Below are 57,671 nucleotides of genomic sequence, written 5' to 3'. Positions count from 1 at the left end.
AGACAGCCTCACCTTCGGCCATTAGAGCATCATGGCTGAGTGTGGGGAGGCTGGCGGGATCGACAACTGCAACTGGCTCAGGTTCAGGCGCGGGAGTTGGGGTCGTATTGGCTGGCGCTGCAGTAGATGCTGGTGTGCCAGCGCTGCCGTTCATATGCTCGTTAACATCTTTGGCCTGCACAGCATCGCCAGTATTATTGCCCCATGCATTACGTTCATAGGTAATCACAGCGGCCATTTCCTGTGCCGTCAATTGCTTACCAAAGGCTTGCATGGCGGTACCCGCTTTACCGTTAATCACGATTTCAAGGTGACCACTGAGCGATCCCGTTGCTATCGGGCTGCCTTTGAGGTGTGGAAATACGCCTTTTAAGCCTTCGCCATTGGGTTGATGACAGGCTGCACAGTGGCCTAGGTACACTTGCTCACCTTGGGTCATAAGCTCTTCTTTACTGAGGGTTTGTGATAATGCGGCTTGAGCGGCTTCTGCCGCAGCCCCTGCGGCTTGTTTTTGTTCCGCCACCCAAGCATCAAACTCGGCTTCGGGTAGGGCTTGCACTACGATGGGCATAAAACCATGGTCTTTACCGCAAAGCTCGGCGCATTGACCGCGGTAAATGCCGGGTTTGTCTATGCGCGTCCAGGCCTCATTGATAAATCCTGGGTTGGCATCTTTCTTCACCGCAAAAGCGGGTACCCACCATGAATGGATCACATCTTCAGAGGTCATCAGGAAGCGAATTTTGCGGTTTATCGGTAGCACGAGCGACTTATCGACCTCCAAAAGGTAATTTTCCCCTTTGGTTTCGGTGCCCTCTATTTGTGCTCTGGGTGTGGCGAGTATGCTGTAAAAATCAATGTCTTGATCGAAATAGCTGTAGTGCCATTTCCATTGGGAACCCGTGACTTTTACGGTGAGATCGGCATTGCTGGGATCTTCCATCGCGATTAATGTCTTTGTTGCTGGAATTGCCATTAAGATCAAAATGATAAATGGCAAAACAGTCCAAGCAATTTCGACTTTAGTGCTTTCGTGAAAATGGGATGCGACTGCGCCTTTGGACTTTCTGTGGTTGATCATGGCGTAAACCATGGCCCCAAAAACCACTAAGCCGATCGCACAGCAGATATACAAGATGGTCATGTGCAAGTGATAAACCTTGCCACTGATCTCGGTTACGCCGGGGGTCATGTTGAGCCGCGTATCTGCGGCGGCCAACGGTGGTGCGAATAACACCACGAGTAAACAATACAACAATTGCTTCACAAGACTTCTCCTCTGCCAATTGCGAATAGCAACTACAAAGAAGAGCAACACAGTAAGTCTCAACTCTATGCAAACTCTTCAGTTCCCAAAAAAGCATTTTTGACTTCAACGTGCGTTGGCGGCTGTTACTTTTAATTAAGTATTATTACTGCTGGTATAAGCCACGCTGGCACATACGACTGAAATAAATCTGTTCTCTATTTTTAGTGGCATTTCAAACGGGATAGCTGTTCGATTTCTGTGCCACGGCGGTGATATATCATCACCGACTTAACCAACCATACTTGCTGTTTAAATATTGATCAAGATCACTTATTTTTCTAATTGTCTGAAAAATTGCCAAAAAAAAGCCTCACATTCATAGGTGAGGCGGCTTTGACGGTAAAATATAGCGTAAAAAATTAATGCATAGAGTTGAAAAAAGCTTGCTGGCTAAAGTGTGTTTGTTGCTCGAGCCTAGTATCGCAGCGTAAGTGACTGTTCACCTCTTCGAGCACAATTCCCATAGCGCGGGCACTTTTAGCGACAATTTGTAGACGACGATTATCGCGGGCATCGAGTGATTGTGTCCAAGTAATGACCGCACTGGACGTACCACTTGTCAGGGCTTTTTCCATTGCCCAGAGTGTTTCAACCTCATCTTTGGCATGGACTAACAGGATGCGATCCATACGTACTCCAGCGTTAGCAAGGAGTTGCTTATAGCCGATGCTTGGAGGATTAATAAGTACAACCCATCGCCCCTGCTGGCTGAGCTGTGCGAGTTGAGCACTTAATTGCACGAGTTCGTGCTGTCCTTGGGTTTGGGTTGGCATACAGCTAATCGGAGTATGTTGCCAGTCGGTATCTGTATCTCGTACTTCATCTAACCATAAACCTGGATGGCGCGGGGCATTGCCGAGTAGTTTGTTCATAGCCAATCTCCATTACGGATCACACCGACGGCGAGTCCTTCAATTGTTAAACTTTGAAAACTTAAATCGACTTTAATCGGCGAATAATCTTCATTTTCGGCGTGTAGATAGACTAAGTTGCCTTTTTTTTCGAAGCGTTTAACCGTGACATCGTCGTCGACTCTGGCGACAACCACTTGGCCATTTCTTGCCTGTTGTACTTTATGAACGGCCAGCAAATCCCCTTCGAGAATACCTATATTCTTCATGCTGTCGCCTTTTACGCGCAGTAAAAAGTCGGCGGGTGGATGAAACATGCTGGGATCAACTTGGTAATACTGCTCAACATGTTCTTGGGCGAGTATAGGTTCACCTGCAGCGACTTGACCGATAAGCGGTAGGCCAGATTCAGTGACTTCTTCTTCCTCTGCTGGGAGACGGATACCACGAGACGTACCGGGCATGATCTCGATACAGCCTTTTTTCGCTAACGCTTTAAGATGTTCTTCCGCCGCATTGGCGCTCTTAAAACCTAGACGTGCAGCAATTTCCGCCCGAGTAGGTGGCATGCCTGTATCGGCAATATTTCGTTTAATTAGCTCTAAAATTTCAGCTTGGCGTGGCGTCAAGGGTCTCATGGTGGTTCCTGTTTTTCTATACAGTTACTGTTAGTATATACAGTATTGTTGGTAGTGCAAGTATTAACCACTTTTTAACGATATCGGAGAGTATTAGCGAATGTTCCCCAGAGTCTGGTATTCTATTGGGCTAGTGAACGTATTTAATTGCATAAGAAAAATGCCTAAACAAGACTCTCTTTGGTTGAAATCATTACGTTGGATCCAAAAACACTTAGTGCACACTATTGTGGTGCCTCAGGATCCCTTTGCCGATCTGAATCTGGATGCTTCCAGACCCCTTGCTTATGTGATGAAAACAGAATCCATTAGTGATATCGCTGCATTGAGCGAAATCACTGCCAAGCTAGGGTTACCCAGTCCCTACGAACCTTTAGTGGCCAATGGCGTCGTGGCTCCCCGCGTCGTTTGCCTCGAAGGACGCAAGCCGTTATTTGGTGAGCGTGCCAGTAATGCGCCTTTCCTTGAATGTTTTATGCGTTTATTGGCCGTGCATAAGGAAAGACCTGAACTGGATATCCAGTTGGTGCCTGTCAGCCTGTATTGGGGCCGCACGCCGGGTAAAGAAGACGACACTATGAAGGCGGCGGTATTGGAGCGTGAAAATCCGACCTGGCTGCGCAAGTGTTTAATGATTTTATTTTTAGGTCGGCATAATTTTGTGCAGTTTTCCAATGCTGTGTCACTGCGTTATATGGCCGACGAACATGGCACAGATATGGGGATCGCCCATAAGTTAGCACGGGTTGCGCGGGTGCATTTCCGCCGTCAGCGTAAGGTGATGACGGGGCCTGTGTTGCCAAATCGTCAGGCGCTATTCCATTCGCTGCTTAAATCCGAATCCCTGCGTAAGGCCATTCAGGAAGAAGCGTCTAGCAAGAAGATTTCTGAAACCCAAGCCCGTGAGACTGCGATTGAATATTTAGATGAAATTGCGGCAAATTATTCGGACAGTTTAGTCCGTATTGCAGAGCGTTTCTTGACTTGGTTATGGAACAAACTCTATAGCGGGATCAACATAAAAGGTGCCGAGCAAGTTCGGCAGTTGCACCACGATGGCCACGAAATAGTCTATGTGCCCTGTCATCGCAGCCATATGGATTACCTGCTGTTATCCTATATTCTGTACTACCAAGGCATGGTTCCGCCGCACATTGCCGCTGGCATTAACCTCAACTTTTGGCCCGCTGGGCCAATGTTCCGCCGTGGTGGTGCCTTCTTCATTCGCCGCAGTTTTAATGGCAATAAGCTGTATACCGCAGTATTCCGTGAGTATTTAGACCAACTGTTTGCTAAGGGATATTCGGTGGAATATTTCTCCGAAGGTGGCCGTTCGCGTACGGGGCGTTTGTTGGCACCCAAAACCGGCATGATAGCGATGACGATGAACAGTGTACTGCGCGGGATTGAACGTCCTGTGACTTTAGTGCCTGTGTACTTAGGCTATGACCATGTGATGGAAGTGGCCACTTATCATAAAGAATTAAGCGGTAAGAAAAAGCAGAAAGAATCTGTTTGGCAAGTCTTTGGTGCTATTCGTAAATTAGGTAATTTTGGCCAAGGTTATGTGAACTTTGGTGAGCCTATAACGCTGCAAAACTTCTTAAATGAGCGGGCGCCTAATTGGCGGGCAGAGCTTGCCGATGATCCAGAACAAAAACCGACTTGGTTAACGCCAGCGGTTAATGTGCTGGCGAATCGGGTGATGACGCGCATTAATGATGCCGCGGCCGCCAGTTCTGTCACCCTGACCAGTTTAGTGTTATTGGCATCGGAGCGAAACGCCCTAGAGCGTTGTTTGCTCGAGCGTCAATTAGATTTATACCTGACCCTGCTTAAGCGTGTGCCTTACACTTCGTTTACCTCGGTTGCCGAAGGCGATGGTAAGCATTTAGTGCAACAAGGATTGGATCTGAATAAGTTCTCCATTAATGCCGATCCATTAGGTGAGATAGTGTCTATCGATGAGAATCAAGCGACCTCAATGACTTACTATCGCAATAACATTATTCACTTATTTATTATCCCGTCATTGATTGCGAGTTGTTTAACCCACAATGAGCAAATTCAGCGGCAGCAGATCCTCGGGATAGTGAATGACTTTTATCCGCTGCTAAAAGCCGAACTTTTCATGGGCATTAAGGATTTACCTGCCTATGTAAATCAAGTGCTGGACCTCTTTGTTGAGCAAGGTTTAGTGACCGAGCAGGAGGGGTTATCGGTCGTGACGGAACACACCAGCCAGCTGCTACTGCTTGCGGGTTCTGTGAGTGAAACTCTGCAGCGTTATGCAATTATTTTCAATTTGTTAGCCCATAGACCTAAGATGGAACGCTCGGAACTTGAGTCTGAAAGCCATCTACTTGCCCAGCGTCTAGGGGCGTTGCACGGCATTACTGCGCCTGAGTTTTACGATAAAAAACTCTATAATACGCTGAGTGTTAAGCTAAAAGAGTTGGGTTATTTCTCTGGTGAGGGAGATAAATCCAACGTAGAGCGAATTCGAGATCAAGCCAATGGCCTATTGAGAGCCACAGTGAGACAGACGATTGTAGCGAGTGTCACTGCGGAGCACATTGTTTAATGGCAAATCATATGAATGCGGCTAAACATAAGCCCGCAGGTAAGTCTTTGCTCGGTGGTGCCATGATTATTGCCGGTACAACCGTAGGGGCGGGGATGTTCTCCTTGCCCGTGGTGGGCGCCGGTATGTGGTTCGGCTATTCGATTTTTATGTTACTCGGCATTTGGTTTTGTATGTTGATGTCGGGCTTACTCTTGCTCGAAACCAATTTGCATTTTGAACCTGGCGCTAGCTTCGATACCTTAACCAAACAAACCCTAGGGCAGTTTTGGCGGATTGTGAATGGCGTTTCTATTGCCTTCGTGCTCTATATTTTGACCTATGCCTACATTAGTGGCGGCGGGTCGATTGTGAATCACAGCTTGCAGGGCATGGGAATAGTATTACCCCAAAGTGTGGCGGGATTAGTATTTGCCATTGTGTTAGCGAGCATAGTGTTAATTAGCACTAAGGCCGTGGATCGTATTACCACTATTATGCTTGGTGGAATGATCATCACTTTCTTCCTTGCTATCGGCAATTTGTTGATTGAAATAGATGTGACTAAGCTATTGGAGCCCGATGGCACTCAGCATTTTGCTCCCTATTTATGGGCGGCTCTGCCTTTTGGTCTCGCCAGTTTTGGTTACCATGGCAACGTACCTAGCTTAGTGAAGTACTACGGCAAGGACTCCTCGACCATTATCAAGGCGATTTTCATCGGTACTTTTATTGCGCTGGTGATTTATACCTGTTGGTTAGTGGCAACCATGGGCAATATTCCCCGTAGCCAGTTTAGCGATATTATCGCCCAGGGCGGTAATATGGGGGTCTTAGTGGGCGCTTTGTCGGAGGTGATGGCGAGTAGCTGGTTAAACAGCATGCTAACCCTATTTGCCAACTTGGCCGTGGCGTCTTCATTCCTCGGTGTGACCTTAGGTCTATTCGATTATCTCGCCGACCTATTTGGTTTCGATGATTCCCGTACAGGCCGAATGAAAACCGCATTAGTAACCTTTGTGCCGCCAACGATTTTGGGATTGCTGTTTCCAGATGGTTTCCTTATCGCCATCGGTTTTGCGGCATTAGCGGCGACCGTATGGGCAGTGATAGTGCCTGCGCTTATGGCCTATAAATCTCGGCAACTATTCCAGGACAGCACAGGTTTTAGAGTGATAGGTGGAACCCCCTTGATCATCCTTGTGGTGTTATTTGGCATAGTCACAGGGGCCTGCCATTTACTGGCGATGGCGGATTTACTGCCACAATATTCCTAGTTTGTTTATGCCGCCAAAGCCCTCATTTGAGGGCTTTTTGTTTTGTACTTATTCCTAAGGCCTGTCTTTTTAATTCGGATACTGGACAGAACGAAAAACTCCAGCTTAACTCCTACGATTGAGACAAAAATGGGAGCCAATAATGAAGATTACTCAGTACGCACAAGGACATGCATGTTGGGTTGAACTCGCAAGCCACGATTGGCAAGGGGCTAAGGGATTTTACCATGCCATGTTTGGTTGGAATGCGATTGAGATGCCTATTCCTGAGGGGCATTTCTCGCTGTTTAACCTAGATGGCGACGACTTGGGCGCCATGTACCAAATACCGAGTTCAGAGGCGCAGATCCCCAGCCATTGGCGAGTCTATTTTGCCGTGAGAGATATTGATGCCTGTATTGCAGATATTCAAGCTGCGGGTGGCCAAGTGCATATGGGGCCGCATATTGTGGGTGATGCGGGGATCATGGCGCAGGTCAGCGATCCCGAAGGCGCGCGCTTTGCTCTGTGGCAGGCCAAAAACCATATAGGTGCCCGTCGTCAGGGCGAGGTTAATACTCTGTGCTGGGTCGAATTAGCATGCCGTTCCCCCCTCAGTGAAGAGGCCTTTTATTGTAAAATCTTCCCTTGGACAGCACTAACCAGCCAAGTGGCTGATATTGAATATATTGAATGGCAGGTTGCTGGCCAATCTATCGGTGGCATGATGACGATTATGCCCGAATGGGGAGATATTCCTGCCCATTGGATGCCGTATTTTGTGGTGGCAGATTGCGATGTGTTTGCCAATAAAGCACAGAGTTTGGGAGGGCAAATTTGTGTTCCGCCGAGTGATATTCCAGAGGTGGGTCGGTTTGCTGTGATTACCGATCCCCAAGGTGCGACATTTGCGGTGATTAAACTGGATCAAATGTGATCGATAAGGCATAGACGCCCACTGGGCGTCTATTAGCTGTAAAACTGGTTAATTCGGGTTATCAATTGCTATGGTCTCGGGGCAAGAACCTTTTTTGGCCCGATTGGCTTTGGCGAGTAGGCTAGGTAGGGAGTCCGAGGCCTTAATGACTTCGGGCAAGTTAATGCGGATTTCACTTAATAATCCCTTAGCACATTCTAGACTGATTTTTGTATGTGCACCTTGGCCAAAGCTTGTATCAAAGCTTTGGTTTAAATCACTTTTACTGACATTCTTACCTATGTTGTCATGGATGAATTTTTGTACCCATGCCGAGGTATTGACCGCTTGAGTCAGCTGGGTTGCTAATAAAAAATACTCGTTAGGGTCTTGGTTACGACAAGTACCGTGCTTCCACCATTCGTGACGTTCCAAACAGGTGCCATAGCGGGCGCTTGGCATCACTTCTTCTAAATTTTTGCGCACCGATGGTTTAAGTTCAAATTCTGGATAAGTACAGAAATCATTCGGCTGCAATTTGACCTTGCTGCAATAGCCATAACGCGTGCCGCATTGTTGTCTATTCGGCCATAGCCCGTGCAGGCTAAAGTGTTGCCACTGGCTTGAATCTGGCGTTTGGCTGAGGGCGCGGCATTCGGCTTTACGGCGGCCATAGAGTTCACAAAAGGTGCTTTGCCAGCTTAGTGCTAATATGTGTGAATCAAAATTATCCTCGATTTGGCATTGATTAGCTTGGCGTTTTTCTGTGGTTCTCGGTGTTTTAAGGTTCTCGTTATACTTTGTGTTGATATCCGATGTTTTAGTGGTTTGCGCGGGTTCCACCGCCATTGCGGATGTCGATACATTACTGCCAGCAATATTAGACAGATATTGACCACAATCGCCGCTAATCCAGCGCAGTGGCGAGGTTGTGGCATTGGTCCGTACTCGCAGCCAATCAGGTTTAACGCTATTGCCGAGAATTTCGAGCACTGGATAGCGCTCACCCATATTGCTCTGCCAATCATCGGGATTGGTTTGTTTATTTTTCGATTGAAAGAGCTCACAGCGTTTGTCGGCAATAAACTCGCCGCTAGCGGGCGCGGCCAAGGCGGGGAAGGAGTAAGCACTCAATGCTCCTAGTACATATAAGAGCATTATGAATAAGCGACTTAGGGGCTTTTTGACTATAGCTGCATAGAATGGGGTCATTGAGCGAATCCTTGCCTGAGCGAAGAGCAATTTATGGGGTTGGCATACATTGAGTGCTGATTTTAGGTTTTTTTGAGCCAATTTGATAATAAAAATCCCCTCAATCCTATAGGTATTGAGGGGATTTAGGTGACTTAGCTTGGGTCGTTATGAGCCTATATCCGACTAGTTTATCGTTTCAACTTTGTTGTTCAGTTTACGCGAGTAAATCAGTAGGTAGAGTGCTGGCAGTACAAATAGCGACAGTAATGGTGCCGTCACCATACCACCGACCATAGGTGCGGCGATTTTCTGCATTACATCGTTACCCGAACCCGCGCCCCACATAATAGGCAGTAGGCCAAAAAAGATAGTGGCTACTGTCATGGCTTTAGGGCGAATACGCATAACAGCACCTTCAATTAAGGCTTCTTTGAGATCGGTAACTGTGTGGTAGTTATTCTTCTCTTGCCTGTGCTTAATGGCATTATTGAGGTAAATCAGCATGATTACCCCAAACTCGGCGGCAACGCCCGCCAAAGCAATCATACCGACGGCGACGGCGACTGAGATATTGTAATCTAGTAGATACAATAGCCAAGTGCTACCGACCAGCGCGAAGGGGAGGCTGAGCATGATAATACTCGCCTGCAGAGTGGAGCCAAAGGTCATCATTAGTAGAATGAAAATCACCGCTAATGCCATAGGGATCACTTGCTTCAGTTTTGCATCGACCCGCTGCATATACTCATACTGCCCTGCGAAGGTGTAGCTGTAGCGTGGAGGTACTTTTAGCTCAGCATTTAATGCTTGCTTGGCGGTGGTAATGTATTCGCCGATAGATGTTCCTTCAATATCGATAAACACCCAAGAGATTAAGCGACCGTTTTCACTGGCGAGCATAGGAGCCCCATCGGTGATCTCTATATCCGCTAAATTTCGCAGTGGCAGGTAATTTCCCGATTTAGTGATCACCGGGAGTTCACGTAGCTTCTCAATATTATCGCGTAGTTCGCGGGGATAACGCAGGTTAATAGGATAACGCTCCGCCCCTTGCACCGACTGGCCAATATCCATACCGCCAATGGCGTAACGCACTACATCCTGAATATCCTGCAGCGACATACCGTAACGAGCTGCCACATCCAGTTTTGGGGTGATATCGATGTAACGCCCACCACCACTGCGTTCGGCGTAGGCCGATTTAGTGTGCGGCACTTTACTGAGGATGGCCTCGATTTCTGCCCCTAAGCTTTGGAGTTCGTTCACATCGGCACCGGTGATCTTAATGCCAACAGGGGTTTTTATCCCAGTGGAGAGCATATCGATACGGGTTTTGATGGGTTGTACCCAAGCATTAGTGATACCCGGCACTTTTACGGTTTGTTGTAGTTGAGCGATGATGCCATCTAAAGTCATGCCCTCGCGCCATTCTTCATGGGGTTTAAGCATGATAGTGGTTTCAAGCATAGTTAGCGGTGCGGGATCGGTCGCAGTTTCGGCGCGGCCCACTTTACCAAATACGCGGGCGACTTCGGGAACGGTTTTAATCAAACGATCCGTTTGCTGCAACACTTCGGCAGCTTTGCCAGCACTGAGTCCCGGTAACGCGGTTGGCATATAGAGTAGATCGCCTTCTTCTAGCTCGGGCATAAACTCACTACCCATACGTGTCATCGGATACCAAGCGCTGATTAAGGCAATAAGCGCTAATCCTAGGGTGATTTTAGGAAATCTAAGTACCAGATTCAGCGAGGGTTTATATAAAGCGATCAGCACGCGGCTGATGGGGTTTTTCTGTTCACTCGGAATTTTTCCGCGAATAAAATAGCCCATTAAAATCGGCACCAGTGTAATCGCTAGTAATGCTGAGGCCGCCATAGCAAAGGATTTAGTGTAGGCCAGCGGTGCAAATAAGCGGCCTTCCTGCGCCTCGAGTGCGAATACAGGTACAAAGCTTAAGGTGATAATAATCAGCGAGAAAAAGAGTGCTGGGCCAACCTCAATCGAGGCTTCAGTCACGATTCGCCAATGCTCTTTGGTATCGGGTTCTCGGTTGTGTTCTGCGTGAAACTGCTCCAAATGTTTGTGCAGGTTTTCGATCATCACAATCGCGCCATCCACAACGGCGCCTATGGCGATTGCAATTCCACCTAAGCTCATAATGTTAGCGTTGACGCCCATCTTATTCATCACGATAAAGGCGATAAGGATCGAGAGCGGCAGAGTAATGACTGCGACCAGAGTCGAGCGTGCATGCAGTAAAAAGAGTAGGCAAACAAACCCAACGACAAGCATCTCTTCGACGACCTTGCTAAACAGGTTATCAACGGATTTTAGAATCAATTGCGACCTGTCGTAGGTTGGGATGATTTCGACTCCCTTTGGTAAGCCTGCTTTTAGCTCTTGAAGTTTTGTCTTTACCGCCTCAATTGTGGTTAAGGCATTTTCACCATAGCGCATCACAATAATGCCGCCGACCACTTCACCTTCGCCATCGAGTTCGGCAATACCTCTGCGAGAAGCTGGGCCTTTGCGTACTGTCGCAACGTCTTTGAGTAATAATCCTGTTCCCGAAGGGCTAGTGATGCCTAAGGGGATTTCACGGAAATCCTCAAGAGTTTGGCGATAGCCTTTGGCCCTTACCATGTACTCGGCTTCGGCCATTTCAACCACAGAGCCGCCGGCTTCATTATTGGATTTTTCTATCGCATCTTTAATGCTGGCGATATCCAGTTTATAGATTGCCATTTTATCGGGCTCAAGCACTATCTGGTAGGTTTGCTCCATGCCGCCGACGGTGGCAACTTCAGATACACCCGCCACGCTTTGCAGTTCTAACTTAAGATACCAATCCTGCAGACTTTTGAGCTGCGATAAATCTAAACTGCCCGAGCGATCGACCAGTGCATATTCATACACCCAGCCAACACCAGAGGCATCGGGGCCAAGTGACGGTTGTACGCCCTGTGGCAAGCGGCTACTGATCTGACTTAAGTATTCCAATACCCGTGATCGCGCCCAGTAGATGTCGGTGCCATCTTCAAAAATCACATAGACATAGGAGTCACCAAACATCGAGAATCCCCGAACCGTCTTGGCGCCGGGTACGGCTAACATGGCGGTAGATAAAGGATAAGTGACTTGTTCTTCTACCAATTTAGGCGCTTGCCCTGGGTAGGAGGTTTTAATAATCACCTGCACATCCGACAGATCGGGCAGCGCATCGAGTGGCGTTTTGCGCAACTCTTGTACGCCCCAGACGGTGATCATGATGGCGATGATCAACACCATAAGTCGTTGTCTGATGGAGGCTTCGATAATGTATTTTAACATGCTGCGCTCCTAGTGCTGATGACCGCTGCTTAAACGCATTAAGCTGCCCTTGAGGCTGGCTTCGGAGTCGAGTAAAAATTGCCCTGAGATCACCACGCGCTCGCCCTCGGTTAAACCCGAGACAATCTCAGCCTTGCCTTGACTCATCATGCCGACGGTGACGACTTTAGCGGCAAAACTATTGTCGTCTTGTTTGACTATCACGCGATTCTCTTTACCCGTTTGGATTAAGGCTTCCTGTGGGATAACGAGCACATCCCTATTGGGGCCACCAAAAAGCGAGACCTTAGCGAGGGTTTTAGGTCTTAAATCTACATTAGTATTGTTGAGTACCACCCGTACCCGCAGGCTACGGGTCACAGGGTCCAATTCAGGGTAGATATAGTCGATAGTGCCTTCGATGCCACGGATATTCATGGCGGGGACAGCGACTTCGGCCTTTTGCCCCTTAGCAACCCAGCTTTGCTCATTCTCAAATACGTCGGCAATCACCCAGACTTTAGAGAGATCGACTAACGACATAGCCTCAGTGGATGGCTCAATATACATGCCATCGCGGATAGAGAGTGTTTCGACAACACCATCCTGCTGGGCATAAAATGGCACTCGATACTGGGTTTGGCGCGATTGGGCTAATTGCTTGATTTGTTCATCATTAAACCCGAGGAATGACAATCGTAATCCCGCTCTGCGCACCAGATCTTGATATCTTTGGTTTCCGGAGGTTTTTGCAGTATCTAAGGCGAGTAGATAATCATCTTGGGCGTTGACTAAATCGGGTGAATAGAGCTCATAGAGTAGCTGACCTTTTTTGACCGTATCACCCATGGATTTGACCATGAGCTTTTCGACCCAGCCTGTGACCCTTGCGTGGATATGGGTAATTTGGCTCTCGTTATAGTCTACTTGTCCGACGGTTTCGACGAATTTCCACAGGGTATCACGCTCGACTTGGGCGACCTTTAGGGCGAGAGCCTGTTGCATACTGCCGGAAACCTGAATGTTGATCTCCTGGGTGTTACCACCCGTTTCGACCTTTTCCAAGTTCATGCCACAGATTGGGCAAGTACCGGGCACATCACTGATGATATGGGCATGCATAGGGCAAACGTACTTGATTGTTGTCACGTTATTTTGAGTTTTGACTAAACTGTCGGCCTTAGGTGTTGGAGTGTCGAATACCGGACTCGAAGCCTTGGCTGCTAAGGTTTGCCCATGCTCAGAGGCTTGATGATCTGCTGCTTGGTGTCCGACATGCTCAGCCGAATTTGCATCATCTTGCTGCTCGACCAAAAACATATTGCACTTAGGGCAGCGGCCTGGCTCATGGCTGATCACTTCGGGGTGCATAGGGCAAGTATAGGTTTTGACTTGCTTTAATGGGTTGTTCTTAGATTCATTAGCTGGGCTAGTCGCTGCGGTTTCGGCCTGTGTATTTGCCTGTTGGGCATGACTCAGCCAAGGTGTTCCCATCAGTAAACTGCTCAAAAGCAGCACTGCCTTAGGGGCCTGCTTTTTTACTCGGTTAAATTGGTTCATATGCCTCATCTCCAGCCTAGCTTAGTGGTGCTCGTGCGCCTTGTGCGTTGTTCCTTCAGCCGTTTTTACTTCCGTGGCTTTAGGTTCTAAGTTCATCCCACATTTAGGACAAGTATCACCTTGAGTGCCTGTGACTTCGGGGTGCATAGGGCAAATATAGGTTTGAGCTTGCTGCTGTGGGTTGGCGTTGTTGTGGTGATGCTCATGGGGTGTTGCCGTAGCAAACACGCTGGTGCTGGTCATTAAAAATGCCACTAAGGCAAGATTAGTTAAGGTTTTCATATTGTTCACTCCATCGGATTGGTCGCCGAATATGAGTGCATAAACGCTGCTGAGCTTATCCCTCGGTATTCAAAACGAAAGGACAATCGATGCAATAAAGTGCATACGGGCTCAGTACTCGGTTTTTGCTTAACTCTGGGTGCTTAATATATAGGCGCACCACAATAAACGGCGAAATAAATAATTAGCTTTGTTAGCCCTGAAAGGGCACGGCGAGGCTAGGCTATCGGAGGCTTGAGGGCCGAAGATAACGAGATAGAGTGGAAATGAGGCATAGGAGTGGCCATTGCGGTATCGGTCATGCTCACACTTGGCCAAAGATGTGGGCTAAATAGAGTGCCAGCCACCGAGATCGTCAGACAATGACCACAATCATTTGAACATGATGTGGCGCCATCACAGCAATGCTGCTTCGCGCCGGGAAGCTTTTTATCGTTACAGCAATCCGTGTCGGCCATTGAATGGGAGTCAGCAGGGGTCTCTGTGTTCATTTGCATCATTGCCGCATGATCCATCCCTTGGGTGGAATCATGATGCGCCATCGCGCTCATATCCTGCGGTATCGCACTCATATCCATAGTGTGCGGCACCATGGCGTGACCATTAGACACGACACTTTGCCCGACGAGTGCGAGTAAAGTGAAGATGACTAAAAAGTAACGACCGAGTGTTTGATGCATAAGTATTCCAAATAATGAACGGCTCGATTCTAGCATAGAGTCATTATGCTGCAATGAGTTAACTCACATTTCAGTGAACAATAAGGCCTCATCTTTATATCAATGAAATACCGATTGATTATCAATGGATAACACCTTTGTTGACATGGGTTTTGGCTAGTGCAGTATCAAAGCTTCAACAAAGGGCGAAGTCGGTCACAATTTCACATTGTGAAAATAACTCTGCAAAAATATAGGTTTGTTTTTGCAAATAGTCGATAACTTGCGATTATGTGCTGATTGCATTAGCTTTAGTTGAAGTGCATAAATGCTTCGATATTGGCTGCTTTTGAGCAATTATTGCCCTGATAGTTAGAGCTAGGTCTCATTTTGCGCTTTTAAGTTTAATTTAATCGACAAATTTAGGCTTAGAATCAAATTTCTAATAAGTGAAATAGCATAAACTGAACTTATAAAAACTAATTTTGGCAATTTTTGGAGATAGAGTAATGAACTGGCGTGCACTATTTAAACCTAGCGCAAAATATTCAATCCTGGCGCTACTAGTCGTCGGTATTGTTATCGGTGTTGTGGGCTACTTTGCAACCCAAACAACCTTACATGCGACAAGCTCTGACGCATTCTGTATGAGCTGCCACAGCCAGCATTCATTGAAAGATGAAGTTATGGCCTCTGCCCATGGTAATAACCGTGCTGGTATCGTAGTTCAGTGTCAGCAATGTCATATTGCACAGGAACCATTCCAATACCTGAAGAAAAAGATCATCGTTTCTAAAGACGTGATTGGCTTCTTAACGATCGATGGCTTTAACACTCAAGCTTGGTTAGATGAAAACCGTAAAGAACAAGCTGAATTGGCTCGTGATTATTTACGTGCTATCGATTCTTCAACCTGCCAAAACTGCCATAACCGTATTTATGAAAACCAATCAGAAAATATGAGCAAAATGGCCGTGAGAATGCACAGCAATAACTTCAAGAAAGCCCCAGAAGACAGAAAAACCTGTATTGACTGTCATAAAGGTATCGCTCACCCCTATCCAAAGGGATAAGGTTTAGCGATTAACTCAGGTTATTGTTAGCCAATTGATTAATAAAGTATAAAGCCCTCGACAGAGGGCTTTTTGTTGTCTCGAAAACCGAAATTTTACCACTCTGTGCTGTTGATGAGTTTCACTCGGCGGGAAAGCGCACTCAGGGCAATGAAGTGCACCATTTGACTTGGGGCCGCACAGGCATCCGCTATAACACTGACTGCATAAGCCTCTGCCGATTTAGAGATAGCGGTATGGGTGACGCAATTTTGCGTCATGATCCCACATAGCAGCACGTCAGTAATGTGTTGCTCCCGTAAGATATCGGCGAGTGGAGTGCTATCAAAACTATCGGCAAAATGTTTAGTGATGATAGGTGCATCAGGTGCCGCCTTGAGCAGTGCCGGATGGATCTCAACGCCTAAGGTGCCTGGGTTAAAAAACGGAGCGTCACCTTGGCTATTGTCAGCCAAGTGCTGCACTAAGATCACTGGAATAGACTGCTGCTTAGCCTTTTCAACACAAAGCAATGTTTGTGCTAACGCCTCATCTACCTGCCATTGGGGATAGGCTCCATTCGCGAAATAGTCATTCTGCACATCGATGACAATTAGCGCCGTTTGCTTCGTAGAGTTGTTGGTCGTCATGGGTTCTCTCCTATAAACAATGTCGGTGAAATAAATTCGTAATGGCGGTAGTTTGCGTTAGATTAAGCAACATTAAGAGTGGCAGAAATGACATCTTTGGTGCCTAAAATGACAAATCCAATCACCTTCTCTACATTAAAAGTGGCCATTCTTGCGCTACCCGGTTGTTTAACTTCTGCAGTGTTTGGTTTAGATGAGATGCTGCAATTGGCGAATAAGTTTATGCAAGACAAGGTCAAAGAGTCGCAGAACTTGCAGCGCTTTGATGTGAAACAGTTGGCCATTACTGAGATTGGGGCCGCTCAAAACTATGGGCTGGTGATAATACCGCCGAGTATCGATACGCAGTTTTACCTCGGTGACAATCCAGAGCTACAGGCGTGGCTGAAACGTCAGCATGGCCAAGGTGCCATTATTTGTTCTGCCTGCGCGGGTGCATTTATTTTGGCCGCGGCGGGTTTGCTTGACCATAGACGGGCGACGACACATTGGGGATTGGTGAACGAGTTTAAACATCAACACCCCAGAGTAAAACTCGATATCGATAAAATCATGGTTAACGATGGCGACATTATTACCGCAGCGGGCATGATGTCGTGGGTGGACTTGGGGCTAGAGTTAGTGGCACAGTTTTGCCATGTCAGCATAATGCGCCAGTTAGGGAAGCATTTGGTTATCGATACTGGTAGCCGTGAACAGCGCTATTATCAGCAGTTTTTACCTAAACGAGACCATGGCGATCAGCCGATCCTTAATATACAGAACCGATTACAGACAGACTATGGCCAGTCGATCAGCGTGGTAGGGCTTGCGCAGGAGGCTTGTATGGGAGAGCGGACACTACTGCGCCGGTTTGTGAAAGCGACAGGGCTCAAGCCAAATGAATACCTACAAAAACTTCGTATTCAAAAGGCATGTGATCTGCTCGAAAGTACATCACTTAGCTTTGATGTTATCGCCCGTAGTGTGGGCTATGAAGATGTCAGCGCCTGTCGTAAGGCGTTTACTCGGATAACAGGACTTAGCCCAAGCGCCTTCAAAAAAAGGTTTATTTAGCTTGTTTGCCCGTCGTTTTGCCTCTCGTTGGCTGCCATCACCCGTTGCCGATAAGCTAACAGGCTAAAAATGCCGAAGATAAACACCTGCAGATAATCCTGCTTAGCTAATGGCAGCAAGGTTTTAAACAGCATGTGAAAGATAGCGACTTGAAAGCAATGCATCATGCAGGTAATGGCAAACAGAATATTCAAAATAATCGCTACCTTGCCTTCAAATGGTATCGCCAAATTGTAGGCCATCATCAGCCAAGCGATCAGGGTAATGGCTTTGCCTAAGTTAATCAGCAAGGGCATGGTTTTCATCTTCGATAGGTTCGGCGGTATTTTCGGGTTGATATTGATATAGACGATAGCTCACTTGGCCAGCGGTCTTCTCTTTTAAGGCTTTCCAGCTAGATGGAATAGTCAGCGTGGTTAATTCAGACTCTATTTCGACATAGATCAGCGCGCCATTATTGAGCCAAGCTTGGCTATCTAGCAGTTGAATCGTCTGTTTAGCCAATCCTTTACGAAATGGCGGGTCGATAAACACCACATCGAAACCTTGATCGCAGCCCCTTTGCAGTACCACTAAGGTATCGGCATTGAGCACTTCGGCCTTATCGCATTTAAGGGTGTTTAGATTATCTTTCAATTGCAGGGCGGCGGAGCGTTGTAATTCGATAATCTTGGCATAGGCGGCGTAGCGAGACAGGGCCTCGAGGGCTAAGGCGCCGCTACCAGCGAAACAGTCGAGCACCCGGGCATTGACTATATCGTTGGCGAGCCAGTTAAACAGGGTTTCACGTACTCTGTCTGTCGTCGGGCGCAAACCATCAAGATCATGAATTGGTAGACGACGCGAACGCCATTGCCCTGCGATAATCCGCACTTGGCCAGTCCCCATTTTGGTTTTAGCCGCTGGATTTTTGCTCGCCTGTTGCTTGGCTGCACTCTGATTGCTCGCTCGGTTCTTAATCAAAGCTCCCCCGTGATTTTGCCTGAAGAAAGAAAGTGGTAGACTATGCCACCTTAATAAAGGCCACTATTTTATATCAAAGTCCCACTAAAAGGTGAGATGGCTTAACAAGCTTAGTTAATTGCCGACTTTTTGGACGTAATTGCTAAGGCAATCTGGTATAACGTCAGGGTCTTATTTTACATTCAACACTGAAGTAGAGCGCTGGGATCACACATGGCAAAGAAAGGTTTTTTCTCTTGGTTTCGTAAAGATAAATCGCAGGATGAGGTCGGTGCTGAAACTCCAGTTGTTACTCCAACACAAGACACTGCGCCTCTAGCGGCAGAACAATTAGCCGCCGAGCAGGCTCAAGCTAAGGCTGAGGCCGAACGCTTCGCTCAAGAACAAGCACAAATCGAAGCCCAGCGTTTAGCCGAGCAACAGGCCGAAGTGGCACGTCTTGCGGCAGAACAATTAGCCGCCGAGCAAGCTCAAGCTAAGGCTGAGGCCGAACGCTTCGCCCAGGAACAAGCACAAATCGAAGCCCAGCGTTTAGCCGAGCAACAGGCCGAATCTGCACGTCTTGCGGCAGAAGAATTAGCGGCAGAGCAAGCTCAAGCTAAGGCTGAGGCCGCACGCTTCGCTCAGGAGCAAGCACAAATCGAGGCCCAGCGTTTAGCCGAGCAACGGGCCGAATCTGCACGTCTTGCGGCAGAAGAATTAGCAGCCGAACAAGCACAAGCACAAGCTAAGGCTGAGTCAGATATCCCCGCCGCTGAGGTTCAGCCGGAACCACAGGCAAGGCCAGTGAAAGAAGGCTTATTTGCCCGCCTTAAACGTGGTTTGATGCGTACCAGCGAAAATATCGGCAGTGGTTTTATCGGCCTATTTCGCGGCAAGAAAATCGATGACGATCTATTTGAAGAACTCGAAGAACAGTTGTTAATCGCCGATGTTGGCGTCGAAACGACTACGCGTTTGATCAAAAACTTGACTGAGCATGCGTCACGCAAACAGCTAAAAGATGCCGAGGCACTATACGAATTACTGCGGGATGAATTGCAAAAAACACTCGATCCCGTTGCTATCCCTCTAGTGCCTGAAAATGCGAGTGGCCCCTTTGTGATCCTGATGGTAGGTGTCAACGGTGTGGGGAAAACCACCACTATCGGTAAGTTGGCCAAACAGTATCAAGCCCAGGGCAAGTCGGTGATGTTGGCAGCGGGCGATACCTTCCGCGCTGCGGCGGTTGAACAATTACAGGTTTGGGGTCAACGTAATAATATTCCCGTGGTGGCCCAGCATACGGGAGCCGACAGCGCTTCGGTACTCTTCGATGCGTTGCAAGCCGCTAAAGCACGTAAGATAGATGTATTGATCGCCGATACCGCGGGCCGCCTGCAAAACAAATCCCACCTGATGGAAGAATTAAAGAAAGTTGTGCGGGTGATGAAGAAACTCGACCCAGAGGCACCCCATGAGGTGATGTTGACCCTAGATGCCAGCACAGGTCAAAACGCCATTAGCCAAGCGCAATTATTCCAAGAAGCCGTTGGTGTTACAGGTTTGACTATTAGTAAGTTAGATGGCACCGCTAAGGGCGGCGTAGTGTTTGCCATCGCGGACAAATTTAAAATACCGATCCGCTATATTGGTGTCGGCGAGCAAATTGATGATCTACGTACATTTAATTCGAAAGAATTTATCGATGCCCTCTTCACACAAGAAAAAGCGGATAGCTAAGTTATGATTGATTTTCAGCAGGTGAGTAAGATTTATCCTGGCGGCCAAATGGCGCTGGAAGATGTGAATTTTCACCTGCAGCAAGGTGAGATGGCATTTTTAACCGGCCATTCGGGCGCGGGTAAGAGTACGCTGTTGAAATTGATCACCGTTATCGAACGGGCGACGACGGGGCGGGTTGCCATTAACGGCCATGATATTGCTAAAATCAGTGCTAAGCACGTGCCCTATCTAAGACGCAATATTGGCATGATCTTCCAAAGCCACCATTTATTGATGGACCGCAGTGTATTCGATAATGTCGCCTTGCCATTAGTGATTGAAGGTTTTTCCCACGGTGAGATCCGCAAACGGGTTGCGGGTGCGCTCGATATGGTGGGTTTATATGGTAAAGAACGCCATAACCCCATTATGTTATCTGGAGGGGAGCAGCAGCGTGTGGGCATCGCTCGTGCGATTGTAAACAAACCGCCCTTGCTACTCGCCGACGAACCCACGGGTAACTTAGACCCTAAATTGTCGATGGATATTTTGCGCCTGTTTGAAACCTTCAACGATGCAGGCACCAGCGTGCTGATTGCGACCCACGATTTGGGGCTGATTGCGCGAATGAAATATCGCACTTTTACCTTAAAACAAGGCCGCATGATAGGCTCCCAAGAACTACATCAAGGCGTGCACACTAGGCCCGCAGCGCCGAGGGAGGGTCTATGAGTGACAATGCTAAGCTAACCCGCAGCAAATTACCCATTTCGGGCCGAATCGTGATGTTCTTTATTCGCCATGTACAGCAGGCGATGGCGAGTATGGGAGAATTATGGCGTAATCCCGTTTCATCCGTGATGACCATGGCCGTATTGGGTGTCAGTTTAAGTTTGCCGGCTGCATTGCAGGTCTTAGTCAAAAATGCCGAGACTATTACCAGTTCGTGGAACAGCGCCGCTGAAATTTCATTATTTATCGATGAAAATCGTAGCGACCAGACTATCCAGAGCCTGCTGACACGCATTCGCACCTATGCCGAAGTGGATAAAGTGCAATATATCGACCGTAACCAAGCCCTAGAGGAATTTCAGCGTTTATCAGGTTTTGGTGAAGCCTTGGCTTACCTCGATAAAAATCCATTACCTGCGGTGATCACTGTAACACCGACACCAAGATACTCTACGCCCGTAGGTGCCCGCGAACTATTGACTAAGTTAGAGCGCGAGCCTGAGATTAGCTTTGGCCGCTTGGATATTGAATGGCTTGAGCGTTTGCAGGCAGTGGTGCGCTTATTGGAACGCACTGTAATGGCTATTGCCGCATTATTGGTTTTGGCAGTGGTGTTGGTGATTGGCAACACCATTCGACTCGCGATTATGAACCGCCGCACCGAGATAGAGGTGATGAAATTAGTGGGCGCAACAGAATCTTTTATCCAGCGTCCCTTTCTTTATACTGGGATTTGGTATGGGGTGATAGGCGGCATATTGGCTTGGATTATCATTAACTTGCTCGTTTGGTATCTCGACTCCGCCCTTGCCGAGCTATTGGGGCTGTACGGTAGTCAGTTTGAAATGAAGTCACTGACTTTTATGGAACTGCTACAATTAGTCGGCCTAGCCTCTTTTTTGGGTTGGCTGGGTTCTTATCTATCCGTAAGACAACATCTAAGGGCGATAGAGCCCTCTTAGATATCAGACGGTTAAGCTAAAAATAATGCAATAAAATCCGCAGCCGATGAACTTTTGTTCACTTGCAATGTCTATTCATCGGGGTTAAAAGTAACCCCCTAGACGAGTGAAGGTTGACATACTCTGTCAATTAGCCGATAGTTCGTCAGCTCATTTTAGCGGTGGTTTAGCATCACTCTGGAATGTAATCGACTTATATTTGATAAGTAATTAGTAAGAAAGTAGGAGCGCGAATGACCTTTCAAACGCAATCAATGGCACTGACAGTCCCACAGGGCAGTAGTAGTCTAGAAGCTTATATCCATTCAGTGACTAGCATTAGCATGCTGGACGCTGAGGCTGAGTATGAGTTAGCCAAGCGTTTGCAGGAAACGGGTGATCTGCAAGCAGCAAAGCAACTGATTATGTCGCACTTACGCTTTGTCGTGCACGTTGCTAAGGGCTACTCAGGTTACGGTCTGCCACAGGCGGATTTGATCCAAGAAGGCAACATTGGTCTGATGAAGGCGGTAAAACGCTTCGATCCCGATGTTGGCGTACGTCTAGTATCCTTTGCGGTGCATTGGATTAAAGCCGAAATACATGAATATGTGCTAAAAAACTGGCGCATTGTGAAAGTCGCAACCACCAAAGCACAGCGCAAACTGTTCTTTAATATCCGTAAAGCAAAAACACGCTTAGGTTGGTTTAGCGATGAAGAAGTCACTATGGTGGCTCAAAATCTAGGGGTCTCTAAGGCCGACGTGACCGAAATGGAATCACGTATGGCGGCGCAAGATCCTGCATTTGACCTGACCAATGATAACGATGATGAACAGGACTTCGCGCCAGTGCATTATCTCGAAGATCATTCGTCGGACTTAGCCGAAAATATCGAAAACGATAATTGGGAATCCAATGCCCAAGGTCGTTTATTATCGGCCATCAAAACCTTAGACGAACGTAGCCAGCACATACTTCGTGCCCGTTGGTTAGATGACGATAAAACCACACTGCAGGAATTGGCAGAGACTTACCAAGTGTCGGCTGAGCGTATTCGCCAACTTGAAAAAAATGCCATGAACAAGCTAAAAGCTTGTATGGAAGCCTAACTTGCATCTCACTTTAATCTAAAGTGAGTTAGCCATAAAAAAACCTGCTACGGCAGGTTTTTTTATGGGTCAAATTGGGTTTATATGCGCAATTAGGGCTTTTCTGCTCACCTTAAGCCCTGTTTGTTCGGCATCTTCAGGCCAAGGGTAATACTGCCTCGGCCTTTTAAAACGGGCGATTTTGTCGGCGAGAAAGGATTCTAGCTCAGCGGTTTTTGTAACTATATCATGGGTTATGCTGCCACGAATAATGGCGGCGGGTAGGTTGCCAAAGATGGGATCGGGTTGTGCAAAGACGATAGCATCATCAATTTCTGGATGCTGTTTCAGTGCCGCTTCGATTTCTTCTGGTTGGATATTTTCACCGCCGCTGATAAACATATTGTCGATGCGGCCGAGGATGTGCAGATTGCCATTTTCATCCCATTCGCCCCTGTCTTTGGTATAAAACCAGCCTTCGGGGTCAACACTCCTTTCTATGCCGCTGGCTGTGAGGTAACCCATAAACAGGCATTCGCCGCGTACCCAAATAACCCCATCTGTAATTTTCAGTTCACGATTGGGGAGTAATTTGCCACTGCTACCGTCATTTAAAGCGGGGCCTGTGGTGATCTGCGAGCCCATTTCCGTCATGCCGTAACTTGTGTAGCTGGCAATGTTACGTTGCTTGAGTTGTTCGAGTAAGTCTATCGAGACTGCGCCGCCACCGAGCAATAGGGCTTTGATACTGTTAAGTTGGCTGTTCGCATCGGCTAATAACTTGCTCAGCTGTGCTGGTACCAAAGACATGTGGGTCAGTTTATCTTGGTCAATCTGCTGACTAAGGCTGAGCGTTTGATCTGGCATCACGACACAGGCGCCAACTAAGGCGCAGCGATTCAGGATCGCAAGGCCGCCGATATGGAATAAAGGCAGTGAGAGCAGCCAAGCGTCGCCCTGTTCGAGTGGAATTAAGCTGCGGGCGCCTTCGGCATTGGCAATATGGTTGGCTAAACAATGCACCGCCGCCTTTGGAAAGCCGCTAGAGCCTGAAGTTAAAATTACATTGGCAGGGCGGTTAATATCAAAGGGTTTAGCTTGATGATGGCGAGTTGTCGTTTGGCTAAGCTCATTAATATTAAGGATTAACTCATGGGCATTTACCAGTTTTACGTTCTGCTCGCTCCAATAATACGGGATCTTGTGGGTATCGATTAAGCCTTGAACCTGAGCGATGGGGAAGCGCGGCGAGATGGGAAAAAAGATTGCTCCGATATCGACACAGGCCCAATAGAGGCAAATCATGGTCAGGTTATTGGTCGAGATGCATGCCACTGCATCGCCCTCGTCAATACCAACGGCGGTCAAGTGTTCACTCTGGGCGATAATGTGTTGGCTTAGGGTGTGGTAGTTGATATCCAGCCCGGCAAGCTTAATGGCGGTTTGCTGTGGAAAGTCAATCGCAGCCTGGTGAACCGCGGAGATCGCGTTTGATTTAGGGGCATGGACAAATGACACGTTAGGCTTCCTGTGTAGTTGCAAACTCACTATGGCTTTCCATTACTATTGTGTATCAATGGCTTACATTATCAATATCGGATTTAGCAATGAGTTCAAGCTGCGCCAGTGTGAGGCAGTGTTTTTTGCCCGAGGATACCAACAAATCTTGGCTAAAGGCGCTTAAGGTATCTAACCCCGGAATTTCTTCGGGGGTTAGCATTGCCGCTAACAGCGCGAGATCCTGAATACCTAAACTGCTCTCAAGGCTTGAACTTAAGATGCAACGCACGCCATAGCTTTGCGCCGTATCGATTAAATCGGCGAGTTTTTCTATGGTGCCGAGCAGCATAGGTTTGATCACGAGCGCAGCTAGGCCACTTTGCATCGCAAACCGGTAATCGGGATCGTTGAGGGATTCATCTAGGGCGTAGGGCATACCAATCGCTTGATAAAACGGCAGGTTATCCTGCGGATTTTGGCAAGGTTCCTCAATGTATTCTATGGCATCTAGGGGTAAGCTTGCGGCAAAGGTGATGGCTTGCTCTAAGGTAAAGCCACGATTGGCATCTAGACGCAGTTTAAGATCGGGCCGAGTGCTTAATATTCCATAAATCAGACGCAATTCATCTTCGATGGAGGTCTGGGCGACTTTGACTTTCACCGCATGTATGTCCATTCCAAGGGCGGCGATCTTGCTATCGAGTAAGTCTTTGCCCGCATCCGTTGGGTGATAAATCAAAGGGACTAGGGCAGTCTGTGGACGGATAGCGTCGAGTTTGCCCATTAACTTGGCATGTAACAGACTTAAACCAAAGGCGACTGATGGGTAGGGGCTATTGTCGGCGCATTCCAGCAGGGCATCGATAGGTTGGCCACAGAGTTGGGGTAATAACTCAGTTAACGCCGTTTGCACTTGGGCTAGGGTTTCGCGGCTAAATCCCATTAAGGCTTGTTGGTCGATATCGATGCCAGAGAGTGGCGCGATTTCAACTTCGACTTGCCTGTGTTCCCCCTCGACACTGGCGCTTGCCTGTAATACTAATCCGGCTCTATGGTCGATGCGTTGCTTACCCACGGGCAGTAAGACATCGAGTGGTAGTCGATATTGATATAGGCTAAGTGAAGTTAAGATCATATATTTCCTAGAATTAAATTCAGGTATTTACCCTAGCAGCTTAAGTATTGTTGAGGTTAATGCCTCGGGAGCGGCTTGGTGTATGTTGTGTCCGGCGCCGTTAATGCTGTGGACGAGAATAGGCGCGTGCAATTGCCACTCTTGGGCGAGGGCGTGGAACTTGGCATCTTGACTGCCCGCAAAGAAATGGCATTCACAGGCAAGTTGCGAAGGCACATCCCACAGAGAGGATTGGCGTGCGAGTGAGGTGGCTAAGAATACTTCTTTAAGCATCTGTTTAGGATGCAGATCTAACATGGCTGCGCGTTTCTCGACCACTGTTTTACGTTTGGCTGCGGTCATATCGGTAAACACGGGTTGTTGATACCATAAATTTAAAAAATCTATGCTACTGAGCTTGAGTAAACGCTCGGCCCACAGGGCATCATTTTTGGCTCGTGCGGTTTTTTCCTGCGGATCTTTAAGCCCTGGATGGCAGGACTCAAGCAGTAAACTCAGTAATCCTTGGGGATGAGCCTTCGCAAGGTGCAAAGCAATGCGGCCACCGAGGGAATAACCATAGAGGTGGAACTGACTAATGTTAAGCCTATCGAGCCTAGCGATAATATCTTGGACACAAAAATCGAAACCGTCCTCCATTTCTGGCGCGGGCAGACTAGGTTGATTATCCCCATGGCCCACAAGATCTAGGCAGACACAATGGAAGTGCTGGCTGAGCTTAGGCATTAACGGTAACCAATCGGCCTTAGTGCCTAAAAAGCCGTGGAGCAACACTAAGGTCGGCAGGGTTGTTTCACCGTAACGGGCTAAGGTCGGCATTAGCTTTGTTTCACCCACAGGTTGAGCGCAGCAATTTGGTCGCTGGCTTGGGTTTGACTCACACTGACTTCAATGATCGAAGCGCCTTGAAAATCCAGTGCTTCATTATAGCTATCCTGAAAATCCGCCAGATTATCCACTTGATTATAGGGAAGGTTAAACATCGCCGCCGCATAACCAAATTCTAAGCCGTGGCTTAAGCGGTAATAATCACTGCGCACTTGCTCGTTGGGCACGGGCAAGAGATTAAAAATATTGCCGCCATCATTATTGAGGATAACGATCACCAGCGGGCTGGTTAGGCTCTTGGCGATAGCCAGCGAATTAAGATCGTGTAATTGTGACAAGTCACCAATGATTAAACTGGTTGGCTTACCCTCGTGGGCGGCAATACCGCAGGCCGTTGCGAGTAGGCCGTCTATGCCAGAGGCGCCGCGATTGGTAAAAGTAGTGGCAGTGCAACAGCTAATAGGCGCATACATATCATATAACCGCACCGGCAGGCTGTTGCCGATAAAAAGCTGTTGCTCCAACGGACGACTGTTGGCGATGGCGCGCACCACCTGGGCTTCACCAAACTCCCCTTGGTCGATATTGCGTACAAATAAATTATGCAATTCATCGTTATAGGTGATTAACGTATTCGCCCAGTTTGCCGAGGAAGAGCGATACCAATTCAATGCAGCAAATTGCGCCGCATTGGCGTGCCAAATATGTTTCGCATTGTGGCTCGGATCTAGCCTGTCTTGTTCGGGCAAAACTTGCCAGTAACTGTGCCAATTTTGCTCGGCGAGGTAGCTAATCAAGCGCTTAGACAGTAAGCGGCCGCCGAATACCAGTACGCGATCCGCTTCCTGTAATAAATTGCGCGCCTTAGGGTGTTGCAGCAATTGGTCGATATTACCTATTACAGCGGGATGTTGGCGCAGTTGTGATTGTGCATCGGTTAGCAAAGGCCAACCAATTTTTTGCGATAGGGCAATGAGTTGCTGTGGATCTTGCTCTGGCGTGAGAGTACCAGCGATGATCACTCCCTTACCGTGGACAAAACGCATAATGGCATCATCACTCGGGCTACTGACTTGGCTGCATTTACCATATTGAGTGTAAGGACGCGCCAGTTGTAGCCAAGTGTGTAATGGCCTGAGATAGGGCGAGTCAGCATCGAGAATGGCCGCATTTAACTCACTTGGGTACAAAGGCTCGCGGTACATGCAGTTAAAGTGCACTGGGCGAGTTTGATTAGCGACGGCTTCATCCACAGTCGTTAATAGGGCCTGTGGCGCAATATGGGCATCTGGTGTGGGCAAATTCACTTGCTTGGCGTAATTGGCGAAAATACCGGGTTGGACTATAGCCTGATTGGCCCCGCAATCCAGTAATTCGGGTGGACGATCGCCACTTAAGACGATTAAAGGCACATGGGTCAGCCAAGCTTCAACAATCGCGGGATACAGGTTTGCCACCGCAGTGCCTGAGGTGGTAATGATGGCGACAGGGGCACGGCTGGCCTTTGCCAGACCTAAAGCCATAAAGCCGAGTCCACGTTCATCGAAATGTAAATGGCGTTTAAGCTTGGTTTGGTTTGCCGCCGCTAGGGTTAACGGTGTTGAGCGCGAGCCGGGCGCCATGCAGACATGTTGCACCCCTAGCCGTGCCAGTTCCTCAAGAATAAGTGCGCCCCAAATAAGATTGAGAGTGGCGGTATTTTCGGTTCGCATAGCTAAATCTATCAGGATAAAGATGGGCTTAGTGTAACGCGTTTATGCCCTAAGATGTATGCCCGGGTTAACAAATCTCAGGCACATAGGATGGGAGGTGGAGCCTAAGCTAAGGCAGGGGATGCCTGTCACCTCGAGTGTAAAGGGTCGCGATAATCTAAGTTTTAGCTAGATGATGTTATCGACAATTTTCTTAATTTGCCCAGTTAACCACGCCAGATCATCATTGTTTTTGTTGGGCAGGTTCTTTTGGACGAGGAAAATAGTCGGCACCTCTGTGCTGGCGTATAAGCGTTCTGCCTCGAGTTGCGACAATTGGCAGGTGTGCAATTCAGGTATGTCACTCACCATTTCGTAAATAACCCTATAGGGCAATAGGGATATCGTTTGGCTTTCCCCTAGGTATTCAAACAAACTTGAAATACTGGTAATGGTAATTTCAGTATTGAGTTTTATACCATTATTGATACAAAACTCTTGGTATGGACTGAGATTGGTGCTTGGGTTGCCAAAATCGGTATTCACGTAGGGATATTCAGCAATGGTCTCTAGGGTAATTTCCCGTTTAAAAATTGGGTGATTACGACTAGCGATAAGATAAACCTTATCCATTTGGTGCAAAGTGGTCGTCTGCAGTTTATCGCCAAAGGCGGCAACGTCGGCGGTGCTCTTGTTACAGCAAATACCTAAGGTGGTATCGCCATTGATAATGTCCTGGGTGGTATGCATTGACCAAGGTGTAATGTTGATATGCATCTGTTTTTGTTCTTCTTTAATCGCCTGCATCAGGGCTTTAGGGAAGGCGTAGGCGATTAATCCCGGTGCGGCAATTTCAACATGGGTTTTTACATGGCTGGTATTAGCGGCGTGTGCTTTTTGAAATTTATCGGTGCACTGAATGGTCTCTTTGGCAATAGGATATAAATGAGTTGCAAACTCATTTGGGAATAAGCCATATTTGCGCCGAATAAATAATTCATCACCAAAAACTTCTCGCAGATTTTTAAGGCTACGACTTATTTTGGGAGCTGGGATATCAAGCGCCTTAGATACATAGGTTGCAGATTTGTTTTCATATAATGAAACAAGTATTTTTAAACTCAAAATATCGAGGCAATCCATGTTGCTAATATGCATTTTTTATATTCCTTAATATTGAATGAATACGATAATTTGCAACTAAGTATAGTGTCAAATAACAAATGGAATGTGAATCATATCCCAAGTTTAGGATCTTATATTCATCAGGGCTTAATCGAGTGTCGCAATTCTATTTTTTATATTTTAAAAATTGTTTTTTCAGACAATTTGAAATTTCAATTTTTAATATTTAGCTATGTTAATTTCATTCTGTGGATTAACTAATATCAATATGTGAATTTAAGATTTGCGTTAAGTAGTAATGTGTGGCACGTCTTAACTTGTTGTTTATGTTTAAATTGCTATTTGCAAGTGTGATGTAAATCAAAAAAACAAAAGTGATTACCGATAATACTGAAGTTGCTTTAAAGGAGATAACAAAAATATAAATTAGTTTTTGGAGGCGTATATGAATACTTCAGTCATTCTCAGCTATGCGTTTATGTACTTCGTACTATTCGTTGCTGTACCTTTCGTGTTTGTTATGTTTGTCATGACTTGCATTAAGTTTTTTAGAGCAGATCCTGATGAGGCACATCATGAAATGAAACTTAAACCAGTGTTATTTGATAAACAAAGTTTCAACTTTTTTAAATCACTAAAAACCGTAGTCGAAGGCAAATACGATGTTTGTTGTAATGTCCCATTAGACACTGTATTTGACATGGACCAGCATGATGCTGATTTAAACCATGAATGTAGACTCGACTATGTGTTGATCGACCATGACTCATCAGAAGTGAAAATGGTGATCAGTGATTTTGGTAAGGAGACCAACTCTCCACTGAAGAAACTGTTTAGCAAATTCAATATTGGCTTTATTGAAATGAATCAGCATAAACAGTGGGATCCTCAAAGTCTAAAGCAAGCGTTAGCCGTCTGAACGTGACCGTCGGGTTCGGAGAATTCCGAACCCTGACTCTCCCCTCTACTTTCCCCCGATAGACAAATGTGAGGACTTCCTATGTCTACAAGACAATGGCTGTGGTCGTTACGCTTAGGTCTTGCAGCATTACTATTGAGTTTTGCCGCAACGAGTGCTGAGCCAGCCAATCAAATCAACAGTGATGCTTGTATGAAGTGTCATAAGCGTAACGGTCAAATGTTAGGGCATCACGGCCAAGATGCGATGAAAATGACCTGTTCCAGCTGCCATGGAGAAAAGGGTGACCACCCTAAAAAACCGAATGACCTTGTGGTCTTTGGTGCACAAGATGGGTCAGATCTCTCTGTACAGCTTAGAGTATGTCAAAAATGCCATACCAAGAAAAAACTCAGTGATGCAGATTGGACACATAATGTACACGCTAAAAAGGTGCCCTGTGCTGCCTGCCATAAACTACATAGTCCAACTGAACCTATGGCCGATATGACGCCGAAAGTTCGCAGTGAGCTGTGCCGCAATTGCCATACAGGCCAGCAGGAGTAAGGTTATGGAAAATTCAAAAAGAAGATTTCTCAAAGGTACTTGTGCCTTATTTGCTGGCGCTTCTGGTGCAACACTGTTCTCGTCAGTGAATGCCACCGGTGAAGTGAAGGCTGAGCCAAGTGTGAAATACGCACTCATCCACGATGAAACTAAGTGTATTGGTTGCCAAGCCTGTGAGGTGGCATGCCGGGAAACTAATCATGTGCCAGAGGGCGTTTCACGGCTCAAGATAGAGCAAACTGGTCCCTATGGTGAATACCCAGATCAGTATTATCATTTCAGCCGTACATCCTGCCAACACTGTGAAGATGCGCCCTGCGTTAATGTGTGTCCGACCGGTGCTGCCTTTATCGATAAGGAAACGGGGATTGTCTCGGTGGATGCATGGAAATGTGTCGGTTGCCAATATTGTATTGCGGCCTGTCCATACAAAGTTCGCTTTATCAATCCTGTTACCCATGCTGCGGATAAGTGTGACTTCTGCCGTGAGACCAATCTCGCCCAGGGTAAACAACCCGCCTGCGTAGCAGCCTGTCCAACAAAGGCATTAGTGTTCGGCAATCTTAAAGATCCGACCTCTGAGGTGGTGCAAGTGCTTAAGGCCAATCCGACCCAACGCGCTAAGGTTGATCTCGGCACTCGGCCTAAGTTATTCCGAATCGTGGCTAAATCAGGGGAGGTGGCAATATGAGCGCCCTACATTTTGATACCTTAGTCTGGCATTGGCCGATTGCGATTTACCTGTTTTTAGCAGGTGCATCCGCGGGTGCCATGTTCTTTGCGGTATTACTCAAACATTTTGTGCTTAAACATAATGCCTATCAGTCGGGTTTTGTGCAGGCAGCCTGTATTGTTGCCCCCGTGGCCGTGATGGCAGGGCTTGGCATTCTCGTGCTGGATTTGACTAAGCCATTCGATTTCTGGAAGATTTTGGTGTTTTATAATCCAACGTCTGTGATGTCGATGGGTGTGCTTATTCTACTTATTTACCAAGTGTTTATGTTTATGTGGATCGGTCTTATTTTCCGCAAACCTATCGATGCTTGGTGTGAGAATCGCTTCCCAATAGTGCTTAAGCTAACGGCGTTTTTAGCCCGCTTTGAGGCAACCATAACAGGCTTATTGGTGATCTTCTCCCTCGCACTAGGGGCGTATACGGGATTCCTGTTATCGGCTCTTCCTGGTTACCCAATGCTGAAAAACCCTGTGTTGCCACTGCTGTTTTTAACATCGGGACTGTCTTCGGGGGCGGCATCATCCCTACTGGGCGGTGTGCTACTCAATGGCAACCCCAACGCTAAGGAGGTCCACTTTATCCATAAAGTAGAAATCCCGCTGATTTTGGTAGAAATAGTGCTGATTTTCACCTTCTTTATGGGGTTAGTACTATCCGGCGGTCAAAGTAAACTGGCTACCTTCAATGCCATAGGATACGGCTTCTGGGGCTGGATATTCTGGATAGGCATAGTGGGTCTTGGTTTGTCTGGGCCGCTTGCGATGAACTTGTTTATGACGGCAACCTCGAAACGTAAATGGGCCTATGTGGCGGGAACTGCGTGCTTGAGTCTGATAGGTGTTTTACTTTTACGGAACTTTATCCTCTACACCGGCCAGATGACGGTCGCCTAAAAAAAGAGGAAAAGTGTTTACAAGCAAATGAATACGAGTGTGTAGGATATCGGTGGATAGTGAAAAGCAGTGTCTAAGGAAACGCTGTGAGATAGCACTCCCAATAGCACTGGCTGAGTTATTGAGGGTTGATTATCTTGTCACTGTCCGCTGTAACAGGGAGGTCGCTGGGAAAGGAGGCCATATTTGACACTTAGGTATTTTGCCCTGCCTCCACAAGGGCCTCGCCACCTTTATTCCTTAGGGGTGGCGTTTCTTGTTTGGGGGCGACTCGATTTAGCTTTATTCCCCTAAATTATTGATCCACTCGCTCATCACCACATGGGTTTTTATCTTGATGATATCCGTATGGGTATCGATATATTCCCGGATCTCGTGCAAACGGCGCATAGAAGGCGCGTGGACATAGACGAGTAAATCCATCTCCCCAGAAATCCCACGGCAAGTGATCACCTCTGGAATGGCCTGAAATACGGGCACTACATCGGCGCAACGCGGGCATTGGTGCTGGATCTCAAAATAAGCCGACACTCCCTCTTTTTGAGATTCACTGAGTAATACTTGGTAGCCCCGTATCACCCCCGTTTGCTCTAGTTTTTTTATCCGCTCGGCAACGGCGCTGCGGGACAAATTGACTTGTTCGGCAATGCGCGACACGCTCTGGCGTGCATCTTGACGTAAGCTGTTAATAATCGCGGTATCGAACTTATCCAAGTTGGGCTCCTAGGGTGGCGAGGGCGTAGGTTAACATCTTAAAATCCATAGGGTTATAAAGTCAGTGTATTGGCTAATTCCGTGGAGTTTTTAGGCGTTGCCGTCAATATGACGGAAATATGCTAATTATCCGGCATTTTGCCTGTATTGAATGCCAAGAACGCTGAAAATGACGGCAGATTGTGGCGCAAAATTTCACTATACTGACGGCTCAAAAACCACAGAATATTAGCAGATGAATCCAAATAGCGGAACAATAGGTCGTTGGCAAGGTGCGGGCTTAATGGCCACCACTTTGCTGGGCACTGGGGTGTTTATTTTACCGCAGATGACTATCGAGAAGGCTCACTCGGGGGCGCTTGTCGCATGGTTGTTGCTGACCTTAGCCATCATTCCCGTCGCCCTAGTGTTTGGGCGCTTAGCCAGTGTATTCCCCCACGCCGCTGGGCCTGCCTACTTTGTCGAAAAAGCCTTTGGCCGCACCGCGGGTCGTACCATAGGGTTAATTTTTTTACTGGTGGTTCCTATGGGGGCTCCAGCCGCCATTTTGATGACATTTCAATTTGTTAATGCGCTTATCCCCCTCGAAGGCTGGTCCCAGGTCGGTGCCGAAATCCTAGTGATACTAGGGCTGTTTCTGCTTAATCTTCGCGGGATCCAAGTGTCGGCTAAGCTGCAGTTTGCCTTAACTCTCTGTATTGTTACCGTGGTGGTAGTATTGTTTGGCGCGAGCAGTTTCCAGCAGGGACTACTCACCTCCATTACCCGCCATGGCATGCCAGAAATGCCAACTGTGATGATTGCTGCGGGTATCGCTTTTTGGAGTTTTCTCGGCATCGAAGCCATTACACACCTTGCCGATGATTTTCGTCGCCCGCAGCAGGATATGATCCCCGCTATGATGATGGGCACTGTACTAGTGGGGGTGATTTATGTCGCTTGTACATTACTACTCTTGCTCGTGCCGACCGAGAAGAGTGTCGCCATGATCGGCGTATTCGATGCGTTATTAGGAGGATACGGCGCCCAAGTGATAGGTGTTTTAGGTATTGCGAGCGGTCTGGCGACAGTTAACGTCTATGCGGCAAGTGCGGCACGCTTGGTCTGGAGCTTTAGCCGTGAAGGCATTTTACCCCGCTGTTTTGCCGTTAAAAATGCCCATGGAGTGCCGATTAGGGCCCTAGCGGCATTACTGAGTGTAATGGCGAGCGTGATAGTGCTGACCTATCTGACGGGGCAGGAATTAGAACATTTGATCGCTTGGAGCAATGGGGTTTTTGTGATCATCTATTTAATGGCGATGCTAGCCGCGGCAAAATTATTACCAAGGCAGAATTTGCCATTAGTTGTGCTGGGGTGTGGTTTTTGTTTAGCTTTGGGTATCGCCCTCGGCGCGAGTATGGCCTATGTGTTTGTGCTGATATTGCTGGTGGCCCCTTTCCTCTGGTGGCAGAAGAGCCATCTTAGCCGTAAACAAAGCTTAGTTATGCCCGAATAGACTGAACTATAAAGAACATAAATAGCCCAGTATTGCGTTTTATACTGGGCTTTTGGGTGGTAGCTCTGACTGGCGCGATGCTGCTATTGCCTGATTACGCATTTGGATTAGCTCGCTGTGTTTGAGGTATAGCAAATCTGCAGTGCGACGAATGATTTGGTCTTCGTAGTGGGACAACTGCCCATCGGCATAGGCCAGTTGCCACATGGCGAGTAAAAGTTGTTGTTTTTGCTCTAGGCTAAATTCGGTATTAATCGCATTAGTAAATTCAAACAATGATGTTGCATTGCCTTGCACCCGCTTAGCTTCATCGATCAACGCCTTAGCATCCTGCTCTGTCATCGACAGTGTTTCGGTGAGCAGTTTTGGTAATAGCGCTGTCTCTTCAGGTGCTAAGGTCTCATCGGCAAACACCACTTCTAACAACATACTCGCCGCAGCTAGCTTCAGTTGATGAGCCTTGTCTTCGGGCGTTATCGCCTGAGTGTGTGATTGAATAAATCGTCTTAATTTCGCGATCATATTTGGCGGTTCTCATACTGAGGGAATATAAAGTAGAGTCGATTAGGCGGGGAAAGTTCACCCTAAGCTAGGTATCGCTTAGGGTGAGATAAGACTGAATTACAGCAGTGAATTTAAGCCTTTCATTAATAGATCTGAGGTGCCTGCAGCGCCATTGGTTTCAAGGTAGGACTTAGCAATATCGATCATCGGCATCGCCAGTTCTTTTGAAATACCAAGTTTTTCAAAGGCATCCAATACCATTGCTCCGCCTTGTAATGATGAGCCCAGATCGCCAGCTTTAGATAACAGGCCAGAGACGCCTGAGTTGCCATCCAGCTTAGGGGCCGCAGCCAAGAGACTATCGGCATTTGGAATACTGGCGGCTAATTTTGAGTAATCACTCGTGCCTAAGCTCGATTGGGCTAGCCCTAATAAACTGCCTAATCCCCCCTCAGCCTGGGTTTGATTTAAGCCTAATTGTGACATCACAGTGCCGACCAGCTCATTGGATTGAGTGGCTGTGCTGGTGGCTGCTGCCTGGGTTTTTGTTTGAGAATCAGTAAGATTATCTAACCATCTGGCACTCGTAGGCGCGGCTAAAATGCAACTGCTAAGCAGCAGTGAGAGGGTGAGGGTCTGTTTCATATGAGGGCGTCCTTTGGGGGTTTGCGCGCAATAAGGGAGACAGTTTAACGGGTTTGCCACTTTTGTTGCAGTAGTTTTCTGTGATTTAAGGGCCACACTAGTGATTTCTTCTGTGCATTGGTAAGGGATTTTGGGTATTCTTAGCGGCAATTCACAGTGTTAATTTATTTCAATTATTTTGGAAAGTCGCATGTCACTATCCGCAATTTTGACCGAAGCCTATAATTTTTTCCGTAACCATCTCGTGCAGCTTGCCATGCTGACGGTGCCCTTGCTGCTGATCCAAGTTGGGATCCAGTTATGGTTAGGCGTCGAGATGAGCAAAGTCGATCTGGAAAATCCGCAATTTGGCGCGCCGCATATGATAGCTATGATGCTGCTGTTACTGACTTTTTCAGTATTAATCGCCGCCTTAACCCTATACCTCGAGCTGCGCTCCCAGGGCCATAATCCTTCGGCGGGCTTAGTGTTAAAGGCGAGTTTACCTTTTGTGCCACCGCTTTTGCTGGCTGGGGTATTTTCGGGACTCGCAATTTTAGCGCCGGTAATGTTGTTCGCCGCTTTTGGTCCTATGTGGCTGGTGGGGTTAGTGATCAGCTTTTACCTCTTCGCCCGTTTAGCCTATGTGAACTTTATGGTGGTAGTCGAGCGCTTAACGCCCCTCGAAGCCATTAAGGCAAGTTTTAGTTTTAGCGGCCCTATCGTACTGAAAACAATCGCATTACTGATGTTGTATTTACCGCTTTCTGTGATTGGTAGCCAACTCTCTGGGGTTGCAGCCTTAGGCGGTTTACCTGTGCAAATGTTGGCGGATACCTTCATGTCTTTCATTGGTTTATTCGTCAATTTGGCATTATTTCGCCTGTATATGGTGTCTAAAAAGCCCCTCGCAGAATGATACAGATTTAATACAGCGGATTGAGGTAAACATGTATGGGGACTCAGGTTGTGATATTGGATAGTGAGTTTATCCAAGGTTTTTCGGCCCCTCTCCTAGATGATTACCTCAGTGCGAAAAACTATGTGCGGGATGTGCCAACTCAGTCACTGCTGCATATTCGTAGTTTTACCCATAAGCTCACCGAACTGCTTGGGCAGGGTAAGGAAGTTTCTTTTACCAGCCCAAATCTCTATGACCGAATAGAGCACTTAAACCAAAAACGCCTTATCGATGTTAAAACGACCCGTGCCTTGCATCGCCTGCGCGCCGATGGTAACCGTGGTGCCCACCCTGAAAAATACCATCTTACCCAAGAGCAATTACTCGCCTTAGCCCAAAAAGCTATTAAGGACGTGTTGGCCTTGGTGGAACACTTGTACCCTAAGGTGACTGGCCGTGAAGCGCCGGAGTATCGGTATGAGGTCAGTGATTCTGTCACCGTAAAAGAGCTCTGCTACCGCGCTGTGATGGAGGATGATCCTAAGGCGCAGTATTTAGTGGGGATCTCTTTTAAAACCAAAGCATTAATGCTTAAGGAGCAAGAGCTTGCCCTCGTCGAACAGTACTATGGTACTGAAAACGATGACTCAGCCGTGAAGGAAGTCGCCCAAAAAGCCAGTGATACCTTTGCAAAGGCCGCCTATTGGTTTGCCCTTGCAGCCCCAACATATATGGAAGCCCTCTATGAGCATGGGGTGAGTTTAATCCATGGCTATCAGGGTGAAGCCGATACGATGAAAGGTGAAGCTGCGATAGCCGCAGCGGCCGCAGCGGGTGTCGTCAATGCGATGGCATTGCTTGGCTATTTTTATCTGGTCGGCAGTGAGTCCTTTAAGCCAGATTTAGCGCAAGCGAAACACTTTTTACAGCTAGCGGCGGATGGCGAACAAACCGAGGCGATGGCCAATTTAGGCGTGCTGCATTATCAGCAAAATGATCTTGCCCAAGCCTATCATTTTATTAGTAAAGCTGCGCAGGCAGGTTACCCCCATGCTCAATACCATTTAGCGCTTATGCTCGCTAATGGCGAGGGATGTCAACGGGATGCTATCGTCAGTGAGTATTGGATGGCCGAGGCCGCCGAGCAGGGACAATTGGATGCTATGTTCTCCCGCGCCCAGCATATGCTCCACGATGATAACGCTTTCGATAGCGATCTTACCCAAGCGGAGCATTATTTACGTGAGGTGATCAAATATGGTCACAGTGTGCCCGCGATGATTGAGCTGAGCATGGCCCTAGCCGATGGTATTTTAGGTCGTATAGATGTGGTGGGTGCGGCAGCCTTACTCAATTTGGCTCGGCGCCACGCCAATCAAAAAGAGGCGGATATTATCCAACCTCTGTGGCAATCATTGGCATTGCAGATAGATAAAGTACTCGAGGTGACGCGTGACAGCGCAGAGATCCACAGTCTGAAACGCGCCAAGGACCTGCTTACCCTCACTGAATGCTAGCACTTAGCACTAGCGCTTAACGCTCATCCTCTTGATGCTCAAAAGTACGACCCCGATAATGCGTGGCATGGGGTTCACGTACTAACTGTATCGAATCATCATGTTGTGATCCTGCCGTTTGCGCAGCCTTAGCTTGGGTTGCCGCTCGATTCAATTGGGCTAAGTGGCGCGCCACGTAAATGCGGCTAAACAGCACTATACAGCCTAGGGTAATCGCCCCAAATAACAGTACAAATGGCAATAAAAACAGTGATAAGCAAATCAGGCTGACACTGACAGCCATGGCTAACCAGGCCCGTGGGCCAGAAATTCGGGTTTGCAGTGGGCTCTGTTGGAACTGTTGATAAATCATAAGAACTCCTTATTAAGGGCGGTTTGATTTTCAGCTACGACAGCGACTATATTTTTAATGCCGCTCTTTAAGTATCCGCCAAGCGGCGCTAGTATCAGCGTGAAACGTCAACACGACCTAAGCAATGGAAAATCAGTGTGCAATAAATAAACGGATTCGGTCACGTTAATAATGGTTAATTTACGTTCTTTTACATCAATCGAGATTTTTTGTTGTGATAGCGGTGTGAATGTAAATTCTCGGTGATCTCTGTGTTTAGCTTGCGAGTTTGCAAGTTAATATTCTGTTTTTGTGTAATTATTTATTATTTTGGTTACCGGCATTGCTTTGTTTGTTATATAAAATGTGCGAAAATTTGACCAATTTTTTGATGGGTTTTCGTTAGTGATGTAAGTTTATTACCATTAACTGGCGATGCTCAGCAATTTATACAACCATCCTTGATTTTGTGCTTTGTTAACAATAGACGCCCATATGAACTCATACTCGCTTAAACAAAAGATCCTGATTTCAGTCGTGATAGCCCTTTCACTCGTGATTGGTTTGTTGTCATGGCAAAGCTACTCCAGCCAAAAAGCGTTATTGCTGCAAAACAGCTTAGAGCAAGTTCAGCGTCTAGGAGATCAACAGGCACAGCGTATTCAGGATTGGTTAGCCGGACGTCAAGATATAGTCGAAGCGCTGGCTAACAAAATCGAAGGGGATAGCTTAAGTGCATTGCAACAGGCGCAGGCTTCAGGGCGTTTTCAACTGACCTATTATGGTATGCAAACCGGGCAAATGTTGGACTCGGATCCGAGTATTGACCGCACGGGTTATGATCCTCGAACTCGCCCTTGGTACAAACAGGCCATGAATGAAGGCAACCTTATCCTCACTAAACCCTATATGGATGTGGCCTATAACATCTTAGTCGTCACTATGGCTAAGGCGACTTCGCAGGGGGTTGTCGGTGGTGATTTATCGATTGCGAGCCTAGTGGAAAGTGTGAATCGCATGACGCTTCCCGCTAACGGTTACGCCATTATGATGCACAAAGATGGCACAGTTATCGCCTATAAAGATCATGCTAAGTCAATGAGATCTATAGGTGAAATAGATAATGAGCTCAATCGAAGCTTGCCAGAACAGAGCCGTAAGACGGGCGCATTATTGCCTATGTATTTTGAGAATGAAGGCCGCGACAAGCTCGTCTGGAGCGTCGATATTCCCAATACGGATTGGGAATTGGTCCTAGTGCTCGATAGGGAAACCCTTGAAGCGCCATTGACTAACCTGTTACTCACCCAACTTGGTCTCTCGGCACTGGTGTTGTTGCTGAGTGTATTAGCCATTTCCTGGTTAGTGGGTATGTTACTCGGACCATTGAGCCGAGTATCACAAGCCCTTGCCCGTATTGCCGATGGTAACGGTGATTTAACCCAACGCATTGAAATTGATACCCAAGATGAGGTGGGTGTACTGGCCGACAGCTTTAATCGTTTTGTGGGTAGTCAGCATCAACTGATCAGCCATATTCGTCATTTAGCGGCCGAGTTAGATGCCGATGCCGAGCGCAGCCTAGCGACGACACAAACATCGGTTGCAGAATTACAACGCCAGCAACAGGAAGTGGCTATGGTGGCTACGGCGGTAACGGAAATGGCGAGTGCCACCAATGAAATTGCTGCCAATGCCGAAAACACGGCGACGGCGGCGCAGCAATCTGCCGCGAGCAGCTTACAGGGGAAGGAGTTAGTCAATAAGACCCGTAGCTCAATTAATTCCCTTGCGGATGAGGTCGCTCAAGCGACGGATGTGATTGAAGATTTAAGTCGTCACGCCCAGTCTATTTCCAGCATTTTAGCGACTATTCAAGGGATTGCCGAACAGACAAACCTGTTAGCCCTCAATGCCGCGATTGAAGCTGCCCGTGCGGGTGAGCAAGGACGTGGTTTTGCGGTGGTGGCCGATGAGGTGCGGGTATTGTCGCGCCGTACTCAAGATTCGACCCAAGAAGTGCATACCACAATTGAAACCCTGCAACGCACGACCGCCAGAGCCGTCAGTTTGATGGAAAGCAGCCAAGCGTTAGCGGGTCATAGCGTTGAAGATGCCAATGCCGCAGCGCAGGCATTAGAAGAAATTACCCAAGCGGTGAATGTGATTTCCGATATGGCGGGGCAAATAGCCACAGCCGCTGAAGAACAAACTCAGGTCACCGGGGAGATCACGCAAAATACTGTAGCGATTAAAGATGTGACCGATGAGATCACTGAGTCTGCTATGGCGGATTTAGCCCAGGCGAGGGGGCTAAAAGAGCGTGCCAACGATCTGAATGCCCAAGTGGCGACCTTTATTCTATAGGATGGTTGAGTCGTGTGAGCCCGGCAAGGCTATGCTTTGCCGGGCTTTTTTATGTCCACACATTTTTATGCTTACACTTAAGCCTAGATTTAAGCCATTTCACTGGGATGAAAAAGCGTAGACACACTCTGGCAAATGGTTTCTCTAATCCACTTATGGCCTTGGTCTTCATCATTACGTTGGTGCCATAACAACACATAGGCCATAGGCATAAACTCGAAGGGTAAGGGCAGTAGCTTGAGTGGATAAAGCTGACAGGCGTGGCGGGCAAAACTCGAGGGCAAGGTAAAAATCAAATCGCTGTGGGCGCACACACTGGCCGCGCCGTAAAAGTCGGGCACTGTGGTGCTGATTTTGCGCCTGTGGCCAAGGTCGGCGAGAAAGTAATCCAAGGCCCACCAATCGCTGCCCTCACAACGGACTTGTACATGGGCCATATCGAGGTAAAGGGGGAGGTTCCATTGGGCTGAGGTGAATGCGGCCATCAGCGGATGATCTTCACGCACTAGACATACTTGTTCGTCGGTGAATAATGTCTGGCAGGCAATACCTTCGGGTAATTTGTCCATCCGCGGATCGGCGAGCGGGTGTAAGTCTCTGCCGGAAATACCAAAATCAATTTGCCCCTGTTGTAAATCCTGCATCGACTTTTCGGTCCAAACATAGGAATCCAGCTTGATGTTGGGCGCACTATTAAGCAATGGCCCAATAAAGTAGGGGATTAAGGTCTCATAGGCGCTTTCCACCATAGCAAAAGAAAACTGTCGATTGCTGCTGGCAGGGTTAAAAGTGGGTGGCTGAGTGATCTGATACAAATCCTGCAAAATATTAGGCAGTTTTTGCCCCAGATTGAGGGCGTGCGCCGTGGGTTTTAAGCCGTGTGCCGTGCGTTGAAAAAGAGGATCATCTAAGGTTTCTCTTAAGCGATTCAAACTCTTACTCAACGCCGACTGGCTGATATGTAAGCGGCTGGCCGCGCGAGTCACGCTCTGTTCTTCGAGCAGCACTTTCAGTATGACCAGCAAGTTAAGATCGATTCGGGCTAAGTTATCGAGATTCATAGATATTCCTCAGGGGAAATTCACTTTGGAAATTATACCATTTCTATTCATACCTTGAGTTATTTAAAATAGCGCCCACTGAAATAGCTTTCCTGTTTAACTGAGATTATTTATGCGGCGCAATCTGTTACCTATCCTGATGTCTATGGTGTTGTTAAGTCCATTAGCCATTGATATCTACTTACCTTCTATGCCAACCATGGCGACAGAATTTGCCATATCAGCCAGTGAAGTACAGTCAACACTAGTATTGTTTTTATTTGCTATGGGTTTAGGCCAAGTGCTGATTGGCCCACTGGCGGACCGTTACGGTCGTCGTCCCGTCGCACTGTTTGGGGTGTTGCTCTACGGTACAAGTAGCTTATTGGCCGCCGCTGCCATTGAATTTCATTGGTTGCAAATTGCCCGTGTGCTGCAAGGACTAGCGGCCTGTTCCACTTCGATAGTGGTTTTTAGCGCGGTGCGTGACTGTTATTCTCAAAAGGAAGGCGCCAAGATTTACAGTTACTTAAATGGTGCCATCTGCGTGATCCCCGCACTTGCTCCTACCTTAGGTGGACTATTAGCCATGCAATTTGGCTGGCGCTCAACCTTTGTCTTTATGACCCTTTATGCCATTTTAATGATGTTAGTCGTTGGCTATCGCCTACCAGAGACTCGCCCTGCTAATACTGTGACGACTGGGCCTTTGTATCGCTGGGGGCGTTATAAGCCAGTGCTGAGTAACACGCATTTTCTGTTTTATGCCTTTGCCTGTATGTCAGCTATGGCGGCTATTTTAAGCTATGTGTCCTACTCACCCGTGTGGCTGATTGGCCATTTAGGGGTGTCTGAACTGGCATTTAGTGGCCTGTTTGGTCTGAACGCTATCGTCAATATTGTGGCCTGTTTTGCCGCGCCCGTGGTGATCCGTAAATTAGGTAATCGTCCAACCGCGATCCTCGCATTATGGTTATTGGTGCTTTCGGCGGTATTTATTATTGCCGCTCAACTGCTTGGCCCTAGCTCGGGTATGGCTGCCGCCTTTGCCTTTATGTTACCTATGATGCTGTTATGTATCGGCTTTGCATTCTTACTCGGCCCTGCGACTAGCATGGCATTGTCGGCTTTCGGTGAGCGTGCGGGCACGGCCGCGGCCATGTTAGGTTTTATTCAGATGAGTGGCGCTTCTATTCTTGCAGGATTGGTACAACAGACGGATTTAACTGCGCCCTATGCAGTGGCGTTAGTGATGGGGGTTTTCTCTATTGGATTACTTTCCATGATGGCGTTAAGCCGATTCGATCACTGGCATCAAGAACAACTAGCCGCAGAGCATTAATAATACGGCTAATCTAAAAGACACCCTTTGCCCACAGTTTATTTGACCGTAAACTGTGGGCATTTTTATTGTACCTATTACCCATTCATCCTTTGGTATACTCGTAAAATAGTCTACTAAAGCGAGGGTAAAACTTGACCCGCCACTATTGTCCCATTTGCCGTTATCCACTCGATACTTGCCTGTGTGCCCATGTGCAGCCTATACAGCCGCAAACGCAGCTAGTGATATTGCAGCATCCCTCCGAAGTTGAGCATAAAAAGAATAGCGTTAGGGTATTAAGCTTAGTGATACCCGATACACAGGTTTATGTTGGTGAAACACAAGGTGATTTTGCCGTACTGCGGAAATATTTAGCGACTTGTAATAAGCCGATTTATCTTGTCTATCCCTCTGAGCAGAGTGTGAGTGTTGAAACTCAGTCTATCTCCGCCGATTGTGTGTTGTTATTAATCGATGGGACCTGGCGTAAGGCATTTAAAATATTGCAGTTAAATCCTTGGTTGACTCAATATCCGGCGGTGCATTTGGCCGAAGGTTATGAGTCGAGATACAAGATCCGCAAATCGAGTCGTAGCGACAGTCTGTCAACCCTAGAGGCGAGTGCTTATATGCTCAGAGCCTTGGATACCGAACTCGAGATTCAACCCCTGATTGAGGTATTTGAGGTGATGGTGGATTTACGGATTAAGGCTATGCCGCCCGATGTGCAACTGCGCTACCTAAAATCAACATAGGCAAGTGGTTTTCACTCCTCACATTTTTGGCATTCCGTGCGAATTAAAATAGCTAAAATCTTATTCAGATCACGCTAACTTAGGGCAAAACGCGGTTTAATAGTTGCGATTCATTTGCAGTGCAAATGATGAGATAGCTTTGCCAGCCAATTGCTTTGCAGGGGAGTAATTCCATATTTTATGGTGTGCTGGCAAGGCTATCGAGACTATGCGTTAGTTGACGTATGAGTCGATTTATTAGGGTATTAGGCGATATGTTTTTCAGCCAAAAACGTTTGGGTGAATTGCTCCACTGAGGTGGGATAGCCGAATAAAAAGCCCTGTGCACAGCCCTGTCCCATATCGGTGACAATATCTTTTTGTCTTTGTGTTTCAATCCCTTCTGCTACAAAATTAATGCCGAGTGCTTGGGCTAGCTGCACTATGGCATGGCAGAGTTTTTGTCCTGAAATATCACTTAATCTGAGGGCAAACTCGGCATCAATTTTCACGCTATCAATAGGTAACGTCCCTAGGCGGCTGAGTGAGGATAAACCTGTTCCAAAATCATCGATGGCAATACTGACGCCTAAAGCTTTGATGCGTTTTAGGGTGTGCCGTGCCAACTCGGGTTGGCGTAGCAGTGCCGATTCGGTGATTTCTAAGATAAGTGCATTGGCGGGTAACGCCGACATTTCGAGTGCCGTGGTCACTTGGCCCACAAAGTCCACATGCTCTAACTGCAGTGGTGAGACGTTGACTGAAATTCTAAAATCGGACTGATACTGGGCACGCCACAATGCCGCCTGCTGGCAGGCCTCTTCGAGTGCCCATTGGCCTATGCCTACAATCAAGCCCGTTTCTTCTAACAGTGGTACAAATTCTGCGGCATCAAAGTGCTCGTTTGGTGATTTTTGCCAGCGCAGCAGGGCTTCTGCCCCCACGGGTTGGTTTGTATGCAAATCGACTATGGCCTGATAGGCGAGTGTGAATTGTTTTAAGCTATGTGCGTGCCTTAGATTATTGATTAACTGTAGCTTTAACTCTGCAGCCTGACTCATGGCCTTATCATAAAACACTAAGTGTGGCTGGCTCTTCTTGGCGCAATACATGGCAGTATCGGCGAGGCTAATCAGTTGTCCCGCTTGGTCACTGTGGGTCGGAAATAGCGCAATCCCTATGCTAGTGCCAAGGAAAAATTTTTGGCCCTCAATTTCGAAGGGGCTGTCAAATAAACTCAAAATTTGCTCTGCAAACAGTTGGATTTCATCCTTACAACTGCAATCCTGCAGCACTAAGGTGAACTCATCGCCACCCATGCGGGCGATATCGGCCTTGTCAATGCAACCCGCCTCAAGCCTAGCCGCCACTAACTGTAGCACCCTATCCCCCATAGAATGGCCAAAGCTGTCATTGATGTTCTTAAAACCATTAAGGTCTAAAAACATCAGCGCCCCTAAGGAGAGGGGATCTTTTTTGAGATGTTCAAGGGCACCATTGAGGATCTGTTTTAGATGAAACCGATTTGGCAGCCCAGTTAAAGTGTCATACATGGCACGGGTAGTGAGTTGGGTCTCCAATAGCTTCTTAGTGCTGATATCACTAAAAATATTAACGTGGAATACTGATCCATCATCCGTCACTATTTTTCGACTGCTCTGCCATGCCGGGAAAGTGCTCCCATCTGAACGTCTTTTTAAGGCTTCACCTTGCCATGAACCCCTCTGTTTTAAGGCAATTTGGCACTCGGTTTCTTCCCCTAAATTTAGGCCGAGTGCCTCTAAAAACTCGGGTGTTTTATTAATCAGTTGTTCTGCGCTATAACCGCAGATACGGCACATGGCTTTATTTACCGCGAGAACCTTATTGTCCGCATCTGTGATATAAACCGCTTCCGCACTTTCTTCTAATGTGGTCGATAGAATTTCTTTGGGAATATGGGCAAAACCATCGGAGATAGATTCCCGAATTTGATTTCGGCGATTAAGTGCCTCTAACTCAACGAGGATCACGGCTTGTTGTTGCAGATAGCAGCGATACAGATTGATCCTCGTTGGCAGTTCATTACCCTGTTGATTCAGGTGCAGCCAATTGAATTCCACATGATTGCTTGCAATGGCTTCGAGGATCATTTCCCTTGCCGATTCAACGCTATTACGGCCAGATGATTGGATCCTAGGCGAAAAGTCATAGGGAGTTGCATTTACAAAGGCGTCATATTCGATGCCAAAATACGTGAGTGTCGCGCGATTGGCGCTAATAAAACTAAAGCCTTGAATAAGGGCTAGGGGTTCTTGATGGGGATGTGTGCGCCAAAAAGATAGCCTTTCTTGCAATACGGGATCATCTGTACTGAGTTTATCGAGCAAGTTTTGCCATCTAATCATTTAGGATACTCCCTGGTGACGCAAATAAGGTCACATCCCACTTCCCTAGGTCTTTCGTTTATATCGAAATTAACTCAAATAGTACACCATTCGAGCGGGGTTAAAAATAAACCTAATCGTGGTTTCACTCAAATATAAAAATAAATAACGAAAGTTTAAGCTTTATCCCGTCAGTTATTTCTCATGCAAATCATGCTGAACAAGCCTAGTTTTATAAAATTTTATGCTATGTTTGACCCATTGTGAGCCCAGATACGATCTAGGACAAGGAGCAAGGAAATGGGACATATGTTTAAAATAGCCGCCTTTATCGCGGCGTGTTTGAGTACCGTCACTCCCATTGCGAGTGCGGCAGATTCACAAAAACCGCGGTTAACCTTAGAGCAAAAGGCCGATAAGGCGCGCACCGACTCCCAACAGCTAGAGCAAGCCCGATTAGAAAAGGCCCGCCAAGCGGCTAAAGAGACAAACGAGCGAGAAGAGAAAATTAAACAAAAATCATCGCAAACAACGGATTGGGAAGCCAAGCAAAAGCTGAAGGCGCAAAAACAGTTCGACGAAAGGGAAACCCGTGAGCAAAAATATTTACGTGAGGCGAAAGAAGCCGCCGCAAAAGAGCGTAAAATCCCTAAACCTGAGTGACAGCCTCGGCCACTGACCCGCCGTTTAATGGAAACTTGTTTGGCTGTTGTTTGGGTGATCACTCTTACCATCAGGATCACCACTAGGAATTGTTGTTGAATATCTGCCCCTTATGCCATGGCGCTGACTTAGTTGTTTATCATCAAGATAAAAAGCGCCGCTACCATCAATGCCAAACCTGCCAACTGGTTAGTGTGCCTCCCGAGTTTTATCTCTCGGCCGAGGCAGAAAAAGCCGAGTACGATAAGCACGAGAATCATCCCCATGATCTGGGCTATCAAACATTTTTGAACCGCACACTAGAGCCACTACTCGGTCGTGTTAGCACTTTGGCCCAAGGGCTCGATTTTGGTTGCGGCGAAGGCAAGGCATTGAGTCTAATGGCAAAGGCGCGTGGCTATCGGATAGAGAACTACGACCTTTATTACGCCAATAACCCCGAAACCTTAGTCCGCCAATACGACTTTATTACCTTAACAGAAGTGATAGAGCACGTGAGCGATGCCGCAGGTTTGCATGCCCAACTCGATAGCCTATTAAAACCCAAGGGCATTTTGGCAGTGATGACCAAGCGGGTGCAAAATCAAACCGCATTTGCCAGTTGGCACTATAAAAATGACCCTACTCATATCAATTTTTACGCCGAAGCGACCTTCGAATGGCTCGCCCAGCATTATGGCTGGCGATTAGAAATCATCGATAAAGACGTCGTATTCTTTTATAAAGAGATGTATAAAGTTGAGAAAAGTAATGCAACACCCTAATTTATATGTCTAATTCGATTAAATAAATTCCCATAAGTGCATATGCGAGCGGTATAAAACCAAAGGATTAACACTGCTGCTAAGTGTCAGGATGAAGGAGTCAATACAATGGACGTTAAGACCTATCTACAGGCATTGAGCGCGCTCTACGCCAACGTGAATCAAACATTCGCATTGAATAATGGCTTATCCAACTCAGCCTTAGATGAAGCTGAAAAACAATTAGGTTTTACACTTGCTCCCCCGCTCAGGGAGCTTTGGGGATTCGCTAATGGTGGCAACGAGTGGAGCACGGTATTTGCCCGAAAAGATTACTTTTGCCGGTATGATTTTTTGTCATTAGCCTCGTCACTTAAATATCGTGACCGAATGAAAAAACAGGCTCAGCACTATGTGAATTACCACGAGCCAGAAGTTCGGGATCCTAAAATCCAATCCGGATGGTACCAAGAAGGTTGGTTGCCCTTCGCTCAATTTGGGGGCGGCACATTACTCTTGATTGCGGATCATTCACCCTCAGCACTAGGCCAAATGGGGCAAGTGATCGCATACACCCATGACCCCGATATGATGGACTTTATTTGTCCAAACCTAAGCCAGTTTTTTGAACAATCCTTAGCGCAAATCAGGTTATATCCAGATGAATTAATTGAGGACTAAGGATAACGAAAATGAACGTCCACTACTCGATAAGCTTAGTAAACCTATGATTAAAGTTGAACTTCAGGGCAATATGAAGTGAGGTATGATGTGAAAAGCTACCCTAAAAAAGACAGAGACCAAGCACTAAACGCATTGCAGAGATTGGCAGAAAATGACGAGCAGTTAACTGAGCCTCAAGTCGCCAAACTCGCTATCCTACAGCAGGGTGTAAAAGAGAGTCGTCATCTCGCCGCTAACGAATGGATTAATCGCATCAGCTACATAGAAAATGATTTAACCCAATTAGCCATAATCCAACGGGTGGCCTTTAATCACTTCGATGAGTTTATAAGCAGCCTGACATTAGCAGGGCGCTTTGGTTGTTTCACAAGATTAGTGCGAGGTGGAGATTACTCAGGGACTGACAGCCTACATATTTGGCCCTTGCTGGCGGCACTCGCCATTCATGATTTACCCACTATCGCAGCCTATAAAAAGCAATTTGTGCCGCCTTTTTTAACGGGACATAAGGTGACACTCTTGGCCTGCAATGCCGTATATGCCATTTTAGGTGCTACAGCCGTGACAGATAAGTTACTCCATCAACTTACAAACCTAAAAGACTCGAAATACAGCATGGCGATGCTGCGCAGCCTAGCCGCCATAATCAATCAGGATATGACCTCGTTTATCGACAATATCGCCATTATGGTCAAGTCTAATCGCCTGCAGCAGGAGTTCTTGCCACTGGAAAAATGTTACTGCGTTAACGCCCATGGTTTAGTCAATCTGTGGCGGTTCCATACGGCCAATGCGCCACTACCCCCACTTGATTTTCCCCTACCATGGCAGCATGAATTACACGGATTTTTTACTACGGGTCACGAGTCCATTGGGATATCTTTCGATCCTTTAGCTGAGCGAGAGTTAAATGATCTGCCAATTGACTCAAATACGCTGGCGCTAATCCATTCATTAACAGCACATTCTCACAGAGATGACCACGAATAACCCAAACAAAATTAACCAGTTAAAATGAGATTGTGATTTAGTTTCTATTTAAGGAGGATCGTTCTGGCTCATGTCTGGATACACACGCCCTAAAAATGAGCTGGACTTGAAATCATGCACGAGAGATATCGAAAAATAATTAATGACCGCCAGTTAGTATCAGTGATGAATAAAACTAAGTGGCGCGAGCTTTGTAATGATTTTGAAGCGCTTCATTTTCTATCTATTAGCGTAAGGTACAAACTGATTTCATCAGATGATGTTTTAGGATTTAGTGCCGTTTGGTGGAACGAGATCTATGAAGAAAGTTCAGGTATCGAGTGGCTAGACTTTAATCCAATAGTTTCCGAGTATCGTGGTCGTTTAGTTGCACCTAAGGAGACCGATAGGAGCTGTGAAATTCTTACCATTCTAAATAGACACGGCATTAAATACTCGATTGAAGGCTCTTGTTTTCGGGTGTGGGGTTATATAAGCCAAGATACCAATCCAGTATTTGTATGAAAAGTGCTGAAGCGGGATACCCGCTTAGAAGCCATTCACTGCTATTCTATGTAGATGAAAGTGCGCTAAAAGTCGGGGTTGAAGCCATGACCAAAGTGGCATTAACGGCGCTTAACGCGCAATAAACCACGCAAGCCTTATTCCGTAAGCTCTTCGGTATAACTTGAGCTTACAAAAAATCGGCGCTGGATAAGCATCCATCGCTTGATTTGTTAAGCAATATGCCTTCTTATGTGAATTTTTACAGCAAGGAGCGAACAAAATGAAGCGCACGCTATCGGCTCTGGTGTTGGCCATGGGACTTTTGAATCCCCTAAGTCAAGCACAGGCCACCACGGCAGAAGACATTAAGAGTTTCACGCTAGATAACGGCATGAAAATCATGGTGCTAGAAGATGCCTCAATTCCCAATGCCAACATGTATCTCTTTTGGAAAGTGGGTTCCCGTAACGAAGTCCCCGGCATTACCGGTATTTCGCACTTTTTCGAACATATGATGTTTAACGGTTCGAAAAAGTACGGCCCGAAAATGTTCGACCGCACTATGGAAGCCGCTGGCGGGGCTAATAATGCCTACACCACAGAAGATATGACGGTTTATACCGATTGGTTCCCCGCCAATGCGCTCGAAACTATGTTCGATCTCGAAGCCGACCGTATCGCTAACTTGGATATCAACCAAACTATGGTCGATAGCGAACGTGGCGTAGTGCAGTCGGAGCGCTCCACTGGTTTAGAAAACTCTAACTGGAATGCCCTCGAAGGCGAAATCAAAGGCGTAGCCTTTTTAGCCCATCCCTATTCTTGGTCGGTGATCGGCCACGAGTCGGATATCGCCGCTTGGTCGCTGGAAGATTTAGTCCAGTACCATAAAACCTATTACGCGCCGAACAATGCCGTGGTCGTGATTGCCGGCGATGTAAAACTTGCCCAAGTAAAAGCCTTGGCCGACAAGTACTTTGCGCCTATTCCTGCACAAACTCCGCCTAAAGCGATTCGCACTGTCGAACCTGAGCAAAAGGGCGAGCGCCGTACTTTTGTGCAAAAAGCCTCTGTCAGTACACCTAATGTGATGTTGGCGTACCATATTCCGGCGGCGACCCACGCAGACTTTTATGCGCTGGATTTATTAAGCTCGATTTTAAGCCAAGGTAATAGCTCGCGTTTATATCAAGCGTTGGTAGATAAGCAAGTCGCCCTCGAAGCCGAGACTTATATGCCGATGTCGGTCGATCCTAACCTCTTCTATGTGATGGGCGTTGCCACGCCAGAAGTGAAAGCCTCGACGTTGGAGCGTGCGCTGATTGAACAAATCGATGCGATTGCGACAAGTGGCGTGACCCAGCAAGAACTGGATAAAGTCAAAAATATCAAGTTGATGGGTTTCTATCGTGCGATGGAAACTATTAATGGTAAGGCCAATACCATAGGCACCTATGAGATGTATTTTGGCAGTTACGATAAGCTATTTAATGCGCCTGAAGCCTATAACAAGGTGACGAGTGCAGATATTCAACGAGTTGCCCAAACCTATTTACGTAAATCGAATCGCACTGTGGCTGTGCTGGCGGCAACCGAGGAGTCCTCTCAATGAAATCGATGGCAATGAAATCAACCGCAGTGAAATCAACTGCAATGAAATCACTTATGGTGGCATCACTCGGAAAACCGTCTAAGTTAATGGCTGCATTGGCATTAGGCACAAGCTTAGTTTTCGCGGGCTGCGCTTCAACTTCGGCGCCCAAACGTGTTGAGACTGGCAGCTTTGTCATGCCAAGTTACGATAAGTTTGTGTTAGATAACGGTTTAACTCTGTACTTAATGCCCCAGCGCGAAGTGCCGTTAATTACCTTAAATGCCGTGGTGCGTGCTGGCGCAGTCAATGACACCACCGCAGGCGTGGCGCAGATGACGGCTGCTGGTTTGCTCCTCGGTGCGGCGGGGAAATCTAAGGCGGATATCGAGCAGCAAGTGGATTTTCTCGGCGCAAGCTTAGGTGCCGAAGCCGATAAAGAAGGCAGCTATCTTGCCGCCGATTTTATGGCGAAAGATACCGATGTGATGCTGGGTTTATTTAGTGCAGCTATGTTAACCCCAGACTTTGATGCTGCCGAGTTCGATAAGCTTAAGCAACGCTCGATTGCAGGGCTGCAGCAAGATAAAGAAAGCCCACGTGCTGTGATTGGTCGCTACTTCGATAAGCTGGTATTTGGTGCCCATCCCTATGGTAATGCGGCTTCGGGTAACAGCGATTCCCTTGAGCAAGTGACAGTGTCGCAGCTGCGCGCCTTCCATAAGAGCTACTATCAACCCGCCAATACGGCTATTACCGTTGTAGGTGATTTTGATGTCGCGGCGATGAAGGCCAAGCTGACGCAAACCTTTGGTGGTTGGCAGGGCAGCGAAAAGTTAGTGCAGCCTGACTTAAACCAAGGTTTACCTCAGTTGACCGAGGCCAAAGTCCTGCTGGTGGATAAACCCGATGCCATCGAAACCACCTTTGTGATCGGTGGTTTAGGCATTAGTCGTGATAACCCAGACTATGTGGGGCTGACGGTAGTGAATACCATTTTAGGTGGTCGTTTTACCTCTTGGCTGAACGACGAGCTGCGGGTGAACGCTGGGCTAACCTATGGTGCGCGCTCAGGTTTTAACCCTTATACCGACTCGGGCGTATTTACTATTAGCACTTTCACTAAGACGGAAACCACCCAAGAGGCGATAGATCTAGCCTTAAAAACCTATGCTCGTTTATGGGAGAAAGGCGTAGATCAAGCCACCCTTGATTCGGCTAAAGCCTATGTGAAGGGTCAGTTCCCACCTAAGTTTGAAACCTCGGGCCAATTGGCGGGACTCTTATCTGGCATGTATCTGTACGGCTTCGATGATAAGTTTATCAATGAGTTCCAAGCAAAAGTAGATGGTTTAACCTTAGAAGAAACCCAAAGGTTAGTGAAAATTTACTTCCCGCAAAAGGACTTACAGTTTGTGCTGATTGGTAATGCCAGCAAGATTGCGCCAATCGCCGCTAAGTATGGCAAAGTGCAAACCGTCGATATTAAAGCCACGGGATTTGGCCTGTAACGATTGTGATTGATCCCATTAAAAAGGTCTGCATAGTGCAGACCTTTTGTTTTTCTGTTCTAGGTTCTATTGCGCGCCAGGTTTAGCGTAGTGAGCCATCCAATCTTTCACTTGGTTATACCAATAGATGGAGTTGTTTGGCTTCATAATCCAATGGTTTTCATCGGGGAAATAAATCATCCGCGATTCCACATTACGGGTTTGCAGGGTGCGGAACAGCTCAAAACCTTGGCCAACGGGCACGCGATAATCGAGCTGACCATGGCTGACTAAGGTTGGGGTGTTAAAGTTAGCCGCAAAGTAATGGGGCGAAATGGCTTTATATAGCTCAGGATTATCCCAGTAGTTACCAAAGCGAGTGCTATGGACGGCAAAGTCCGCCGACATTTGTGCGTACATGTCGTATACCGCCGCATGGATCAGCAGGGCTTTGAAGGGATGCTGCTGGCCTAAAATAATCGAGGTTAAGTAACCACCATAGCTGGCGCCGCCAGCGACCATACGATCACTATCGATCCAGCTTTGTTGCTTAAACCAGTCTGCGGCTTTGAGCACGTCTTCGAGGGATTTGTTTTTCCAATCTGGATTAATGGCATCGGCAAAGTCTTGTCCAAAGCCGCTAGAGCCGTGGAAGTTTGGCCATGCGGTGACATAACCCCAAGACGCGAAGGTTTGTGCGTTCCAGCGGTAGTGAAAACCATCGCTAATGGCGTTGTGCGGGCCGCCGTGGACCAACATAAACAGCGGATACTTTTTGCTGCGGTCGAACCCCGGTGGATAGTGTACCCACATTTGAATGTCTTGACCTTGGTAGCCTTTGTAGGTGACTGACTCATAGGTGCCTAAATCGACATCCTTTAAAATATCGTCATTAAATTGCTCTAAACGCTCGGTTTTACCATTGCGTGGGTTGATGCTGACTAAGCGCGCTGGATATAAAAAGCTTTGATTCGTCGCAATCAACTGGCCATCTTTGGCGATAGCGGGTTGGCTAAAATCGGTGGCTTGGGTGATGGCCTTGGCTTTGCCGCTCTTAGCTTCTATATGGTAAATACGGTTAGTGGCGGCATCTTCTATGCTGGCATAGAAGCCCTTGCTATCGGGTGTCCATTCAAATTGAGAAATTGAACGATCCCAATCCGCGGTGAGCGTAGTGAGTTTGCGACTACTTACATCCAGCAGCATTAACCTTGCGGTATCGGCATAAAATCCTGGGATTTTTTGGCGAGTAAAGGCCAGAGTTTTGCCATTAGGGCTAAAGGATGGATTGAGATCCGGCGCGGGGTTATCTGGAGTGATGTTCTCAGCCTTGTTGCCGCCTATGGTGGCGAGGAACAAATCTAATTTAGGATCAACCCGATTATCCGAACCATAGGCGCTAAAGGCAATTAAGCTCTCATCGGGGGAGATATCATAGCTTGAACTGCTTTGGCTAGAACGCGGCAATTCATGGCCTAAAGGCTGAGTCACGGCTTCGACCGCGCCGCCTGTTGCAGGGATCCTAAATACATGGGCCTGACGGCGTTCATCCAACCAATGATCGAACTGCGAATAGGGCAGCGCATTCCATTGGCGGGCGGAGACTTTATTATCTTTATCTGTCTTGAGCTGGGTTTTCATTTGCTCCCAATTCTGCTCAGGGAAGATATTGCTGACAAAATACACATGCTTACCAACCCACTTGATACCATTCACGCCGGTGGGGATATCCGTAAGTTTACTGGCTTCACCCGGGCCATCCATAGGTAACAGGTAAATTTGGCCCGCGTCGTCATCGTTACGTTCGCTGATAAAGGCTAAGGTTTTGCCGTCTGGTGAAAAGACTGGCTCGCTGACTTTTAAGCCTTTGGCGGTAATCGCGCGATTATTTTTACCTTCGGCGTCGAAGCGCCAAAGTTGGGTTGAGCCCTTATCTTCCTTTAGGTCGTATTCAGTCACAGGCGCAATAATATGCTCGCCCGTGGATGACACCACAGGGCTACCTATGCGTTTGAGTTGCCAAAGTAATTCGACTGAGAGTGGTTTGCTTGCTTCTGCAAATGCCGTGCTGAAAGGCATGAGTAAGCTAAGCAGTAAAATGCCTGCCTTTTTCACTAGATGTCTCCTTATCATTCAGAGAGTTATTGTTATTTTTAGCTATTAAACCCCAAAGTATAGAAACTGAGCATGAAATCAAACTGAGTCTGTGAGGATTGGACTTACTTTTATGTAAGTAACTGTAACTACAGCGTGCATTTGCATGGTTTAGCATGCTAACCGAGCTGCAAAGTGCGAGATGGATATTTGTGGCTAAGGTGTTTTAACGCTAATGTATTGGGAGGTTTGAGATAGGATTTGAGTATGGCGTTAATCATCCCGCGAAGACTGAGCAAGCTATTGATCAAAAATGTATTGATACTCGCTTTGGGCAGTTTGGCTATCTTTCCTGCGCAAGCTGCGAAGGTAAGTTTTAAGACTTTTTGCCCGCAAATGGTGGGGCAATGGCAAGGCAATGCGGCCAAGGTGGGGGAAATCCCTAGGCAAGTGACTGTGAGCGGATTCTGCTCCCATGATCAGCGGCAGCTGATTTTATCTGTGAGTGTGGGAACGCGTGCGCCCTATAGCGAGACTTGGTGGTTTCGGGAGCAGGGCGAGCAAGTGCTATTGACCTACTACGATGGAGTCTCGCAGGAAAAGCAGCAACTCTTTAGTTTATATCAACAAAATGGTGATTATTCCCTGCTGGGCGAAGGCATGGTCAATGCTCGCTCTGCCTTGATCCAATTGTTGTTCGAGGCAAAATCGCCCCAAGGGGCATGGCAGTGGACGCAAAACATTCAATATTTAGACGATGATATAGACCGCTATCAGCTCTTTCGTGGGATAGAAATGACGCCTATCGCGCCATCTTATTAAGCCGACTCATTGATACCCGAATGAGCTGTTTTGAGTATGTAATGCGACTTAATCGTAAATGTTCGGCTCGAAAACTATGCAACTCACTTCGAGACAGAAGGACGCTAAATATAGAAGGGCTAATAACACTAAATGATTTATTGCTTGGTAATTTAATGCAAAGCTCATATTGAATGGCGATCCATGGTATTTGCTTACCGACACGCAGCAAGTCCATCCGTGGATGCTCGACCGCCCCGTCCATGGGGCGGACGGTCGTGTCGCTAATCACCATGGCTCTCCTGTTTAACACCGGTGTAGCCTGTTTGTTTTAAAGAAGATATGTGACTCGTTTTGGAATAATTCCGAGTTTTATCCTTAGTTTTAATGAGCAAGTTTCGCATTAAATATCTATGACTTAACGTTCAAGGTCAGAGGCGAACTCTATTTGTAATTTTAACCGTTTGTAAAGTTTGATTCTGCTGGAGAACCAAGTTATACGTGTTGTTGTCACCTTCAGCTCGAATTGAAACAATCAAGGAATAATTGAGAGGTTCCAGCTCTTTAGCACTATCTCCGCCTTTTTCACGAGCATGATACTTCACATCGAAAACAGGGTTTAGCAGAGTACTTTTGTTGAACCTTTGAGATCGTGAAATACATGTTTCCCATTTATGTGCATCTTCACGTAATTCGGCCTCTGTGTTATATAGATTGCCAACAGAAAAGAAGCTCTTCGTATCAGCATGCTCAGCACCATCACTAATTTTGTCTTCATTTGCTCTGAATACTATATCTAGGCCGCTTCGCGTATAATGCAATGGATGCTCAGGGTCTGTTATTGCGTTAAAACAAAATGTTGCTTTCAAATGCACCCATTTACAATCTATACCTTCTGGGACAGGTATTTGGATTCTCAAATGTTCAGATTTTTTTAGCTGGCCTTGATACACCACAATAGCTTCATCATCCAAGCACTCAACAACAGACTCGGGCGAATGAGGCAGCAAACCCCAGCCTACTTCATTTTGTTCTTTACCTTGTTTATTAGCATGATGAACCATTAGAGCTTTAACTGTCGATGTAGTTAAAGCAAAATCTGTTATTGAATCCACTCCAGCCGCAACCCTAAGTGCGTATGGAGCCGAATAGCTGGTTCCTTGAGTTCCAACAATTGAGTGCGTAAGAGGTGAATACACTTTAAATAATTCTTTATCCGAACCTCCAAAAATAACACCGTCAGGTTTGACTACTCCAGGACTTCTACCAGGGCCTATGCAGCTATAAGGAGCTCGCTCCCAACTACTACTTCGTGTATCTGACGCACCGACAGCAAAACAGTTAACCATATCACTCGGTGGTTGGATTCGTGCATAATCACCATCCAACTCCCCATCATTACCAATCGCAACAGTAGCGAAACAATGCCCATCTTGAAGAAGCCGATCAATAACAGAAGTCCACACATGAACATCGTCATCATCTATCGCAAGTCTGGGACCTAAACTAAGATTCACATACTTATATTCTTTCTTCTTCAGAATATCTTCAATACGTGTAAGCACATCAAACAAATCTGGATCGCTATCACTATTAGATAATACTCTAACTATATCTACATTTGTATACGGCTCATTTAGGAGAGGCTGCTCTTCATGATAAGGACCAAATAAATACGTAGAACAAACTTCACTGCCATGCGCTAATAGGCTTGGATGAGTGTTTTTTACATTATCAGGGATTATTTCTGTAACCCAATTTTTAAGAACATGGTCACTTCCTATTCCGCCATCAAAGATACAAACCTTAAAATCATTAGTTAAAGTTTTATATTCCGGAATAGAAAAAACATCCCTTAAAATCTCTCTAGTAACGTTTGGATGATTGAAGCGCAACTTAGGTATGCTTCGGAGAGCTCTCAAATGTGAAAATTCTGCAAGTTCTTGCTCATGTCCACTATCAATGGTTAAAGGTAAGAATTATTAAGCGACAATTACGGTGGCCGGTCTAGCGACAATTATCTTGGCCGGTTGATCTGATAAGGTTCGGTACAGCAGAACGGAGGAGTTCACTGTGCCGGGAACACGAATCACTCATCAACAGGTCA

52 protein-coding genes (1 of these 52 running past the window's edge) are annotated in these 57,671 nt (G+C 47.0%); 28 read left to right on the top strand and 24 right to left on the bottom strand.

Annotated features, from left to right (window positions below; genetic code table 11):
- The 3 genes from coxB to lexA form a co-directional block, all read right to left on the bottom strand.
- On the bottom strand, positions 1–1,267 hold the 5' portion of the coding sequence (gene coxB, locus MJO46_RS12075) for a cytochrome c oxidase subunit II (RefSeq protein ID WP_253989500.1). It extends 272 nt beyond the left edge of the window; the window shows 1,267 of its 1,539 coding nt (coding positions 1–1,267); its start codon is at positions 1,265–1,267; the stop codon falls past the left edge of the window.
- A gap of 401 nt (positions 1,268–1,668) precedes the next feature.
- The gene (locus tag MJO46_RS12070; RefSeq protein WP_253989499.1) at positions 1,669–2,181 is read right to left on the bottom strand and encodes a cell division inhibitor SulA; all 513 of its coding nucleotides are present in this window, start codon (positions 2,179–2,181) and stop codon (positions 1,669–1,671) included.
- Entirely contained in the window at positions 2,178–2,798 is a 621-nt protein-coding gene (gene lexA / locus MJO46_RS12065; RefSeq protein WP_253989498.1) for a transcriptional repressor LexA, read from the bottom strand. The genes MJO46_RS12070 and lexA overlap by 4 nt, the downstream gene beginning before the upstream one ends.
- Before the next feature lie 160 nt (positions 2,799–2,958).
- Here lexA and plsB point away from each other — a divergent pair, with 160 nt between their 5' ends.
- The 3 genes from plsB (at position 2,959) to MJO46_RS12050 (ending at position 7,554) form a co-directional block, all read left to right on the top strand.
- The gene (plsB, locus tag MJO46_RS12060) at positions 2,959–5,382 is read left to right on the top strand and encodes a glycerol-3-phosphate 1-O-acyltransferase PlsB (protein ID WP_253989497.1); all 2,424 of its coding nucleotides are present in this window, start codon (positions 2,959–2,961) and stop codon (positions 5,380–5,382) included.
- Positions 5,382–6,638, top strand: coding sequence for a tryptophan permease (gene mtr, locus MJO46_RS12055; protein WP_253989496.1), 1,257 nt, complete (start codon positions 5,382–5,384; stop codon positions 6,636–6,638). The genes plsB and mtr overlap by 1 nt, the downstream gene beginning before the upstream one ends.
- Before the next feature lie 142 nt (positions 6,639–6,780).
- The gene (locus MJO46_RS12050) at positions 6,781–7,554 is read left to right on the top strand and encodes a VOC family protein (RefSeq protein ID WP_253989495.1); all 774 of its coding nucleotides are present in this window, start codon (positions 6,781–6,783) and stop codon (positions 7,552–7,554) included.
- 48 nt (positions 7,555–7,602) lie between these two features.
- Here MJO46_RS12050 and MJO46_RS12045 read toward each other — a convergent pair whose 3' ends face one another.
- The 5 genes from MJO46_RS12045 to MJO46_RS12025 form a co-directional block, all read right to left on the bottom strand.
- Entirely contained in the window at positions 7,603–8,691 is a 1,089-nt protein-coding gene (locus MJO46_RS12045; RefSeq protein WP_253989540.1) for a ribonuclease T2, read from the bottom strand.
- 219 nt (positions 8,692–8,910) lie between these two features.
- On the bottom strand, positions 8,911–12,060 hold the full coding sequence (locus MJO46_RS12040) for an efflux RND transporter permease subunit (RefSeq protein WP_253989494.1): 3,150 nt from the start codon (positions 12,058–12,060) through the stop codon (positions 8,911–8,913).
- Positions 12,061–12,069: 9 nt separating this feature from the next.
- Positions 12,070–13,599 carry an efflux RND transporter periplasmic adaptor subunit gene (locus MJO46_RS12035; RefSeq protein ID WP_253989493.1) on the bottom strand — a complete coding sequence of 510 codons (1,530 nt, stop codon included), beginning with the start codon at positions 13,597–13,599 and terminating at the stop codon, positions 12,070–12,072.
- A gap of 21 nt (positions 13,600–13,620) precedes the next feature.
- Positions 13,621–13,881 (bottom strand): heavy metal-binding domain-containing protein, encoded by a 261-nt coding sequence (locus MJO46_RS12030; RefSeq protein WP_011918347.1) that lies wholly within the window; start codon positions 13,879–13,881, stop codon positions 13,621–13,623.
- Positions 13,882–14,099: 218 nt separating this feature from the next.
- The gene (locus MJO46_RS12025; RefSeq protein WP_253989492.1) at positions 14,100–14,561 is read right to left on the bottom strand and encodes a hypothetical protein; all 462 of its coding nucleotides are present in this window, start codon (positions 14,559–14,561) and stop codon (positions 14,100–14,102) included.
- A gap of 488 nt (positions 14,562–15,049) precedes the next feature.
- Between MJO46_RS12025 and MJO46_RS12020 the strand changes: the two genes are divergently transcribed.
- The gene (locus tag MJO46_RS12020; protein WP_253989491.1) at positions 15,050–15,613 is read left to right on the top strand and encodes a NapC/NirT family cytochrome c; all 564 of its coding nucleotides are present in this window, start codon (positions 15,050–15,052) and stop codon (positions 15,611–15,613) included.
- Positions 15,614–15,708: 95 nt separating this feature from the next.
- Here MJO46_RS12020 and MJO46_RS12015 read toward each other — a convergent pair whose 3' ends face one another.
- Entirely contained in the window at positions 15,709–16,242 is a 534-nt protein-coding gene (locus MJO46_RS12015) for a cysteine hydrolase family protein (RefSeq protein ID WP_253989490.1), read from the bottom strand.
- A gap of 108 nt (positions 16,243–16,350) precedes the next feature.
- Between MJO46_RS12015 and MJO46_RS12010 the strand changes: the two genes are divergently transcribed.
- Complete coding sequence (locus MJO46_RS12010) at positions 16,351–17,298, top strand: GlxA family transcriptional regulator (protein ID WP_253989489.1); 948 nt, start codon at positions 16,351–16,353, stop codon at positions 17,296–17,298.
- Here MJO46_RS12010 and MJO46_RS12005 read toward each other — a convergent pair.
- Positions 17,295–17,603 carry a DUF1145 domain-containing protein gene (locus tag MJO46_RS12005; RefSeq protein ID WP_253989488.1) on the bottom strand — a complete coding sequence of 103 codons (309 nt, stop codon included), beginning with the start codon at positions 17,601–17,603 and terminating at the stop codon, positions 17,295–17,297. The genes MJO46_RS12010 and MJO46_RS12005 overlap by 4 nt on opposite strands.
- Positions 17,578–18,186, bottom strand: coding sequence for a 16S rRNA (guanine(966)-N(2))-methyltransferase RsmD (rsmD, locus tag MJO46_RS12000; RefSeq protein ID WP_253989539.1), 609 nt, complete (start codon positions 18,184–18,186; stop codon positions 17,578–17,580). Before rsmD ends, MJO46_RS12005 begins: the two co-directional genes overlap by 26 nt.
- A 288-nt stretch (positions 18,187–18,474) precedes the next feature.
- On the opposite strand from rsmD, the gene ftsY reads away from it, so the two are divergent.
- The 4 genes from ftsY to rpoH all read left to right on the top strand — a co-directional run bounded on the left by ftsY (position 18,475) and on the right by rpoH (position 22,750).
- Complete coding sequence (gene ftsY, locus MJO46_RS11995; RefSeq protein WP_253989487.1) at positions 18,475–19,983, top strand: signal recognition particle-docking protein FtsY; 1,509 nt, start codon at positions 18,475–18,477, stop codon at positions 19,981–19,983.
- 3 nt (positions 19,984–19,986) lie between these two features.
- Positions 19,987–20,697 carry a cell division ATP-binding protein FtsE gene (ftsE, locus tag MJO46_RS11990; protein ID WP_198781468.1) on the top strand — a complete coding sequence of 237 codons (711 nt, stop codon included), beginning with the start codon at positions 19,987–19,989 and terminating at the stop codon, positions 20,695–20,697.
- Positions 20,694–21,659, top strand: a complete 966-nt coding sequence (gene ftsX, locus MJO46_RS11985) for a permease-like cell division protein FtsX (protein WP_253989486.1) — start codon at positions 20,694–20,696, stop codon at positions 21,657–21,659. Before ftsE ends, ftsX begins: the two co-directional genes overlap by 4 nt.
- Before the next feature lie 233 nt (positions 21,660–21,892).
- Positions 21,893–22,750: an RNA polymerase sigma factor RpoH gene (gene rpoH, locus MJO46_RS11980; RefSeq protein ID WP_198781466.1), complete on the top strand. Its 858-nt coding sequence runs from the start codon at positions 21,893–21,895 to the stop codon at positions 22,748–22,750.
- Positions 22,751–22,819: 69 nt separating this feature from the next.
- On the opposite strand, the gene menE is transcribed toward rpoH, so the two are convergent.
- The 5 genes from menE to MJO46_RS11955 all read right to left on the bottom strand — a co-directional run bounded on the left by menE (position 22,820) and on the right by MJO46_RS11955 (position 29,041).
- Positions 22,820–24,247 carry an o-succinylbenzoate--CoA ligase gene (menE, locus tag MJO46_RS11975; RefSeq protein WP_253989485.1) on the bottom strand — a complete coding sequence of 476 codons (1,428 nt, stop codon included), beginning with the start codon at positions 24,245–24,247 and terminating at the stop codon, positions 22,820–22,822.
- 55 nt (positions 24,248–24,302) lie between these two features.
- Positions 24,303–25,364 carry an o-succinylbenzoate synthase gene (menC, locus tag MJO46_RS11970; RefSeq protein ID WP_253989484.1) on the bottom strand — a complete coding sequence of 354 codons (1,062 nt, stop codon included), beginning with the start codon at positions 25,362–25,364 and terminating at the stop codon, positions 24,303–24,305.
- A 27-nt stretch (positions 25,365–25,391) separates the two neighbouring features.
- Entirely contained in the window at positions 25,392–26,183 is a 792-nt protein-coding gene (menH, locus tag MJO46_RS11965; RefSeq protein ID WP_253989483.1) for a 2-succinyl-6-hydroxy-2,4-cyclohexadiene-1-carboxylate synthase, read from the bottom strand.
- A complete protein-coding gene (gene menD, locus MJO46_RS11960; RefSeq protein WP_253989482.1) occupies positions 26,183–27,904 on the bottom strand; it encodes a 2-succinyl-5-enolpyruvyl-6-hydroxy-3-cyclohexene-1-carboxylic-acid synthase in 1,722 nt (573 codons plus the stop codon). The genes menH and menD overlap by 1 nt, the downstream gene beginning before the upstream one ends.
- Before the next feature lie 168 nt (positions 27,905–28,072).
- Positions 28,073–29,041, bottom strand: a complete 969-nt coding sequence (locus tag MJO46_RS11955) for a LysR family transcriptional regulator (RefSeq protein ID WP_198781451.1) — start codon at positions 29,039–29,041, stop codon at positions 28,073–28,075.
- 412 nt (positions 29,042–29,453) lie between these two features.
- Here MJO46_RS11955 and MJO46_RS11950 point away from each other — a divergent pair, with 412 nt between their 5' ends.
- From MJO46_RS11950 to nrfD, 4 genes are all read left to right on the top strand, one after another.
- Entirely contained in the window at positions 29,454–29,927 is a 474-nt protein-coding gene (locus MJO46_RS11950) for a hypothetical protein (RefSeq protein WP_198781450.1), read from the top strand.
- 81 nt (positions 29,928–30,008) lie between these two features.
- Positions 30,009–30,473: a nitrite reductase gene (locus tag MJO46_RS11945; protein ID WP_253989481.1), complete on the top strand. Its 465-nt coding sequence runs from the start codon at positions 30,009–30,011 to the stop codon at positions 30,471–30,473.
- Positions 30,474–30,477: 4 nt separating this feature from the next.
- Positions 30,478–31,164, top strand: a complete 687-nt coding sequence (locus MJO46_RS11940) for a 4Fe-4S dicluster domain-containing protein (protein WP_253989480.1) — start codon at positions 30,478–30,480, stop codon at positions 31,162–31,164.
- Positions 31,161–32,102, top strand: coding sequence for a cytochrome c nitrite reductase subunit NrfD (gene nrfD, locus MJO46_RS11935; RefSeq protein ID WP_253989479.1), 942 nt, complete (start codon positions 31,161–31,163; stop codon positions 32,100–32,102). The genes MJO46_RS11940 and nrfD overlap by 4 nt, the downstream gene beginning before the upstream one ends.
- A 282-nt stretch (positions 32,103–32,384) precedes the next feature.
- On the opposite strand, the gene MJO46_RS11930 is transcribed toward nrfD, so the two are convergent.
- A complete protein-coding gene (locus MJO46_RS11930) occupies positions 32,385–32,816 on the bottom strand; it encodes an Lrp/AsnC family transcriptional regulator (protein ID WP_198781446.1) in 432 nt (143 codons plus the stop codon).
- Between the two features lie 235 nt (positions 32,817–33,051).
- Between MJO46_RS11930 and yjeH the strand changes: the two genes are divergently transcribed.
- On the top strand, positions 33,052–34,314 hold the full coding sequence (gene yjeH, locus MJO46_RS11925; protein ID WP_253989478.1) for an L-methionine/branched-chain amino acid transporter: 1,263 nt from the start codon (positions 33,052–33,054) through the stop codon (positions 34,312–34,314).
- Between the two features lie 39 nt (positions 34,315–34,353).
- On the opposite strand, the gene MJO46_RS11920 is transcribed toward yjeH, so the two are convergent.
- Positions 34,354–34,836, bottom strand: a complete 483-nt coding sequence (locus tag MJO46_RS11920) for a TerB family tellurite resistance protein (RefSeq protein ID WP_253989477.1) — start codon at positions 34,834–34,836, stop codon at positions 34,354–34,356.
- A 99-nt stretch (positions 34,837–34,935) separates the two neighbouring features.
- Complete coding sequence (locus tag MJO46_RS11915; protein WP_253989476.1) at positions 34,936–35,463, bottom strand: DUF2780 domain-containing protein; 528 nt, start codon at positions 35,461–35,463, stop codon at positions 34,936–34,938.
- A gap of 190 nt (positions 35,464–35,653) precedes the next feature.
- Between MJO46_RS11915 and MJO46_RS11910 the strand changes: the two genes are divergently transcribed.
- Positions 35,654–36,361, top strand: coding sequence for a hypothetical protein (locus MJO46_RS11910; protein ID WP_198781442.1), 708 nt, complete (start codon positions 35,654–35,656; stop codon positions 36,359–36,361).
- A 35-nt stretch (positions 36,362–36,396) separates the two neighbouring features.
- Positions 36,397–37,860 carry a DUF4145 domain-containing protein gene (locus MJO46_RS11905; protein WP_253989475.1) on the top strand — a complete coding sequence of 488 codons (1,464 nt, stop codon included), beginning with the start codon at positions 36,397–36,399 and terminating at the stop codon, positions 37,858–37,860.
- Positions 37,861–37,876: 16 nt separating this feature from the next.
- Here the strand turns inward: MJO46_RS11905 and MJO46_RS11900 are convergent, their stop codons facing one another.
- On the bottom strand, positions 37,877–38,212 hold the full coding sequence (locus MJO46_RS11900; RefSeq protein WP_253989474.1) for a hypothetical protein: 336 nt from the start codon (positions 38,210–38,212) through the stop codon (positions 37,877–37,879).
- A gap of 474 nt (positions 38,213–38,686) precedes the next feature.
- Between MJO46_RS11900 and MJO46_RS11895 the strand changes: the two genes are divergently transcribed.
- Complete coding sequence (locus MJO46_RS11895) at positions 38,687–40,558, top strand: methyl-accepting chemotaxis protein (RefSeq protein ID WP_253989473.1); 1,872 nt, start codon at positions 38,687–38,689, stop codon at positions 40,556–40,558.
- An 89-nt stretch (positions 40,559–40,647) separates the two neighbouring features.
- Here the strand turns inward: MJO46_RS11895 and MJO46_RS11890 are convergent, their stop codons facing one another.
- Positions 40,648–41,619, bottom strand: coding sequence for a LysR family transcriptional regulator (locus MJO46_RS11890; RefSeq protein WP_253989472.1), 972 nt, complete (start codon positions 41,617–41,619; stop codon positions 40,648–40,650).
- A gap of 112 nt (positions 41,620–41,731) precedes the next feature.
- Here MJO46_RS11890 and MJO46_RS11885 point away from each other — a divergent pair, with 112 nt between their 5' ends.
- Together MJO46_RS11885 and MJO46_RS11880 are read left to right on the top strand one after the other, a co-directional pair.
- On the top strand, positions 41,732–42,940 hold the full coding sequence (locus MJO46_RS11885) for a multidrug effflux MFS transporter (protein WP_253989471.1): 1,209 nt from the start codon (positions 41,732–41,734) through the stop codon (positions 42,938–42,940).
- A 134-nt stretch (positions 42,941–43,074) separates the two neighbouring features.
- Entirely contained in the window at positions 43,075–43,677 is a 603-nt protein-coding gene (locus tag MJO46_RS11880; protein WP_253989470.1) for a tRNA-uridine aminocarboxypropyltransferase, read from the top strand.
- Positions 43,678–43,922: 245 nt separating this feature from the next.
- Here the strand turns inward: MJO46_RS11880 and MJO46_RS11875 are convergent, their stop codons facing one another.
- On the bottom strand, positions 43,923–46,043 hold the full coding sequence (locus tag MJO46_RS11875; RefSeq protein WP_253989469.1) for a bifunctional diguanylate cyclase/phosphodiesterase: 2,121 nt from the start codon (positions 46,041–46,043) through the stop codon (positions 43,923–43,925).
- Positions 46,044–46,331: 288 nt separating this feature from the next.
- On the opposite strand from MJO46_RS11875, the gene MJO46_RS11870 reads away from it, so the two are divergent.
- The 8 genes from MJO46_RS11870 to MJO46_RS11840 all read left to right on the top strand — a co-directional run bounded on the left by MJO46_RS11870 (position 46,332) and on the right by MJO46_RS11840 (position 52,690).
- On the top strand, positions 46,332–46,685 hold the full coding sequence (locus tag MJO46_RS11870; protein ID WP_253989538.1) for a hypothetical protein: 354 nt from the start codon (positions 46,332–46,334) through the stop codon (positions 46,683–46,685).
- A 95-nt stretch (positions 46,686–46,780) separates the two neighbouring features.
- Positions 46,781–47,449, top strand: a complete 669-nt coding sequence (locus tag MJO46_RS11865; protein ID WP_253989468.1) for a class I SAM-dependent methyltransferase — start codon at positions 46,781–46,783, stop codon at positions 47,447–47,449.
- A 108-nt stretch (positions 47,450–47,557) separates the two neighbouring features.
- Positions 47,558–48,109: an SMI1/KNR4 family protein gene (locus MJO46_RS11860; protein WP_253989467.1), complete on the top strand. Its 552-nt coding sequence runs from the start codon at positions 47,558–47,560 to the stop codon at positions 48,107–48,109.
- Positions 48,110–48,199: 90 nt separating this feature from the next.
- On the top strand, positions 48,200–49,102 hold the full coding sequence (locus tag MJO46_RS11855) for a hypothetical protein (RefSeq protein WP_253989466.1): 903 nt from the start codon (positions 48,200–48,202) through the stop codon (positions 49,100–49,102).
- Positions 49,103–49,216: 114 nt separating this feature from the next.
- The gene (locus tag MJO46_RS11850) at positions 49,217–49,606 is read left to right on the top strand and encodes a DUF6678 family protein (protein ID WP_253989465.1); all 390 of its coding nucleotides are present in this window, start codon (positions 49,217–49,219) and stop codon (positions 49,604–49,606) included.
- Entirely contained in the window at positions 49,603–49,731 is a 129-nt protein-coding gene (locus MJO46_RS19895; protein ID WP_301541974.1) for a hypothetical protein, read from the top strand. Before MJO46_RS11850 ends, MJO46_RS19895 begins: the two co-directional genes overlap by 4 nt.
- 137 nt (positions 49,732–49,868) lie before the next feature.
- A complete protein-coding gene (locus MJO46_RS11845; RefSeq protein WP_253989464.1) occupies positions 49,869–51,200 on the top strand; it encodes a pitrilysin family protein in 1,332 nt (443 codons plus the stop codon).
- Positions 51,197–52,690, top strand: a complete 1,494-nt coding sequence (locus tag MJO46_RS11840) for a pitrilysin family protein (protein ID WP_253989463.1) — start codon at positions 51,197–51,199, stop codon at positions 52,688–52,690. Before MJO46_RS11845 ends, MJO46_RS11840 begins: the two co-directional genes overlap by 4 nt.
- A 66-nt stretch (positions 52,691–52,756) precedes the next feature.
- Here MJO46_RS11840 and MJO46_RS11835 read toward each other — a convergent pair whose 3' ends face one another.
- Positions 52,757–54,784 carry a S9 family peptidase gene (locus MJO46_RS11835; protein ID WP_253989462.1) on the bottom strand — a complete coding sequence of 676 codons (2,028 nt, stop codon included), beginning with the start codon at positions 54,782–54,784 and terminating at the stop codon, positions 52,757–52,759.
- A 246-nt stretch (positions 54,785–55,030) separates the two neighbouring features.
- Here MJO46_RS11835 and MJO46_RS11830 point away from each other — a divergent pair, with 246 nt between their 5' ends.
- Complete coding sequence (locus MJO46_RS11830; RefSeq protein ID WP_253989461.1) at positions 55,031–55,585, top strand: hypothetical protein; 555 nt, start codon at positions 55,031–55,033, stop codon at positions 55,583–55,585.
- Between the two features lie 410 nt (positions 55,586–55,995).
- Here MJO46_RS11830 and MJO46_RS11825 read toward each other — a convergent pair whose 3' ends face one another.
- On the bottom strand, positions 55,996–57,459 hold the full coding sequence (locus MJO46_RS11825) for a S8 family peptidase (RefSeq protein ID WP_253989460.1): 1,464 nt from the start codon (positions 57,457–57,459) through the stop codon (positions 55,996–55,998).
- Positions 57,460–57,671 lie beyond the last annotated feature (212 nt).

Source organism: Shewanella sp. KJ2020 (assembly GCF_024197625.1).
Lineage (GTDB): Bacteria > Pseudomonadota > Gammaproteobacteria > Enterobacterales > Shewanellaceae > Shewanella.
The sequence above is the reverse complement of the archived record's forward strand: the minus strand, read 5'-3'. Positions and strand labels throughout refer to the sequence as shown.

Excerpts from the sequence above, each read along its gene's own strand:
- MJO46_RS12070 (WP_253989499.1), bottom strand. The coding sequence starts at position 2,181 with ATGAACAAACTACTCGGCAATGCCCCGCGCCATCCAGGTTTATGGTTA.
- lexA (WP_253989498.1), bottom strand. The coding sequence starts at position 2,798 with ATGAGACCCTTGACGCCACGCCAAGCTGAAATTTTAGAGCTAATTAAA.
- plsB (WP_253989497.1), top strand. The coding sequence starts at position 2,959 with ATGCCTAAACAAGACTCTCTTTGGTTGAAATCATTACGTTGGATCCAA.
- mtr (WP_253989496.1), top strand. The coding sequence starts at position 5,382 with ATGGCAAATCATATGAATGCGGCTAAACATAAGCCCGCAGGTAAGTCT.
- MJO46_RS12050 (WP_253989495.1), top strand. The coding sequence starts at position 6,781 with ATGAAGATTACTCAGTACGCACAAGGACATGCATGTTGGGTTGAACTC.
- MJO46_RS12045 (WP_253989540.1), bottom strand. The coding sequence starts at position 8,691 with ATGCTCTTATATGTACTAGGAGCATTGAGTGCTTACTCCTTCCCCGCC.
- MJO46_RS12040 (WP_253989494.1), bottom strand. The coding sequence starts at position 12,060 with ATGTTAAAATACATTATCGAAGCCTCCATCAGACAACGACTTATGGTG.
- MJO46_RS12035 (WP_253989493.1), bottom strand. The coding sequence starts at position 13,599 with ATGAACCAATTTAACCGAGTAAAAAAGCAGGCCCCTAAGGCAGTGCTG.
- MJO46_RS12030 (WP_011918347.1), bottom strand. The coding sequence starts at position 13,881 with ATGAAAACCTTAACTAATCTTGCCTTAGTGGCATTTTTAATGACCAGC.
- MJO46_RS12025 (WP_253989492.1), bottom strand. The coding sequence starts at position 14,561 with ATGCATCAAACACTCGGTCGTTACTTTTTAGTCATCTTCACTTTACTC.
- MJO46_RS12020 (WP_253989491.1), top strand. The coding sequence starts at position 15,050 with ATGAACTGGCGTGCACTATTTAAACCTAGCGCAAAATATTCAATCCTG.
- MJO46_RS12015 (WP_253989490.1), bottom strand. The coding sequence starts at position 16,242 with ATGACGACCAACAACTCTACGAAGCAAACGGCGCTAATTGTCATCGAT.
- MJO46_RS12010 (WP_253989489.1), top strand. The coding sequence starts at position 16,351 with ATGACAAATCCAATCACCTTCTCTACATTAAAAGTGGCCATTCTTGCG.
- MJO46_RS12005 (WP_253989488.1), bottom strand. The coding sequence starts at position 17,603 with ATGAAAACCATGCCCTTGCTGATTAACTTAGGCAAAGCCATTACCCTG.
- rsmD (WP_253989539.1), bottom strand. The coding sequence starts at position 18,186 with ATGGGGACTGGCCAAGTGCGGATTATCGCAGGGCAATGGCGTTCGCGT.
- ftsY (WP_253989487.1), top strand. The coding sequence starts at position 18,475 with ATGGCAAAGAAAGGTTTTTTCTCTTGGTTTCGTAAAGATAAATCGCAG.
- ftsE (WP_198781468.1), top strand. The coding sequence starts at position 19,987 with ATGATTGATTTTCAGCAGGTGAGTAAGATTTATCCTGGCGGCCAAATG.
- ftsX (WP_253989486.1), top strand. The coding sequence starts at position 20,694 with ATGAGTGACAATGCTAAGCTAACCCGCAGCAAATTACCCATTTCGGGC.
- rpoH (WP_198781466.1), top strand. The coding sequence starts at position 21,893 with ATGACCTTTCAAACGCAATCAATGGCACTGACAGTCCCACAGGGCAGT.
- menC (WP_253989484.1), bottom strand. The coding sequence starts at position 25,364 with ATGATCTTAACTTCACTTAGCCTATATCAATATCGACTACCACTCGAT.
- menH (WP_253989483.1), bottom strand. The coding sequence starts at position 26,183 with ATGCCGACCTTAGCCCGTTACGGTGAAACAACCCTGCCGACCTTAGTG.
- menD (WP_253989482.1), bottom strand. The coding sequence starts at position 27,904 with ATGCGAACCGAAAATACCGCCACTCTCAATCTTATTTGGGGCGCACTT.
- MJO46_RS11955 (WP_198781451.1), bottom strand. The coding sequence starts at position 29,041 with ATGCATATTAGCAACATGGATTGCCTCGATATTTTGAGTTTAAAAATA.
- MJO46_RS11950 (WP_198781450.1), top strand. The coding sequence starts at position 29,454 with ATGAATACTTCAGTCATTCTCAGCTATGCGTTTATGTACTTCGTACTA.
- MJO46_RS11945 (WP_253989481.1), top strand. The coding sequence starts at position 30,009 with ATGTCTACAAGACAATGGCTGTGGTCGTTACGCTTAGGTCTTGCAGCA.
- MJO46_RS11940 (WP_253989480.1), top strand. The coding sequence starts at position 30,478 with ATGGAAAATTCAAAAAGAAGATTTCTCAAAGGTACTTGTGCCTTATTT.
- nrfD (WP_253989479.1), top strand. The coding sequence starts at position 31,161 with ATGAGCGCCCTACATTTTGATACCTTAGTCTGGCATTGGCCGATTGCG.
- yjeH (WP_253989478.1), top strand. The coding sequence starts at position 33,052 with ATGAATCCAAATAGCGGAACAATAGGTCGTTGGCAAGGTGCGGGCTTA.
- MJO46_RS11920 (WP_253989477.1), bottom strand. The coding sequence starts at position 34,836 with ATGATCGCGAAATTAAGACGATTTATTCAATCACACACTCAGGCGATA.
- MJO46_RS11915 (WP_253989476.1), bottom strand. The coding sequence starts at position 35,463 with ATGAAACAGACCCTCACCCTCTCACTGCTGCTTAGCAGTTGCATTTTA.
- MJO46_RS11910 (WP_198781442.1), top strand. The coding sequence starts at position 35,654 with ATGTCACTATCCGCAATTTTGACCGAAGCCTATAATTTTTTCCGTAAC.
- MJO46_RS11905 (WP_253989475.1), top strand. The coding sequence starts at position 36,397 with ATGGGGACTCAGGTTGTGATATTGGATAGTGAGTTTATCCAAGGTTTT.
- MJO46_RS11900 (WP_253989474.1), bottom strand. The coding sequence starts at position 38,212 with ATGATTTATCAACAGTTCCAACAGAGCCCACTGCAAACCCGAATTTCT.
- MJO46_RS11895 (WP_253989473.1), top strand. The coding sequence starts at position 38,687 with ATGAACTCATACTCGCTTAAACAAAAGATCCTGATTTCAGTCGTGATA.
- MJO46_RS11890 (WP_253989472.1), bottom strand. The coding sequence starts at position 41,619 with ATGAATCTCGATAACTTAGCCCGAATCGATCTTAACTTGCTGGTCATA.
- MJO46_RS11885 (WP_253989471.1), top strand. The coding sequence starts at position 41,732 with ATGCGGCGCAATCTGTTACCTATCCTGATGTCTATGGTGTTGTTAAGT.
- MJO46_RS11875 (WP_253989469.1), bottom strand. The coding sequence starts at position 46,043 with ATGATTAGATGGCAAAACTTGCTCGATAAACTCAGTACAGATGATCCC.
- MJO46_RS11870 (WP_253989538.1), top strand. The coding sequence starts at position 46,332 with ATGTTTAAAATAGCCGCCTTTATCGCGGCGTGTTTGAGTACCGTCACT.
- MJO46_RS11860 (WP_253989467.1), top strand. The coding sequence starts at position 47,558 with ATGGACGTTAAGACCTATCTACAGGCATTGAGCGCGCTCTACGCCAAC.
- MJO46_RS11850 (WP_253989465.1), top strand. The coding sequence starts at position 49,217 with ATGCACGAGAGATATCGAAAAATAATTAATGACCGCCAGTTAGTATCA.
- MJO46_RS19895 (WP_301541974.1), top strand. The coding sequence starts at position 49,603 with ATGAAAAGTGCTGAAGCGGGATACCCGCTTAGAAGCCATTCACTGCTA.
- MJO46_RS11845 (WP_253989464.1), top strand. The coding sequence starts at position 49,869 with ATGAAGCGCACGCTATCGGCTCTGGTGTTGGCCATGGGACTTTTGAAT.
- MJO46_RS11840 (WP_253989463.1), top strand. The coding sequence starts at position 51,197 with ATGAAATCGATGGCAATGAAATCAACCGCAGTGAAATCAACTGCAATG.
- MJO46_RS11830 (WP_253989461.1), top strand. The coding sequence starts at position 55,031 with ATGGCGTTAATCATCCCGCGAAGACTGAGCAAGCTATTGATCAAAAAT.